This window comes from Klebsiella oxytoca NBRC 105695 (genome assembly GCF_001598695.1).
GTDB classification, from domain to species: Bacteria; Pseudomonadota; Gammaproteobacteria; order Enterobacterales; family Enterobacteriaceae; genus Klebsiella; species Klebsiella oxytoca.
In genome coordinates, this window is record NZ_BCZK01000016.1 from 1 (window position 1) to 56,961 (window position 56,961).

Below are 56,961 nucleotides of genomic sequence, written 5' to 3' on the forward strand. Positions count from 1 at the left end.
TTTTGCTTTCCGCGAGCGGACTCTCCATCGAACTCCGTTCGATTATTCGCCGCACGGCGGCTCACCCCTTCGGGGCCAGCGCGACAAGCGCGCTGTTCAACGCCTCTGGCGTTAGTCCGAGTCCGGGCACCACTATTCAGAGAACCCAGCCTATGGCTGGGTTTTTGCTTTTCCGCGAGCGGACTCTCCATCGAACTCCGTTCGATTATTCGCCGCACGGCGGCTCACCCCTTCGGGGCCAGCGCGACAAGCGCGCTGTTCAACGCCTGCGGCGTTAGTCCGAGTCCGGGCACCACTATTCAGAGAACCCAGCCTATGGCTGGGTTTTTGCTTTTATGCTTTCAGTTAAATATCGTCTTCCCTAGCTGATACCCCGCCTCAAGATGCGCTTTCGCCGTTTCCAGCTCCGGTAACAGCAGCAGCTGCGAACTGGCCACCGTCGCCCCGCAGTAATCAAAAATGCCGTGGGCGATCTGCGCATGAAAAGCAGCGGTAAACCCATGCTTATCATACGTTTTCTGATTGGCTGCGCCTAACGCAACCAGGTGCACTCGCAGGCGCCCGAGCTTCTTCACCACCTCGCCCCCGGCGGTTTCCTCATAGGCCCAGCCGTTGGCAAACACGCGGTCGATCCAGCCCTTCAGCAGCGCAGGCATCGACCACCAGTAAACGGGAAAGACCAGCACCAGTGCGTCGGCTCGATCGAGTCTGGCCTGCTCAGCAACCACATCGGGCGGCGTGGCGCCGGTTTGCAGAAATGCGGCGATATCCGGCTCAGTAAACACCGGGTTAAAGCCTTCCTGCGTTAAATCTGCTATTTCAGCAGTGTGCTGCTGGCCGGATTCGGCAATCCCTTGCGCAATAGCCGTCGCTACGCTGTGAGTCAGAGAAGTATTAAGAGGATGAGAAACCACGATTAATGCATGCATGACAGATACCCCAGTTGCGCGATAACGATATTGGACGTAGTCTAATATACTAACAGTAACCTACTCATGGTAACTTACCTTTGGTATATTAGCATGTCAACGGGAGAATCCTTTTATGTCTCAACCCCTCGTACGGCAGCGTTTAACGCGAGAAGAGCGGCGCACGCAGCTGATGGACGTCGCCTGGCATATTATTCGCGAGGAAGGAACCGACGCCCTGACGCTGGGCTATCTGGCGACCCAGGCGGGGGTGACTAAACCGGTGGTTTACGATCATTTTGACAGCCGTTCGGGACTTTTCGCGGCGCTGTATGCGGAATACGACCAGCGCCAGAGCGTAAAGATGGATGAAATTCTGCGCAACATCGAACCCAGGGCGGAGACACTGGCTTCGGCGATCGCTAATGCCTACATTGAGTGCGTCCTGCTCCAGGGCCGCGAAATGCCCAGCGTGATGGCCGCGCTGGCCGGGACGCCTGAGCTGGAGAAGATCAAGCAGGAGTGCATAACCGCATTTACCGCGAAATGCCGGCAATATTTTTCGCCGCTTTGCGAGAGTGAAAACCTCAGCGAAGCAGCCATTCTCGCCATGCTTGGATCCGCCGACGGGCTATCGGCTGCGGTAGTAAACGGCGTCATCACGGAGCAGCAGGCGAAAGATGAGCTATTTCAGGTGATTATGTCGATGCTGCAGCGCTGCTGCCGTGGCGAAGAAGCGCTACCGGGTAGCGGCTAGCGCTTTATATGGCCGACAAAACTTATCAGATCATCTAATGATGAGTTTTCCGTGGGCGGCTTTAATTATCAGCCGCCCGCTTTCTTAATCGCCGCATCCAGCGAGGCTTTATCCGCCAGCCCAGGGAATACGGTGATCGTCGCCTCCGTGGCGCCGGTCGTCGGCATTACGATAACGCCGGGCGTACCGCTTAAACCGATCTCCTGCGCCAGCTGGTTGGTACTTTCCAGTACCGACTCAACGTCCGCCGCTTTCTTCGCATCGAAATTGACCTTCTTCGCCTGCTGCTGCACGTCAGCGGCGGTTAGCTTGCCTTCGTTATGCCCGGTGGAATAGATGCCGTTATGGTAGGTCAAATAGGCCTCTGCGCCCTTCTGCTGATAAATCTGCAGCCCGGTTTTCGCCGCCTCCAGCGAGGTTTCCCAACGGCTGCCAAAAATTGGCCACTCTTTGAAAGCAAAGCGGGTCTGCGGGTTCTCTTTAATAACCTGCTCCATGACCGGAGCCAGACGGCTGCAGTAAACGCATTGATAATCAAAGAATTCAATAACGGTCACTTTGCCCTCTTTCGGGCCATAGGTTGGGGTGTTTTTATCCTGCGTCAGCGCAGCCGCGTTCTTCAGTACCGCCTGCGTCGCGGCGCTGGCCTGCTGCTGTTCCTGAATTTGCTGCAGCTTCTGGCTGGCCTGTAGCAGCACTTCCGGATGCGCGACTAAATAGTCCGCGGCAATTTTGCCGATACGGGCTTCCTGTTCGGGCGTGAAGGTGGGTGCATCAGCGGCAGTTGCCATCACCGGAAGCAGGGCGGCGCCAATAAAGGCGAGTGTCAGTAAATTCTTATGGCCGGGCATGTGGGTAGTCCTTGCGATGGGTGAACGGCAGGTGTGTCTTTACGAACAAAATATCATCCTTTGCCTGCGAATCATCCCCGGACGAGGCAATGATTAGTAACTATATTTTTCAATAACTCAATGCGCCCTCGCGATTTAGCGGGTGGTCAACGCGCGTGAACGGGAGTACGCTTCGCCCCCTGCTTTTCCCCCCAGGGCCTCTTTTTAGTTAGATGAGTTAGGTATGAATGAGTTTTTCAGTCAGTGGGACGTAGCGGTTATCCTGCTGCAAATTATCGCTATCGACTTGTTATTAGGCGGCGACAACGCGGTGGTGATCGCGATGGCCTGCCGTAAGCTGCCGCCGCATCAGCGGACCAAAGCGATTATTATCGGCACCTTTGGTGCGATAGCGGCGCGCGTGCTGCTCCTGGCCGTGGCTATTTATTTGCTCTCATTGCCGTGGTTGAAAGTGGTTGGCGCTCTGATGCTGTTGTGGATCGGTATCAAGCTGGTCACCAATCAGGAAGAAGAGAATGAAATCAGCAGCTCCAGCAGCCTGTGGCGTACTGCGGTCACCATTACCGTTGCCGATGTCATTATGTCGCTGGACAACGTACTGGCCGTCGCCGCCGCCGGAAAAGGCCATCTGCTGCTGGTCGCGCTGGGGGTGCTGATCAGCATCCCGATTATTGTCGCGGGCAGTAAACTGGTGTTGGCGATCCTTAACCGCTTCCCGTCGGTGGTGATGCTGGGCGGCGCGCTTATCGGCTGGATAGCCGGCTCAATGATGGTGAGCGATGTCACCATCGTTCATCTGTTCCCCAACGCGCCAGCCGCCCTTCCGTTGATCGGCGGCGCCATTGGCGCTGCCCTGGTGCTGCTGGAAGGGCTGCGCAGGAACCGCAGCAGGCCTTCTGCCGAATAGGGTTAGCCACGTTCTGTCGCCGTCGATCCCGACGGCGTCAAGTTTGCGCCACTTTTCCGCCACATCCGTCCTCATTTGCCCTACGCTTAATAAAGACACCTGTTCCAGGGATCTGTAACCGTAATATTGCGCATAAATGAGATAACATCATGGAATTAAAGGATTATTATGCCATTTTAGGGGTTCAGCCAACGGACGATCTGAAAACCATCAAGACCGCCTATCGCCGTCTGGCACGCAAATATCACCCCGATGTCAGTAAAGAAAACGATGCCGAAGCCAGGTTCAAAGATCTCGCCGAAGCCTGGGAAGTGCTTAAAGATGACCAGCGCCGCGCTGAATACGACCAACTGTGGCAGCACCGCAACGATCCGCACTTTGGCCGTCAGCAGCACTCCCACGAGCAGAGCTACAGCCAGCAGGACTTTGACGACATTTTCTCCTCCATGTTTGGCCAGCAGGCGCATCATAGCCGCCGCCAGCAGGGCGTGCGCGGCCATGATTTAGAGATAGAAGTCGCGGTTTTCCTTGAAGAGACTTTAGCCGAGCAGACGCGCACTATCAGCTATAAGCTGCCGGTTTATAACGTCTTTGGCATGGTTGAAAGCGAAACGCCGAAAACTCTGAACGTAAAAATTCCCGCAGGCGTCGTCGACGGCCAGCGCATCCGCCTGAAAGGCCAGGGCACCCCCGGCGAGAATGGCGGCCCGAACGGCGACCTGTGGCTGGTGATACATATCGCCCCGCATCCGCTGTTTGATATCGTCGGACATAACCTTGAAATTGTCCTGCCGCTGGCGCCATGGGAAGCGGCATTAGGCACCAAAGTCACTATCCCGACGCTCAAAGAGAGCATTCTGTTGACCATCCCGCCGGGCAGCCAGGCCGGACAGCGCCTGCGCGTCAAGGGCAAAGGGCTGGCCAGCAAAACCACCACTGGCGATCTGTACGCCGTGATTAAAATCGTTATGCCGCCAAAACCGGATGAGAAGAGCCGCGAGCTCTGGCAGCAGCTGGCCGATGCGCAATCCAGCTTCGAGCCGCGTAAGACATGGGGGAAAGCCTGATGGCTAAGATAACAGTGACGTTTACGATTACCGAATTTTGTCTCCACACCGGCCTTTCCGAGGAGGAGCTGAACGAAATTGTCGGCCTCGGCATGATCGAGCCGCGCCAGCCGCAGCGGGAAAAGTGGCTGTTTGACGATAGTGCGGTGACAATTGTTCACCGCGCCGTACGCTTACGCAAAGAGCTGGAGCTGGACTGGCCGGGGATCGCCGTCGCCTTGACGCTGCTTGACGAGAACGCGCGCCTGAGCCGTGAAAATCAAATTCTGCAGCAGCGGCTGGCGCGCTTTCTGACGCATGGTTAAATCCCATCCGCAGACGGTGGTAAATCCGTAGTCCGGTTAAGCGCAGCGCCACCGGGAAGATAATCTGAAGCGACATTGCGCGCTGTTCCCCGGAGGCGGCGCTTGACGCGCCTTGTCCGGGCTACGTGTACGCTGATGGCGGTAAACCCGTAGCCCGGTCATACACAGCGCCATCGGGAAAGACGGCGGTAAACCCGTAGCCCGGCTAAGCGCAGCGCGAGCCGGGAGAAAAACGCAAAGCCACCTCCAGGCCGGATAAGGCGCTAGCCGTCATCCGGCACAATACCTGATTAGCCATGCACCCACGCCGGCAGCCAGTCGCCGTGGCTGTTGATCAGATCGTCCACCAGCGCATAGATCTCCTCAATGCCCAGCACCGCCGCCGTATGCGGGTCCATCATCGTCGCATAGTAGATATAGTCGCGATTTTCCGTGAGTATCGCCTCCGTCAGCAGGGTCTGAACGTTGATATTGGTTTGCATCATTGCCGCCAGATGGGCAGGCAGCTTGCCCGCTTTGGTCGGTTGAATGCCGTTAGCGTCCACCAGACAGGCCACCTCCACGCAGCAGCCCTGCGGCAGGTTATCGATAAGATTATCGTTACGCACGTTGCCGTAGATCACGCTCGGCTCGCCTGTCCAGATGGCGTTCATAATGGTGCTGGCGTACTCGCGCGAGGGTTTGACCTCAATGCGCTCGCTGGTTTTATACCGCTCCAGCTCTTTGTGCCAGTTCGCCACCTGCTCTACGCAGCGTTTCGGATACTCATCCAGCGGCACCTGATAGCGCGCAATCAGATCCTCACGCCCCGGCTTGATAAACCAGGGAGTGTATTCCGCGAAGTGCTCGGACGACTCCGTGACAAAATAGCCCAGCTTTTTAAACATCTCATAGCGGACGATGTTCTGGCAGCGCGAATCTTCGCGATGCTTCGGCGCGCGTCCTTCGGCAAATGCCTGCAGCATCTCCGGGTAAATACTGACATAGCTGCCGTCGCTGAGCTTTTTCTCCAGCGACAGGTAAAAGGCCATATGATTGATACCGGCGCAGCGGTAGCGTAAATCCGCCGGGTCGAGATCCAGATCGTGGGCCAGCTCCTCCGCCGTCCCCTGCACCGAATGACACAGTCCGACCTGCTTAATATGCGGATAGCGGGCGTACATCGCCCAGGTATTCATCGCCATCGGATTGACGTAGTTAAGCATAGTGGCATTCGGGCAAACTTCGGTCATATCGTCGCAGATGCGCCACAGGTGCGGAATGGTGCGCAGCGCGCGCATAATTCCGCCCGGGCCAAGCGTATCGGCAATAGTTTGCTCCACGCCATGCAGCTTACAGACTTCAAAATCGGTGACCGTACAGGGCTGATAGCCGCCAATCTGGAAGGCCACCACCACAAAATCCGCGTCCTGCAGCGCCGCTTTCTGGTCGCGATGGCAGCTGATTTCCCCCTCCGCGCCCAGAGAATCCATCAGTTTGCGCACCACAATATGCGACTCCTCCAGGCGAGTCGCATCGATATCCATCAGGGCGATATGCGCGGACTTTAGCGCCGGGCGCTGAAACACATCGCCGAGTATATTTTTGACGAATACCGTCGAACCGGCGCCGATAAAGGTAATTTTGGGGGCAGACATAGGGTGCTCTCCGTAGGGTTAGTGAACGGTAACAGAGTGGCATGCCGGACTACCGGCGGGCTGCCCTCTTCCCGCCGGAGCATTCCCGAAAACTCAGATCGGCTACCGGCAAGCATGAAAACTGATTTTTCGGGAATAAATGGGCGAAAAAGAAGAGAAAACGGGCCTTTAATTCGACTAAGATAAGCGCTGACTGGCGTCAAAAATCGGCAAGAATGATGATTCAGGAATCCACATCATGATCGATAAACCCCGCGCAGCGCATCCCGCCGACGCGTATATGAGCAGCAGCGACGATCGACTGCCCCGCAGCCCGCTGGCGCTCTACTCTGAATACCAGCGGATGGATATCGAGCTGCGTACTCCTTATGCCATGACCGCCAGCCACTGGCACGGTCAGGTGGAGGTGAACGTCCCCTTCGACGGCGATGTCGAGTATCTGATCAACGATGAAGCGGTACGTATCGAGCAGGGCTATATCACCCTGTTCTGGGCCTGTACGCCCCATCGCCTTACCCGACCAGGGGCCTGCAGGCAGATGGCTATCTTCAACCTGCCGATGCATCTGTTTTTATCCTGGCCGCTGGATCGGGAGCTTATTAACCACGTCACCCACGGTATGGTGGTGAAATCGCTGGCTGCCCAGCAGCTCAGCGTATTTGAAGTCCAGCGCTGGCAGCAGGAGCTGAACAGCGATAATGAGCAAATCCGCCAGTTAGCGATCGATGAAATCGCTTTGATGCTCAAGCGCCTGAGCCTCTCCGGCTGGCAGCCGATTCTGGTGAACAAGACTTCACGCACGCATAAGAACAGCGTTTCGCGCCACGCCCAGTTTTACGTCAGCCAGATGCTGGAATATATTGCCATCCACTACGATCGGGCGCTCACCGTCAACGATGTCGCCGAGCATGTGAAGCTGAATGCCAACTACGCGATGGGGATTTTTCAGCGGGTGATGCAGCAAACCATGAAGCAGTACATTACCGCGATGCGCATTAATCACGTTCGGGCGCTGCTCAGCGACACCGATAAGACCATCCTCGATATCGCCCTGACCGCCGGTTTCGGCTCCAGCAGCCGCTTTTACAGCACTTTTAATAAATATGTCGGCATGCCGCCGCAGCAGTATCGCAGGCTGAGCCAGCAGCGTCGCCATAATCTGGCGCCCGCCGGGGCATAAAAAAATGCCGCCGGGGAAGCCCACGGCGGCATTGATTAACAGCAAAACGGTTTAGTCGTTGATGCGCGGATGCTGCTGCACCAGACGAGAGCGTTTTTCCTGCAGATCGGCGATCTCCTGATCGATATCTTCGATTTTATGCTCGATGTTATCGTAGTGCTCGCCGAGAATTTCTTTCGCTTCCTGAATATCCGAAGCCGCTGGCGTCGCCCCTTTCAGCGGACGATTGGCGGTCTCTTTCATCGACAGGCCGGTAATCAGACCGATAACTGCAATTACCATCAGATAGTAAGCCGGCATCATCAGGTTCTGCGTGCTTTCTACCAGCCACGCCGCCAGGGTTGGCGTCAGACCGGCAATCAGCACCGAGATGTTGAAGGCGCTGGCCAGGGCGCTAAAACGAATGTGGGTCGGGAACATCGCCGGCAGCGACGAAGCCATCACTCCGATAAAGCAGTTCAGCACAACCGCCAGCACCAGCAGACCGGCGAAAATCAGGCCGAGAACGTTACTGTTAATCATGATGAATGCCGGAATCGACAGCGCGAACAGCGCCACGCTACCAATCAGAATGAACGGGCGACGGCCAAAACGGTCGCTGAGCATACCGATAACCGGCTGAACGAACAGCATCCCGACCATGATGGCGATGATGATCAGCACCCCGTGGTCTTCTGAATAGTGCAGGTTATGCGACAGGTAGCTCGGCATGTAGGTCAGCAGCATGTAGTAGGTCACGTTGGTGGAAATCACCAGACCGATACAGGTCAGCAGGCTACGCCAGTGTTTAGTGGCGATCTCTTTAAAGGAGACTTTCGGCCCGTCCTGCAGGCCCTCGCGGTCGCCCTGCTCCATTTTATCAACGTGCTGCTGGAACGCCGGCGTCTCTTCCAGCGCATGGCGCAGATAAAGACCAATAATGCCTAACGGCAGCGCGAGGAAGAACGGAATACGCCAGCCCCAGTCGAGGAAGTTCTCTTCGCCTACCATGCTGGAAATGAGTACCACCACGCCCGCGCCCATCACGAAGCCCGCTATCGAACCGAAGTCCAGCCAGCTGCCCATAAAGCCGCGTTTACGGTCAGGCGAGTATTCCGCCACAAAGATCGATGCCCCGGTATATTCTCCGCCCACCGAGAATCCCTGCGCCATTTTACACAGCAGCAGCAGAATCGGCGCCCAGATACCAATGGTGGCATACGACGGAATAAGACCGATACAGAATGTACTTATCGACATAATGACGATGGTTATCGCCAGAATTTTTTGTCGACCATATTTATCGCCCAGCATCCCGAAGAACAGGCCGCCTAGTGGACGAATTAAGAAGGGAACCGAGAAAGTACCGAGCGCGGCAATCATCTGCACGCTGGGGTTGGCATCGGGGAAAAAGACCTTACCAAGAGCATACGCAACAAAACCATATACCCCAAAATCGAACCACTCCATCGCGTTACCCAGCGAGGCTGCGGTAATCGCTTTCTTCAGTTTGCTATCATCAATGATGGTCACATCCCGAAGCGTGATGGGTTTTACTTTTTTCCTTTTAAGCATAATTATCCTCTTTTGCTCTCGCCTTGAGCGCACGAATCTCCGCCGAATGACAAGGTCATTCGCGTCATGCGTTGGGAGCGGCGAATTGCTGTGCTCCACATTTCAAGCGTAGCAGGTTTGCCTGCACTGTCTGCTGACAGTCCGTACAACCGAACCTGTTGACGCCTGCTCTGGCCATAATGAATATGCGGGGCCGCTAATAAGTGTAGTGAATTTGCGTTCTCGCCTTTTTACCCTAACAGCGTTTAAATTTGGGATCAACTTCACAAAAATTTACCTACCCTTAAACAGAGTCGGCCAAAACCAATAAGTTCAATGAATATTGGAACTTAGCGATACATTTCCGGAAATATCTGGCGGTTTTTATGGAAATAACCCCGTCGCTCTTCACGGGGTATATTCATTTTCTTCCCTGCAGTAACTCATAAAAAAGGCCCGACAAAAGTGCGGGATTGCGCTATAATCACTTACACTTTCGGCTATCAGCCGCCATTTAATGGACCAACGTCCTGTTTTACCCAGTAATCGCGAGGAACGTCATGCAACTGCCACACTGCCCGAAATGCCATTCTGAATACACTTATGAAGATGGCGGCATGTTTATCTGCCCGGAATGCGCCCATGAATGGAACAATGCCGAGCCTGCGGATGATAACGACGCGCTGGTGGTCAAAGATGCCAACGGTAATTTACTCACCGACGGCGACAGCGTCACCGTCGTAAAAGATCTCAAGGTTAAAGGCAGCTCTTCAATGCTAAAAATCGGTACTAAAGTGAAGAATATCCGCCTGGTTGAAGGCGATCATAATATTGACTGTAAAATTGATGGTTTTGGCCCGATGAAGCTAAAATCCGAATTTGTTAAAAAGAACTGATTTTATTCCCCCGGCGCCTGTCGTCGGGGGGAAATATATTTTCCCGTACCGTTTTGCGAATTGTCCGATCGTCTTCCGCCTCTTCTTGCGTCTTCCTTCGCTGCCGCCTGGCTTAATTCTGCAATCCCCTTCTACGCTTAATGGAATATTCGTTACCTGAGGTGATGCTTATGCCCCTGAGTCCCTATATCGCTTTTAGCGGCAACTGCGCGGCCGCCATCGCGTTCTACCAGCAGGCGCTGGGCGCTGAACTTCTCCATAAAATCACCTGGGGCGAAATGCCGCGGGATATTCATGACGCAGAGGATGGCTGCCCCTCCGGCCAGCATCTGGCCGCCGACGGCATCGCCCACGCCAGTCTGCGCATCGCCGACAGCATCCTGATGCTCAGCGACAGCCCCTCCAGTAAAATGGAGCGCTACGCCGGGTTTACTATCGTGCTTGATCCGCAAGATGTTATCGAGGGTAAACGCTGGTTTGACGGCCTCGCCGACGGCGGGCAGATAGAGATGGTCTGGCAGGAGACATTCTGGGCGCACGGCTTCGGTAAAGTGATCGACCGCTTTGGCGTCCCGTGGATGGTCAACGTGGTGAAAGAACCTTAACGCTGCACTTTTCCCCTCCCCCTAACCCTCTCCCTCGAAAGGGAGAGGGTACCCGGCGGTGCAGTTTGTTACCCCTGCGCCGCTCTGCAGCCCCCACGCACAGCTGACTCCGCACCCGGATTTTTCCTCTCCCTTCAGTAGAGGGCCTCTGTGCGTTCATTCCCTCTTACCTGTCATCCCTTCGGCATTAACTCTTCATCCCCCGGTCATCAGGAGTTAACCGAAACGTAACAAAAAACCGTCAGGATTGGCTCACGCTCAGAGGAAAACTCCTTCTTGTCCTTAGTGAGGCTCGATTGCCATGTACTTATCCAGACATCCGACCAGTTACCCCACGCGATATCAGGAAATTGCCGCCAAACTGGAGCAAGAGCTTTGCCATCATTACCGCTGCGGCGACTATCTGCCCGCCGAGCAGCAGCTGGCGTCCCGCTTTGAGGTTAACCGCCATACCCTGCGCCGGGCCATCGATCAGCTTGTCGAGCGCGGCTGGGTCCAGCGCCGTCAGGGCGTCGGCGTGCTGGTACTGATGCGCCCGATAGATTACCCGCTCAGCGCCCAGGCGCGCTTTAGCCAGAACCTTCTCGAACAGGGCAGCCACCCGACCAGCGAAAAGCTGCTGTCGGTGCTGCGTCCGGCCAGTAGCCAAGTTGCCGACGCGTTTGCCATCAGTGAAGGCGATAACGTCATTCACCTGCGCACCCTGCGCCGCGTGAACGGCGTCGCCCTGTGTCTGATAGACCACTACTTTGCCGACCTGCAGCTATGGCCGGTTCTGCAAACCTTTACCCACGGCTCGCTCCATGATCTGTTGCGCAATCGTCTTGATATCGAACTGACCCGCGTACGCACCAAAATCAGCGCCCGCCGCGCGCAGGCCAAAGAGAGCCGCATTCTCGGCATTCCCAATATGGCGCCGCTGCTGTGCGTGCGCACCCTGAATCATCGCCAGGGCGAGCAGAGCGCGACGGAGTACTCCGTCAGCCTGACCCGCGCCGACATGATTGAATTCACCATGGAGCACTGAATGCACTTTGATACCGCTACCCGCCAGCGCTGGATGTCCGTGCTGGCCCACAGTGACCCACAAGAACTGGCGGCGCGGATGCAAACGCTGCAGCTCGCGCCGCAGTATGAACTGATTCGCGCCCCGGAAACCGGGCTGGTCCAGCTGCAGGCGCGCATGGGCGGCATCGGCGATCGATTTTTCGCCGGAGACGCCACCTTAACCCGCGCCGCTATCCGCCTGGCCGACGGCACGCTCGGCTATAGCTGGATTTTAGGCCGCGATCGTCCGCACGCTGAACGTTGCGCGGCCATCGATGCCCTGATGCAGTCGCCACACCATTTTCACACCCTGATGGAAACCCTGATAACCCCGCTGGAAGAACAACGTAGCGCGCGCATTGAAGCCCGACGCGCCGAAGTCAACGCCAGCCGGGTCGACTTCTTTACTCTGGTTCGCGGAGATAACGCATGACCTTACAACCCGCTTTTACCCTGGCTGTGCAGGATGCCCAGCACAGTTTCCGCCGCCTGCTGAAAGCGATGAGCGAGCCGGGCGTGATTGTCTCCCTGCAGCAGCTTCAGCACGGCTGGCAGCCGCTGAACGTCGCCACCACCAGTCTGCTGCTGACGCTGGTGGATCACGAGACGCCGGTCTGGCTCGCTCCGACGCTGCATAACGATCTGGTCGGCCAGAATTTACGCTTTCATACCGGCGCGCCGCTGGTTGAGCAGCCGCAGCAGGCAACCTTCGCCGTCGCCAGTGACAGCATCAGCGCCGAACAGCTCAACGTGCTCTCCGCCGGTACCGTCGTCGCCCCGGAGACCGGCGTTACGCTGATTGTTCAGCTCGCCAGCCTCAGCGGCGGCCGGATGCTGCGCCTGACCGGCGCCGGGATCGCCGAGGAGCGGATGATCGCCCCGCAGCTGCCGGAATGTATTATTGCAGAGTTAACCGAGCGCCCGCATCCGTTCCCGCTGGGTATCGATCTGATTCTCACCTGCGGCGAACGCCTGCTGGCGATTCCGCGCACCACTCACGTCGAGGTCTGCTAATGTACGTAGCCGTCAAAGGCGGCGAGAAGGCGATCGTCGCCGCTCACGCCCTACAGGAACAGCAACGCCGAGGCGATGGACGGCTTCCTGAAATCAGCGTTGACCAGATTAGCCAACAGCTCAATCTGGCGGTGGATCGGGTCATGACCGAAGGCGGTATCGCCGACCGGGAGCTGGCGGCGCTGGCGCTGAAGCAGGCCAGCGGCGATAGCGTCGAAGCGATTTTTCTGCTGCGCGCTTACCGCACCACGCTGCAAAGACTGGCGGTCAGCGAGCCTGTCGACACCGCCGTTATGCGCCTTGAGCGCCGGATCTCGGCGGTCTATAAAGATATCCCCGGCGGCCAGATGCTCGGCCCGACCTACGATTACACCCACCGTCTGCTCGATTTTACCCTACTGGCCAACGGCGAAACGCCGCCGCTGGCGACCGATAGCGCGCCGCAGGAAGCCACGCCGCACGTTTTTAATCTGCTCGTCCAGCAGGGACTGGCGAAGGCGGAGCAGGATACTGACGCGCAGCCCGACGACATCACCCGCCATCCGCCGGTTTATCCCTGTTCGCGCTCGTCGCGCCTGCAGCAGCTGGTGCGCGGCGACGAGGGCTACCTGCTGGCGCTGGCCTACTCCACCCAGCGCGGCTACGGGCGCAACCATCCGTTTGCCGGGGAAATTCGCAGCGGCTACGTCGCGGTGGAGATCGTCCCGGAAGAGCTGGGCTTCACCGTCACTATTGGCGAACTGTTGATGACCGAATGCGAAATGGTCAACGGCTTTGTCGACCCTCAGGATGAACCGCCGCACTTCACCCGCGGCTACGGCCTGACGTTTGGCATGAGCGAGCGCAAAGCGATGGCGATGGCGCTGGTTGACCGCGCGCTCCAGGCGCCGGAGTACGGCGAAGAGGCGGCGGGTCCGGCCCAGGACGAAGAGTTTGTGCTGGCTCATGCTGATAACGTCGAGGCGGCCGGTTTCGTTTCGCACTTAAAACTCCCCCACTATGTCGATTTCCAGGCCGAACTGGCGCTACTTAAACGCCTGCAACGGGAGAATCAACGTGGCTAACGCACTGACCGGCTACAACTTTGCCTACCTCGACGAGCAAACCAAACGCATGATCCGCCGCGCCATCCTGAAAGCGGTGGCCATCCCCGGCTACCAGGTACCCTTCGGCGGTCGCGAGATGCCGATGCCCTACGGCTGGGGAACCGGCGGTATTCAGCTTACTGCCAGCATTATCGGCGAAAATGATGTGCTGAAGGTGATCGATCAGGGCGCCGACGACACCACCAACGCGGTATCGATTCGTCAGTTTTTCAAACGCGTAACCGGCGTCGCAACCACCGAACGTACCGAGGACGCCACGCTGATCCAGACCCGCCACCGGATCCCGGAAACGCCGCTAACCGAAGATCAGATTCTCATCTTCCAGGTGCCGATCCCGGAACCGCTGCGCTTTATCGAGCCGCGCGAAACCGAAACCCGCACCATGCATGCGCTGGAGGAGTACGGCGTAATGCAGGTGAAGCTGTACGAAGATATCGCCCGCTTCGGCCATATCGCCACCACCTACGCCTACCCGGTGAAGGTCAACGGCCGCTACGTCATGGACCCATCGCCGATTCCGAAATTTGATAATCCGAAGATGCATATGATGCCTGCGCTACAGCTGTTCGGCGCCGGGCGCGAAAAACGCATCTATGCGGTGCCGCCTTATACCCCGGTGGAGAGCCTCGATTTCGACGATCATCCGTTTACCGTTCAGGAGTGGGATGAACCCTGTGCGATCTGCGGCTCACGCCACAGCTATCTTGATGAAGTGGTGCTCGACGACAGCGGCAAGCGGATGTTTGTCTGCTCCGATACCGACTATTGCCGCCAACAGTGCGAGGAGCAGAAAAAATGAGCTATCCGTTACTGGCGGTGAATAACCTGACCCACCTCTATGCGCCGGGTAAAGGCTTCAGCGACGTATCGTTCGAGCTGTGGCCGGGAGAAGTGCTGGGTATCGTTGGCGAGTCCGGCTCCGGTAAAACCACCCTTCTACAGGCGATTTCCGCCCGCCTGACGCCGCAGCAGGGTGAAGTGCGGTACCAGAATCGTTCGCTGTACGCGATGAGCGAAGCGGATCGCCGTCGCCTGCTGCGCACCGAGTGGGGCGTGGTGCATCAGCATCCGATGGACGGGCTGCGTCGCCAGGTGTCGGCCGGCGGCAATATCGGCGAGCGCCTGATGGCGATCGGCGCCCGTCACTACGGCCACATTCGCACCACCGCCGGGCAGTGGTTACAGGAGGTGGAGATCCCGCCTTCGCGCATTGACGACCTGCCCACCACCTTTTCCGGCGGCATGCAGCAGCGTCTGCAAATCGCCCGCAATCTGGTGACGCAGCCGAAGCTGGTGTTTATGGATGAACCTACCGGCGGGCTGGACGTGTCGGTGCAGGCGCGCCTGCTCGATCTGCTGCGCGGCCTGGTCGTGGAGCTCAATCTGGCGGTAGTCATTGTGACCCACGACCTCGGCGTTGCCCGCCTGCTGGCTAACCGTCTGCTGGTGATGAAACAGGGGCAGGTGGTGGAAAGCGGCTTAACCGACCGGGTGCTCGACGATCCCCATCATCCTTACACCCAGCTGCTGGTGTCGTCGGTATTGCAGAACTGAGCGTATGTCCACTCCCGGCGGCGCTGCGCTGACCGTGCTACGGGTGACGGACCGTCTGCGAGCCGGTAGCACGGACAGGCGCAACGCGCCGTCTCCGGCGATCCCCGGTCGCGCTTCGTGAATTAATGCATCAGGTAGCCCGGATAAGGCGTTCACGCCGCGATCCGGGGAAATTCAGGCACGATGAGGCTAAAAATGAACGCCATTCGCGTGGAAAACATCCATAAAACCTTTGTTCTGCACCAGCAGAACGGCGTGCGTCTGCCGGTACTCGCCGGCGCCTCGCTGAGCGTAAACGTCGGCGAATGCGTGGTGCTGCACGGCCACTCCGGCAGCGGAAAATCGACCCTGCTGCGTTCGCTGTACGCCAACTATCTCCCCGATAGCGGCCACATCTATATCCGCCACGGCGATGAATGGGTGGATCTGGTCACCGCCACGCCGCGCCAAGTCCTGGAAGTGCGTAAAACCACCATCGGCTGGGTTAGCCAGTTTCTGCGAGTGATCCCGCGCATCTCCGCCCTCGACGTCGTCATGCAGCCGCTGCTCGAGCTGGGCATCCCGCGCGAAGAGAGCGCCGGTAAAGCCGCCCGCCTGCTGACGCGCCTGAACGTGCCCGAACGTCTGTGGCACCTCGCCCCCTCGACCTTTTCCGGCGGCGAACAGCAGCGGGTCAATATCGCCCGCGGCTTCGCGGTAGACTACCCGATCTTGCTTCTCGACGAACCCACCGCCTCGCTGGACGACAAAAACCGCGCCGCCGTGGTGGAACTGATCCAGGAAGCCAAAGCCCGCGGCGCGTCGATCGTCGGCATTTTCCACGACGAGGCCACGCGTAAACAGGTCGCCGACCGCCTGCACCCCATGGGGATTTCAGCATGATTATCAACAACGTAAAGCTGGTCCTCGAAGACGAGGTGGTTAACGGTTCGCTGGAGGTGCGGGACGGCAGAATTTCAGCCTTTGCCGAAAGCCAGAGCCGGCTGGCGGAGGCCATTGACGGCGACGGCGGCTGGCTGCTGCCGGGACTTATCGAGCTCCATACCGACAACCTGGACAAGTTTTTCACCCCGCGACCGAAGGTGGACTGGCCCGCCCACTCGGCGATGAGCAGCCACGACGCGCTGATGGTCGCCAGCGGCATCACCACCGTGCTGGATGCCGTGGCTATTGGCGATGTCCGCGACGGCGGCGATCGTCTGGAGAACCTGGAAAAGATGATCAATGCCGTGGAGGAGACGCAAAAGCGGGGCCTCAACCGCGCCGAACACCGGCTGCATCTGCGCTGCGAACTGCCGCATCACACCACTCTGCCGCTGTTCGAGAAGCTGGTTGGCCGCGAACCGGTGAGCATGGTCTCCCTGATGGATCACTCCCCTGGCCAGCGCCAGTACGCCGACCGCAGCAAATACCGCGACTACTACCAGGGCAAATACCATCTGACCAACGAACAGATGGACGCCTTCGAAGAGGAGCAGATGGCGCTGGCGGCTGCCTGGTCACAGCCCAACCGGCAGCGCATCGCCGCGATCTGCCGCGAGCGGAATATCGCGCTGGCCAGCCACGATGACGCTACCTGCGAACATGTGCTCGAGTCACGCCAGCTTGGCAGCGTTATCGCCGAATTTCCCACCACTATCGCCGCAGCGCAGGCCTCGCGCCAGCATGGGATGAGCGTCCTGATGGGCGCACCGAATATCGTGCGCGGCGGCTCGCACTCCGGGAACGTCGCCGCCCATCATCTGGCGGCCAGTGGACTGCTGGATATTCTCTCCTCCGACTATTATCCCGCCAGCCTGCTGGATGCCGCTTTCCGCATCGCTGACGACGAGGGCAACGCTTTTACCCTCGCGCAGGCTATTCGTCTGGTAAGTCAAAACCCGGCGCAGGCGCTGGGGCTGCACGACCGCGGGGCGATTGCCGAAGGTAAGCGGGCGGACCTGGTGCTGGCGCGCCGTCACGGCGAGCATATCCATATCGATCACGTCTGGCGGCAAGGTAAGAGGGTCTTCTGATGGCAGGAAAACTGATTTGGCTGGTCGGTGCCTCCGGCTCCGGTAAAGACAGCCTGCTGGCGGCGCTGCGCCAGCGTGAGCATCCGCAGCTGCTGGTAGCGCACCGCTACATTACTCGTTCGCCCAATGCGGCCGGTGAAAACCATATCGCCCTCAGCGAGCGAGAGTTTTTTACCCGCGCCGAGCAGCATCTGTTTGCCCTCAGCTGGCATGCAAACCACCATTACTACGGTATTGGCATCGAGATTGACCTGTGGCTGCACGCCGGGTTCGACGTGGTCGCTAACGGTTCACGCGCGCACCTTGCGCAAGCGCAGGCGCGCTATGCTGACGCCCTCCTGCCTATCTGTTTGCAGGTTTCACCGGAGGTGCTCAGACAACGCCTGGCGCGGCGCGGGCGGGAGAACGAAACAGAAATCGCCCAGCGCCTGGCGCGCGCGGCGCGCTATACGCCGAGCGCGTGTCTGACGCTAAATAACGATGGTCGCCTTAGCCAGTCGGTGGACGCTCTGGTTTCGCTGATTCGCATTCACGGCAACCAACGCGAACGGCAGCCAGCCTGACGCGCGAGGAGAAAGCATGAGCCTGAGTATCCGCTTAACCGGCACCGGCGGCGCGCAGCTGGTGCCGGTTTTTGGCTGCGATTGCCCCGCCTGTCGCCGCGCCCGCGCCGACGAAGCACAACGTCGTCGCCCCTGTAGCGCGATAGTTAAATTCAATAGCGCGGTGACGCTGCTCGATGCCGGGCTGCCGGATCTGATGACGCAGTGGCCCGCCGGCAGCTTTCAGCAGTTTCTGCTCACCCATTATCATATGGATCACGTACAGGGGCTGTTCCCCTTGCGCTGGGGCGTGGGCGAATCCATTGCGGTATACGGCCCCCCGGATGATCAGGGCTGCGATGACCTGTTTAAGCATCCGGGCCTGCTGGATTTCAGCCACACCGTCGAACCATTTGTGCGGTTTGAACTTCAAGGATTGCGCGTCACGCCGCTGCCGTTGAATCACTCAAGGCTCACGTTTGGCTATCTGCTGGAGTCGGCCCATAGCCGGGTCGCCTGGCTCTCCGATACCGCCGCGCTGCCGGAAAAAACGCTGAAGTTCCTGCTGAATAATCAGCCGCAGCTTATCATCATCGACTGTAGCCACGAGCCGCGCCCGCAGCCGCCGCGCAACCACTGCGACCTGAACACCGTGCGGGCCATTAACCAGGTCATCGGCTGCCCGCGAGTGATCCTCACTCATATTAGCCACCGCTTCGACGCGTGGATGATGGAGCACTCTCTGCCGGCGGGGTTTGAAGCGGGATTTGACGGCATGGAGATTGTGCTGCCTTAACCAAACTTCATCATCCCTTCACTTAACCTCACTATCTTCCCTGCGGACTTAACCATCTGAAGGGATTCACATGACCACAACACGACGCACGCTTCGCCATGCCTGCTGGTATGCATTCATTGGCCCCTATATTGGCCTGCTGTGGGCCATCGTCGCCATCGTCATACAGTCGCGCCGTTCGGTGGGTAGTTTCTTTGAATTTGTCTTTTCTGAACTGCCGTATTTTCTCATCGTCCCCTGGGCTGCTGGCGCCATCCCGGCGCTACTGACCGGGATCGCCGTCGCTTTTTTGCCCACGGGTATTCATGCGATTCATTACCGGCGTATCCTCGCCAGCGCGACCATTGGCCTGGCCATATGCGCGGCAATACCGCTAACCGGCGTGCTGCTTTTCTCCGATACCGATCTGACGACCTTTATTCTGCGTGGTCATGGGTTCCGGGTAATCGCAGGTTCTGGCCTGTTCTCCGGACTGATTATGGGATGGCTGATAGCCTATCTGCCGGGCAGGGAGCAGAGAAAAACGCCAAATGAATAAGTTCCTGCATCATATCGGCTGGTTTGCGGAGCTAGGGCCGATGATTCCCAGGCTTCCGCCGCGGATCGCGGCACATCGGTAACCCTTATCCAGACGGCCCGGCTCCTCCGACGACCGCACACCAGCAGCCCCTGCCCCGGTATTCAACACGCGTGAAAACGCTGGATAAAGAGCCCCTGGCAGCGTTAACATAGCGGCGCTTTCCTCTCCGTATTATCGCGGCTGCTGAACCCGATTAATCTGAGAGAGAAAAGACCATGGAAACAACCCGTAGCCGGGACTGGCGCATGGCGCAAAAGCAGCGCAATAAGTCTCGCGATGTTCACACCGCCCTCTTACGTTTTCGTCGCGAGAAAAACTGGAAGCATCTCTATTTGCGTTCAGAAAAATTGCTACGCGCCGCGCAGCTGGGAATGGAATATCCCCGTAAAACTCGTCGCCAGCTGGCGCATCAGGGAATGGAAGAGCTGTTATCGAATTGATCAACGTGCTGTTTGTTTGTAGCCGCAATCAATGGCGAAGCCCGACGGCGGAACAGGTGTTCCGCCGTTATCCTGGCATGAACGTGCGCTCTGCGGGCACGAGCCGGAACGCCAGAAAAACCCTTACTCCTGAACTGATTAACTGGGCGGATATTATCTGCGTGATGGAGCAGAAACATAAAAATCGACTGGTCGCTGAATATCGTCGCCTGGTCGAAAATAAACCGCTTTACGTGCTGGATATCCCCGACGACTACCGCTATATGGACCCCGAACTTGTCGCCCTGCTGAAAGAGCTGGTCCCCGCCCTGCCCGAACTGAGCTAATTTTCTATCACCGTTTTACCCTGACTTCATCCTCGCTTCACAGTAGTGAAATACCTTTCCCGACGGACAAAAAAACAGGGAAGGAAACGATCGTGACAGGACGAATGATTCATCATGCAGGCTGGTTCGTGGCCCTTGGGCCGTTAATACCGCTACCGCTCATTCTCTTTTTACCCAGGGTCATCTCAGTTGATGAGCTCCTCAATCATCTTCCGGAAGTATTATCCCTCACCTGGGGTATTGGCTTTTTACCCGCATTGTTAACCGGCATTTTCATGGCTATCCTGACGGGCCACGCTGATTGCGCCTGGTACTATCGAATGCTGGCAGGCGGGATTGCCGGGCCTCTGATAACGGCCATTTGCTGCGGCATCATCGGCGCCTTTATTCCGATGTTTTTCTATTTAATCCCGCTGTTGCTTATCTCGGCGCTGCCGTCCGGCATCGTTATGGGGCTGCTGATTCCCTGGCTCCCGCCGCGGATCGCCCGGCATCAGTAATCATCATCCAGACGACGCCAGTCGTTTTCTAACTGTCGCCGATCGCTGTCCAGCTGGCGCTGACGCTCGTCAAGCTGGCGGCGGCGATCTTCAAGCTGTCGTCGTCTGTCTTCATACTGCCGCTGGCGATCGGCGCTTTGCTGACGGCTGCCCTGATAGCGCCCATCATCGTAGTCATCGTCGTCGGAACGGCTATCGCCCGGGTGGTAAGCATCGTTAATAGCCTGCTGAATATTGCCGATAGCGTCGTCGATCACATCGGCGTGCGCCAGCTGGCCGGCGAGGGATAGGGTGCAAAAAAGCAAAGCGGTAGTATAACGTTTCATAAAGCCAGTCTCATCGGTGGGCTGGCTTTACGTTAATCAAGCGCTACCGCGGCGAGTAGCGGAGGAATCTCAAATCCGCTGTTGCTCAATCGCGCCGATCGCGTCTACCCGCCCCTGGTGGCGCCCGCCCTCGAATTCGGCATCCAGCCAGGCATCGACGATCATTTTTGCCAGTTCAAGGCCGATCACCCGCGCGCCAAAGGCCAGAATATTGGTGTTATTATGCTGCCGTGAAAGCTGCGCCGAGTAGGGCTCGCTGCACACCACCGCCCGAATACCGGGATGCTTATTGGCAGCGATAGAGATGCCGACGCCGGTGCCGCAGATCAGGATCCCGCCGTCGACCTCACCAGCGGCAACGGACTCAGCGACGGCGCTGGCATAGCGCGGATAATCGGTACGTTCCGTAGACCATGCGCCTTTATCCACGACGTCAATCCCGCGCTGGCGCAGATGCGCAACGATATCGTCTTTCAGGATAAAACCGACATGATCGCAGCCAAATGCAATCCTTTTCATACTTAGCCTCGCCTGTTGTTAACTTTACAAGGATGGTTGGCGTTGTGATTTAAACGCCTAAAAATGCCCCTGGAAACGCTGAAAATAGCATCATCCGGCTCCTTTCTACACGCTGATATTTTACAAATCAAGTCGAAAACGTTATTTAACGCCATATGCACTTTTCAGAAAAAGAACCATATAAATCACACAATAGTATGATTTATAATGAATTTATTGCATGTAAAAGTAAAAATGAATTTTAGCAAAACTTCACAATAAACATAACTTTATAAAAAAATAAATTTTGTGAAGTTGGCGGTATCTTTTTTGTTTTGCCTGTGGTGATATAGTGTCGTCTTCATTTTATGGACAAAGAGAAAGCGATGAGTCAGTCAGAATCCAGTTCGCTCCCTAACGGTATCGGCCTTGCCCCCTGGCTTCGCATGAAGCAGGAAGGCATGACCGAAAACGAGAGCCGTATCGTCGAATGGTTGCTTACCCCCGGCAATCTCAGCGATGCGCCGGCCATTAAAGACGTCGCGGAAGCGCTGTCGGTATCAGAAGCCATGATCGTTAAGGTTTCTAAGCTGCTCGGGTTTAGCGGTTTTCGTAACCTTCGCAGCGCGCTGGAGGCCTACTTTTCGCAATCTGAGCAGGTGCTACCGACCGAGCTCTCCTTTGATGAAGCGCCGCAGGATGTGGTGAACAAGGTGTTTAACATCACTCTGCGCACCATTATGGAAGGCCAGTCGATCGTTAACGTCGACGAGATTCACCGCGCGGCGCGCTTTTTCGCTCAGGCTAACCAGCGCGATCTTTACGGCGCGGGCGGCTCCAACGCCATCTGCGCCGACGTGCAGCATAAATTTTTACGTATCGGCGTGCGCTGCCAGGCCTACCCGGACGCGCATATCATGATGATGTCCGCCTCGTTGCTGAAAGAAGGCGATGTGGTGCTGGTGGTTTCACACTCCGGGCGCACCAGCGATATTAAATCCGCGGTGGAGCTGGCTAAAAAGAACGGGGCAAAAATTATTTGCATCACCCACAGCTATCATTCGCCGATTGCCAAATTAGCTGATTTTATTATTTGTTCGCCAGCACCAGAGACGCCTTTATTAGGCCGAAACGCCTCAGCGCGTATATTACAACTGACATTATTAGATGCATTCTTTGTTTCCGTTGCCCAGCTTAATATTGAACAAGCGAATTTAAACATGCAAAAAACCGGCGCAATTGTTAATTTCTTTTCTCCAGGCGCGCTGAAGTAAATAAAAGCCGATCCCACATCAGTGGGATCAATAAAATTGTATCTTACACCGAGAGTATTGATATGAATAAATATCTGAAACTTTTCAGCGGCGCGGCTATGGGCGTAATGTTATCCACCAGCGCCTTTGCCGCCGCCGATTATGCCGTGGTCTTAAAAACCTTATCCAACCCATTCTGGGTGGATATGAAAAAGGGTATTGAAGACGAAGCCAAAACCCTGGGCGTGAGCGTCGATATTTTTGCCTCACCTTCTGAAGGGGATTTTCAGTCGCAGCTGCAGCTGTTTGAAGACCTGAGCAATAAAAACTACAAAGGTATCGCCTTTGCGCCCCTCTCATCGGTAAACCTGGTGATGCCGGTGGCTAAAGCCTGGAAAAAGGGCATCTATCTGGTCAACCTCGATGAAAAAATCGATATGGATAACCTGAAGAAAGCCGGCGGCAACGTAGAAGGTTTTGTCACCACCGATAACGTGGCGGTCGGGGCGAAAGGCGCAGAGTTTATCATCGACAAACTGGGTGCTGAAGGCGGCGAAGTCGCTATTATCGAAGGCAAAGCCGGTAACGCGTCCGGTGAGGCCCGCCGCAATGGCGCCACCGAAGCTTTCAAAAAAGCGAGTCAAATCAAGCTGGTTGCCAGTCAGCCTGCCGACTGGGACCGCATCAAGGCGCTGGACGTCGCCACCAACGTGCTGCAGCGTAACCCGAACGTTAAAGCGATCTACTGCGCCAACGACACCATGGCAATGGGCGTCGCCCAGGCCGTCGCGAATGCCGGCAAAACCGGCAAGGTACTGGTAGTCGGTACCGACGGCATTCCTGAAGCGCGCAAAATGGTCGAAGCCGGACAGATGACCGCCACAGTCGCCCAGAACCCGGCGGATATTGGCGCTACGGGTCTTAAGCTGATGGTCGATGCTGAGAAGAGCGGCAAAGTCATCCCTCTGGATAAAGCCCCGCAGTTTAAGCTGGTGGACTCCATTCTGGTGACGAAATAAGACTGACCTTGTACTGACGGTTGCCCTCACCCCGACCCTCTCCCCCACGGAGAGGGTGAAAATATAAGGAAAATCTATGCTCACGCCATATATTTCAATGGCGGGGATCGGCAAATCCTTTGGCCCGGTTCACGCATTAAAATCGGTTGATTTAACTATTTACCCCCATGAAATACATGCGTTATTAGGGGAAAATGGTGCCGGTAAATCAACGCTGATGAAAGTTCTGTCGGGAATACATGAACCGACCAAAGGCACCATTACGATTAATAACGTTAACTACGACAAGCTTGATCATAAATTAGCGGCCCAGCTCGGCATTGGAATTATTTATCAGGAACTCAGCGTCATTGATGAATTAACGGTGCTGGAGAATTTATATATTGGCCGCCATCTGACGAAAAAAGTCTGCGGCGTCAACGTGATCGACTGGAAAGAAATGCGCGTGCGGGCGGCGATGATGCTGCTGCGCGTCGGGCTAAAGATCGACTTAGACGAAAAGGTGGCAAACCTCTCCATCAGCCACAAGCAGATGCTGGAAATCGCCAAGACGCTGATGCTTGATGCCAAAGTTCTGATCATGGATGAACCGACCTCCTCGCTGACCAATAAAGAGGTGGACTATCTGTTTCTGATCATGAATCAGCTGCGGAAAGAGGGCACCGCCATTGTCTATATCTCACACAAGCTGGCGGAAATACGCCGCATCTGCGACCGCTACACGGTCATGAAAGACGGCAGCAGCGTCTGCAGCGGGATGGTCAGCGAAGTGAATAACGATGACATCGTTCGTCTGATGGTTGGCCGCGAACTGCAAAACCGCTTCAACGCCATGAAAGAGAGCACCGGCAATATCGCCCGCGAGACGGTGTTTGAAGTGAAAAACGTCACCAGCCATGACAAGAAAAAGGTACGCGATATCTCGTTTAGCGTGAATCGCGGCGAAATTCTCGGTTTTGCCGGACTGGTCGGTTCCGGGCGCACCGAGCTGATGGACTGCCTGTTTGGGGTTGATAAGCGTAGCAGCGGTGAAATTTACCTCAACGGCAAAGCGATCTCCCCCCGCTCGCCGCTGGACGCCTTAAAGAAAGGCATGGGCTACATCACCGAAAGCCGCCGGGAAAACGGCTTTTTCCCCAATTTTTCTATCGCCCAGAATATGGCAGTCAGCCAGAGCCTGAAGCGCGGCGGCTACAAAGGGGCCATGGGGTTGTTCCGCGAAGGCGACGAACGCAAAACGGCGGAAGAGCAGCGCAAGCTGCTGGCGCTGAAGTGCCATTCGGTCGATCAGAACATTACCGAGCTATCCGGCGGTAACCAGCAGAAGGTGCTGATATCGAAATGGCTATGCTGCAGCCCCGAAGTGATCATTTTTGACGAGCCGACGCGCGGTATCGACGTGGGCGCAAAAGCCGAAATTTATAAAGTGATGCGCCAGCTGGCCGATGACGGAAAAGTCATCCTGATGGTGTCATCCGAACTACCTGAAATTATCGCCGTCTGCGACCGCATTGCCGTGTTCTGCGAAGGGCGACTGACGCAAATCCTGACCAATCGCGACGATATGAGCGAAGAGGAGATTATGGCATGGGCACTACCACAAGAGTAAAAGGCGATATGGACGAGAAAAAACCGTTTAACTTCGCGCTGTTCTGGGATAAATACGGCACCTTTTTTATCCTCGCTATCATCGTCGCCATCTTCGGCACCCTGTCGTCAGAGTACTTCCTGACGACCAACAACATTACGCAGATCTTTGTCCAGAGTTCGGTCACCGTGCTGATCGGCATGGGCGAGTTCTTCGCGATCCTCGTCGCCGGGATCGACCTGTCGGTCGGGGCGATCCTCGCGCTCTCCGGGATGGTCACCGCCAAGCTGATGCTGGCGGGCGTTGACCCGTTCCTTGCGGCGCTGATCGGCGGCGTGCTGGTCGGCGGCGCGCTGGGCGCCATCAACGGCTGTCTGGTCAACTGGACCGGGCTGCATCCGTTCATTATTACCCTCGGCACCAACGCCATCTTCCGCGGTATCACGCTGGTTATCTCTGATGCCAACTCGGTGTACGGCTTTTCATTTGATTTCGTTAACTTCTTTGCCGCCACGCCGCTGGGCATCCCGGTGCCGGTGATCTTCTCGCTGATTGTGGCGCTGATCCTGTGGTTCCTGACCACCCGTATGCGCGTCGGCCGCAATATCTACGCGCTGGGCGGCAACAAAAACTCCGCTTTCTACTCCGGTATCGACGTCAAGTTTCACATGCTGCTGGTGTTCATCATTTCCGGTATTTGCGCCGGACTGGCGGGCGTGGTCTCCACCGCGCGTCTCGGCGCAGCAGAGCCGCTGGCCGGTATGGGCTTTGAAACCTACGCCATCGCCAGCGCCATCATCGGCGGTACCAGCTTCTTCGGCGGCAAAGGACGCATCTTCTCGGTGGTCATCGGCGGCCTGATTATCGGCACCATCAATAACGGACTGAACATTCTGCAAGTACAAACCTACTACCAGCTGGTGGTAATGGGCGGATTAATCATCGCGGCTGTCGCCCTCGACCGTCTTATCAGTAAGTAAGGAATTTATCATGAAAATTGCTCCCTCTTTAATGTGTATGGATCTGCTGAAATTTAAAGAACAGATCGAGTTTATCGACCAGCATGCAGACTATTTTCACATCGATATCATGGACGGTCATTTTGTGCCGAACCTGACCCTGTCGCCGTTTTTCGTCGGCCAGGTCAAAAAGCTGGCCAGCAAACCGCTGGATTGCCATCTGATGGTCACTCGCCCGCAGGATTACATTAGCCAGCTGGCGCAGGCGGGGGCGGATTTTATCACCCTGCATCCGGAAACCATCAACGGCCAGGCCTTCCGCCTGATCGAAGAAATTCGACGCCACGGTATGAAAGTCGGGCTGATCCTTAACCCGGAAACCCCGGTTGAGACCATGAAGTACTACATTCATAAAGCCGACAAAATCACGGTGATGACCGTCGATCCGGGCTTTGCCGGACAGCCATTTATCCCGGAAATGCTGGAGAAAATCGCTGAACTTAAAGCCTGGCGCGAGCGCGAAGGGCTGAACTACGAGATCGAAATCGATGGCTCCTGCAATAAAGCCACCTATGAAAAACTGATGGCGGCGGGCGCGGACGTCTTTATCGTCGGCACTTCAGGCCTCTTTAATCACGCCGAGAAGATTGAAGAGGCGTGGCAGATCATGGTCGAGCAAATTCTGGCGGCAAAAAACGAGGTACAGCCTCATGCAAAAACAGCGTAACGTCGTCGCGGGCGTGGATATGGGAGCGACTCATATCCGTTTTTGCCTGCAAACGGCGCAGGGCGAAGCGCTGCACTGCGAAAAGCTGCGTACCGCGGAGGTGATTAACGCCGACGGCCTGGTTAACGGCATTAAAAACCTGCTACAGCAGCAGCTAAACCAACATGATGCCCGCTGCTGCGGGCTGGTTATGGGGTTTCCGGCGCTGGTGGCAAAAGACAAGCGGACGATTATCTCCACCCCCAACCTGCCTCTGGCCGCTGACGATCTGTATAACCTGGCGGACCGGCTGGAAGCGGCGCTGGGCTGCCCGGTGGAGTTTTCCCGCGATGTGAATCTGCAGCTCTCTTTTGATGTGCAGCAGAACGGCCTGCAGGAGCAGGAGGTGCTGGCGGCCTATCTTGGCACCGGTATGGGCTTCGCGGTCTGGCTAAACGGCGGGCCGTGGACCGGCGCCCACGGCGTGGCGGGCGAGCTGGGGCATATCCCCCAGGGCGATGACGCCCTCACCTGCGCCTGCGGCAACCCCGCCTGTCTGGAAACCGTCTGCTCCGGCATTGCGCTAAAGCGCTGGTATGAACAGCAGCCGCGCGCGTACGAACTGGGCGAGCTGTTCGTTCATGCCGCACAGGAGCCGTTTGTGCAGCAGTTGCTGAATCATGCCGCCCGCGCCATCGCCACCAGTATTAACCTGTTCGACCCCGATGCGGTGATCCTCGGCGGCGGCGTAATGGATATGCCCGCTTTCCCGCGCGACGCCCTAATCACCAGGGTTAAAACCTACGTTCGCCGTCCGCTACCGTTTCAGGCCGTACGCTTTATCGCCGCTTCCTCCTCGGCGTTTAACGGCGCCCGGGGCGCGGCGGCGCTGGCGAGAAGCCGTTATTTGACCTAGCCCAATAAGCGCAGCACCGCTTTCAAGCCTGCCCGCTATCCTCCCCGGAAGCGGAGCTGCGCCCCTCCCGGGCTATCCATCATCGTCTGTCCGAGCGCGTCACCTGCTCCCGCGTCGACACGTCAAAACTGACGATAGCCTGTTTTTCGTCAGCATTTCGCCCAAAAAAACAACGTATCATCAGGCGATACCCACAATGAAAACATGGCATAGAAGATGCATAGTGACGGCGCGATAGCGCGTATGCGCCAATTGATTAACTGGAGCAAGACCGATGAAAAAAGTCGTCACGGTTTGTCCGTATTGCGCATCAGGTTGCAAAATCAACCTGGTGGTCGATAACGGCAAAATCGTTCGGGCGGAAGCGGCACAGGGGAAAACCAACCAGGGAACCCTGTGTCTGAAAGGCTATTACGGCTGGGACTTCATTAACGATACCCAGATCCTTACCCCGCGCCTGAAAACCCCTATGATCCGTCGCCAGCGCGGCGGCAAGCTGGAATCCGTCTCCTGGGATGAGGCGCTCGATTACGTCGCCACTCGCCTCAGCGCTATTAAAGAGAAATATGGCCCGGACGCGATTCAGACTACCGGCTCGTCCCGCGGAACGGGTAACGAAACCAACTATGTGATGCAAAAATTCGCGCGCGCCGTTATTGGTACCAATAACGTCGACTGCTGCGCTCGCGTCTGACACGGCCCATCGGTTGCAGGTCTGCACCAATCGGTCGGTAACGGCGCTATGAGTAATGCCATCACCGAGATCGACAATACCGATCTCGTGTTTATCTTCGGGTATAACCCGGCAGATTCACACCCTATTGTGGCGAATCACGTGATTAACGCCAAACGCAACGGGGCAAAAATCATCGTCTGCGATCCGCGTAAAATTGAAACCGCGCGCATTGCCGATATGCACATTGCGCTGAAGAACGGCTCGAATATCGCGCTGCTCAACGCTATCGGGCACGTGATTATCGAAGAAGACCTCTACGATAAATCCTTCGTCGCCAGCCGTTCTGAGGGCTTCGAAGAGTATCGCAAAATCGTCGAAGGCTACACGCCAGAGTCGGTGGAAGAGATCACCGGCGTGAGCGCCCAGGAGATCCGCGCCTGCGCCCGTATGTATGCCAGCGCGAAATCCGCCGCGATCCTGTGGGGCATGGGCGTGACCCAGTTCTACCAGGGCGTGGAAACCGTACGTTCGCTGACCAGCCTGGCGATCCTCACCGGCAACCTCGGCAAGCCGAGCGTCGGCGTCAACCCGGTGCGCGGCCAGAACAACGTTCAGGGCGCCTGCGACATGGGCGCGCTGCCGGATACCTATCCGGGCTATCAATACGTTAAGTTCCCGGAGAACCGCGAGAAGTTCGCCAAAGCCTGGGGCGTCGATAGCCTGCCGGCGCACACCGGCTACCGCATCAGCGAGCTGCCGCACCGCGCGGCGCATGGCGAAGTGCGGGCGGCGTATATTATGGGGGAAGATCCGCTCCAGACCGACGCCGAGCTGTCCGCAGTGCGTAAGGCATTCGACGATCTGGAACTGGTTATCGTCCAGGATATTTTCATGACCAAAACCGCCTCAGCGGCCGACGTTATCCTGCCGTCCACCTCGTGGGGCGAGCACGAAGGCGTCTATACCGCAGCGGACCGCGGCTTCCAGCGCTTCTTTAAAGCGGTAGAGCCGAAATGGGACCTGAAAACCGACTGGCAGATTATCAGCGAAATCGCTACCCGGATGGGCTACAAGATGCACTACAACAACACCCAGGAGATCTGGGACGAGTTGCGGCATCTGTGTCCGGATTTCTACGGCGCCACCTACGAGAAAATGGGCGAGCTAGGCTACGTCATGTGGCCGTGCCGCGATGAGTCCGACGCCGATCAGGGGACCTCTTATTTGTTTAAAGAGAAGTTCGATACCCCGAACGGTCTGGCGCAGTTCTTCACCTGCGACTGGGTCGCGCCGATTGACAAACTCACCGACGAGTACCCGATGGTGCTGTCGACGGTGCGCGAAGTCGGCCACTACTCGTGCCGTTCGATGACCGGTAACTGTGCGGCGCTGGCCGCGCTGGCGGATGAACCTGGCTATGCGCAAATCAACACCGCCGATGCCGAACGTTTGGGCATTGAGGATGAGGCGCTGGTGTGGGTGAACTCGCGTAAGGGCCGTATTATCACCCGCGCGCAGGTCAGCGATCGTCCGAATAAAGGGGCGGTCTATATGACCTACCAGTGGTGGATTGGCGCCTGTAACGAGCTGGTTTCCGAGAACCTGAGCCCGATAACCAAAACGCCGGAGTACAAGTACTGCGCCGTCAACGTTGAGCCGATTGCCGACCAGCGTGCCGCTGAGCAGTACGTCATTGATGAGTACAACAAGCTGAAAGCCCGCCTGCGCGAAAGCGCGCTGGGTTAATCGGACCGCCTCCCCGGAGGCGGTGCTTCGCACCTGGCCGGGCTACCGGACCGCAGAAGACTGTGAATCAATCCCCCCGGATGGCGGCTAACACCTTATCCGGGCTAGCGGACCGCAGACGACTGTGAATCTGTAGCCCGGGCAAGGCGCGTCGGCGCCGCCCCCGGGGAAACAGACGGCACGATTATTCGGATAAACCATAAGTATCCCCCACGAGTTCCCGGCGTTTTCTTCTTCTTCCCCTGCCTTTATACTGCTCGTTATGTCCTCTACCGATAATAAAAAATGAAATACCTCTATTTACTGCTGGTGATAGCAAGCTTCACCTCAGGCGCCATGGAACCAGGTAGCCAGTATAGACAGCAGGCCGAAGCCGGCGATCCACGTGCACAATATTACCTGGCGGATACTTACGTCAGTTTCGGCGATTTTCCCCAGGCCGAATTCTGGGCGCAGAAAGCCGCAGACAACGGCGATGGCGACGCGCTGGCGCTGCTGGCCCAGCTCAAAATCCGCAATCCTCAGCAGGCCGACTACCACCAGGCTAAAGTGCTGGCGGAAAAGTCCGTACAAACAGGCAGCAAGGCGGGGGAAATTGTTCTCGCCCGGGTGCTGGTGAACCAGCAGGCCGGTGCGCCGAACTACCCCCACGCCATCACTCTGTTACAGCACGCCGCGCAGGATCCGGAAAGCGATTCAGCCGTTGACGCTCAGATGCTGCTGGGGCTGATTTACGCCAGCGGCGTTCATCTTCCGGAAGATGATGTCAAAGCGACGCAGTACTTTAAAGAGAGCTCTGCCCTCTCCCGTACCGGCTACGCCGAATACTGGGCCGGGATGCTTTTCCTGCAGGGGGAAAAAGGCTTTATCGAACCGAACCGGCAGAAAGCGCTGCACTGGCTCAACGTTAGCTGTCAGGAGGGGTTTGATACCGGCTGTGAAGAGTTCGACAGGATAAGTAAAAGATAAGAAAAAGCCCGGCGCAGTCCATACGCCGGGCTTGTTGGAGATGTTCACCAGCCGATCTGGCTGGAGTGTTTCGGCCGGGTCAGGCGTTAGCCGCCGACAGAAACGCGACGCTTTTCTCTCAGGCCCGGTGCGATGTCACCGGGCTTTCTGTTTTATTGCGCCGTTTTATCAAATTTGCCCAGCACTTCACGCTCATACGCCAGCGCTTTTTTGCGGTCAAATTTGTGTTCCCACTTGGCGATAACCAGCACCGCCAGCGCGTTGCCCACCACGTTCAGCGCGGTACGCGCCATATCGAGGATACGGTCAACGCCGGCGATAAACGCCAGACCTTCCAGCGGAATGCCCACGCTGCCCAGCGTCGCCAGCAGCACCACGAAGGAGACGCCCGGTACGCCGGCAATCCCTTTCGACGTCACCATCAGCGTCAGCACAAGGGTAATTTCCTGCCAGATGGACAGATCAATACCGTACAGCTGGGCGATGAAGATAGCCGCAATACTCTGATACAGCGTCGAGCCGTCGAGGTTAAAGGAGTAGCCGGTCGGCACCACGAAGCTGGTGATCGACGCTGGCGCGCCGTAGGCTTCCATCTTCTCAATAATACGCGGCAGCACGCTCTCGGAGCTGGCGGTAGAGTAGGCCAGAATCAGCTCATCCTTCAGAATGCGGATCAGGGTCCAGATGCTCAGTCCGCATACCCGCGCCACGATGCCAAGCACCACCAGCGCGAAGAACAGAATGGCGAAATAAACCAGAATCACCAGCTTCGCCAGCGGCCACAGTGAAGCGAAGCCGAAGGTCGCCACGGTCACCGAGATCAGCGCGAACACGCCCACCGGCGCGTAGCGCATCACCATATGCGTCACTTTAAACATGGTTTCAGAGATAGAGCGGAACACCGTGACCAGCGGTTCACGATGGGTAGCGGGCAGCGAGGAAAGGCCGAGACCAAATAGCACCGAGAAGAAGATGATCGGCAGCATGTCGCCCTTCGCCATCGAAGCCACGATATTGGTCGGTACCAGCGAGAGGATGGTGCCCATCAGGCCATGCGCGTGGCTCTGTACTTCTGCCGTGGTGTTTTGATATTTCGAAATATCCACCGCCGCCAGCTGCGACATATCAATGCCGCTTCCTGGCTGAAAGACGTTAGCCAGGGTAATCCCCAGCACGATGGCCACCGTGGTGATCACTTCAAAATAGATAATGGTTTTCGCGCCGATACGGCCCAGCTGCTTCGCATCGCCTACGCCGGCAATGCCGACCACCAGGGTCGAGATGACGATCGGTACGACGATCATTTTAATCAGATGGATAAAGATATCGCCCGCCGGGGTCAGCAGGTTCGAGATTAACCAGTCACGGCTTTCGGCGTGGTAATGCAGGTAACTGCCCAGAAGTATGCCCAGCACCAGAGCCAGCAAAATTTGCCAGGCCAGGCTGACTTTTGTTTTTTTCTTCACTACAGACTTCCTCGATGAAAGGCGCCATTCCAGGAGGTAATGGCACCCACTGAAAGGGGTATGAATTGTGTTGCGTTGCTTTATGGGGTTATTTAACGCGCAATATCAGTATCATTTGCACGGCATGCTGCGCAAGTCTTTAAGAACAGCGGTTTACTCTGGTTTTATGCATAAACTCGCTAATATCCCCAACTTATCTTGCATAAGTATTTGTTATAAAAAATATTTAATAAATTCATTTTCTATAAATCCATTTCAGAAATTATTTCACCTCAAAGTTTCATTTGATTGATTTTCATTCAGTTCAATCAATGCGTGATCTGTCCCCCAAATAGCAAACAAAGCCGCCAAAGCCCCTACTATTAACGTTTATTTGACATATATTTAACAACCTACAGGAGAAAAAAAGCCATGAGCCAAATACATAAACACTCTATTCCCGCTAATATTGCGGAACGCTGCCTGATTAACCCGGAACAGTACGAGGCGCAGTATCAGCAGTCCGTCACCGACCCAGATGCCTTCTGGGGCGAACAGGGCAAAATTCTCGACTGGATCAAGCCCTACACGCGCGTGAAAAACACCTCATTCGCGCCGGGTAATATCTCCATCAAATGGTACGAAGACGGCACCCTTAACCTGGCCGCTAACTGTCTCGATCGCCATCTGGCGGAGCGCGGCGACCAGACGGCCATCATCTGGGAAGGCGACGACGCCAGCCAGAGCAAAAATATCACTTATCGCGAACTCCACCGAGATGTCTGCCGCTTTGCCAACGTCCTGCTCGACCTCGGCATTAAAAAGGGCGATGTCGTGGCTATCTATATGCCGATGGTGCCGGAAGCCGCGGTGGCCATGCTGGCCTGCGCCCGCATCGGCGCTATCCATTCGGTGATTTTCGGCGGCTTCTCACCGGAAGCAGTCGCCGGACGTATCATCGATTCCAACTCCCGCCTGGTGATCACCTCTGATGAAGGCCTGCGCGCCGGTCGCGCGATCCCGCTGAAGAAGAACGTCGACGACGCGCTGAAAAACCCGCACGTGAAGAGCATCGAAAACGTGGTGGTGTTTAAACGTACCGGCGGCAAAATCGACTGGCAGGAAGGCCGCGACCTGTGGTGGAGCGATCTGATTGAGAAAGCCAGCGCGGAACACCAGCCTGAAGAGATGAGCGCTGAAGATCCGCTGTTTATCCTTTATACCTCCGGCTCGACCGGTAAGCCAAAGGGCGTACTGCATACTACAGGCGGTTACCTGGTCTATGCGGCCTCAACGTTTAAATACGTTTTTGACTACCATCCGGGCGACATCTACTGGTGCACCGCCGACGTCGGCTGGGTCACCGGCCACAGCTACCTCCTGTACGGTCCGCTGGCCTGCGGCGCGACGACGCTGATGTTCGAGGGCGTACCGAACTGGCCAACCCCGGCGCGCATGTGCCAGGTGGTCGACAAGCATCAGGTCAACATTCTTTATACCGCCCCCACGGCGATCCGCGCGCTGATGGCGGAAGGCGATAAGGCTATTGAAGGCACCGACCGCTCTTCCCTGCGCATTCTCGGCTCCGTCGGCGAACCAATTAACCCGGAAGCCTGGGAGTGGTACTGGAAGAAGATCGGCAACGAGAAGTGCCCGGTGATGGACACCTGGTGGCAAACCGAAACCGGCGGCTTTATGATCACCCCGCTGCCCGGCGCCATTGAGCTGAAGGCCGGTTCCGCGACGCGTCCCTTCTTCGGCGTTCAGCCGGTGCTGGTGGATAACGAAGGCACGCCGCTGGAAGGCGCCACCGAAGGTAACCTGGCGATCGCCGACTCCTGGCCGGGCCAGGCGCGTACGCTGTTTGGCGACCACGAACGCTTCGAACAGACCTACTTTTCGACCTTTAAAAATATGTACTTCAGCGGCGACGGCGCGCGCCGTGACGAAGATGGCTACTACTGGATCACCGGTCGCGTCGATGACGTGCTGAACGTTTCCGGCCACCGTCTCGGAACCGCCGAAATCGAATCGGCGCTGGTGTCGCATCCGAAAATCGCCGAAGCGGCGGTGGTCGGCATTCCGCATAACATCAAAGGCCAGGCCATTTACGCTTACGTCACTCTCAACCATGGCGAAGAACCGACGCCGGAGCTCTACGCCGAGGTGCGCAACTGGGTCCGTAAGGAGATTGGCCCGCTGGCGACGCCGGACGTGCTGCACTGGACCGATTCGTTACCGAAAACCCGTTCGGGCAAAATCATGCGCCGTATACTGCGCAAAATTGCCGCGGGCGATACCAGTAATCTCGGCGATACCTCAACGCTTGCCGATCCTGGCGTGGTGGAAAAACTGCTCGAAGAGAAGCAGGCCATCGCTATGCCATCATAAACTAACCGATCCCCTACACCCTCTCCCCACCAGGGGAGAGGATATAAATACCCACTCCCCAAGGATTTCAGGTAGCAGGAAAGCGGTAAACAGGCTGACTCCCGACAGTTAACTGCCGGGGGGATAAGTGTTGCCGACGACCGGCGCGTGGATGACAAAAGGGAACCTCTGGAGACGCTATGATGAACGATCAGATTTGTCAGCGGATAGAAAATAGTGCGCATTTTAAGGAGCTTGTTGCAGCCCGGCAAAGGTTTGCCGCCATCCTGTCACTGATTATGCTGGTGATTTATGTGGGCTTTATTCTGCTTATCGCCTTTGCCCCCGGCTGGCTGGGCACGCCGCTGCATGCGGGAACCAGCGTCACCCGGGGTATTCCGATTGGTATCGGCGTGATCGTTATCTCTTTCGTATTAACCGGAATATACGTCTGGCGGGCAAATGGTGAATTTGATCGGCTGACAAAAAGCATTCTCAGCGAGGTTAAAGCATCATGAAGAAAGTCCTGACGGCGCTCGCCGCCACGCTCCCTTTGACCGTCAATGCCGCAGATGCCCTCACCGGCGCGGTACAGCGCCAGCCGACCAACTGGCAGGCGATCATCATGTTCCTGATTTTTGTCGCCCTGACGCTGTATATCACTTACTGGGCGTCAAAACGCGTACGGTCACGCAGCGACTACTACACCGCTGGCGGCAACATTACCGGTTTCCAGAACGGTCTGGCGATTGCCGGCGACTTTATGTCGGCGGCCTCGTTTCTCGGTATTTCCGCACTGGTTTACACCTCCGGCTACGACGGGCTGATCTACTCGCTCGGTTTCCTCGTCGGCTGGCCGATTATTCTGTTCCTGATCGCCGAACGCCTGCGTAACCTCGGCCGCTACACGTTTGCCGACGTGGCCTCCTATCGTCTCAAACAGGGGCCGATTCGCACCCTTTCCGCCTGCGGTTCGCTGGTGGTAGTGGCGCTCTACCTCATCGCCCAGATGGTCGGCGCGGGTAAGCTGATTCAACTGCTGTTCGGCCTCAACTACCACGTCGCGGTAGTGCTTGTCGGCGTGCTGATGGTGCTCTACGTCCTGTTTGGCGGCATGCTCGCCACCACCTGGGTGCAGATTATTAAAGCGGTCCTGCTGCTGTTCGGCGCCAGCTTTATGGCCTTTATGGTGATGAAGCACGTCGGCTTCAGCTTCAATAATCTGTTCACCGAAGCAATGGCGGTGCACCCGAAAGGCTCGGCGATTATGAGCCCCGGCGGACTGGTAAAAGATCCGATATCGGCGCTCTCGCTCGGCCTCGGGCTGATGTTCGGCACCGCGGGTCTGCCGCATATTCTGATGCGTTTCTTCACCGTGAGCGATGCCAAAGAAGCGCGTAAGAGCGTGTTCTATGCCACCGGCTTTATGGGTTACTTCTATATTCTGACCTTTATCATCGGCTTCGGCGCCATCATGCTGGTGGGGGCGAATCCGGCGTTCAAAGACGCGGCCGGGCAGCTTATCGGCGGCAACAATATGGCGGCAGTGCATCTGGCGGATGCGGTCGGCGGCAACCTGTTCCTTGGCTTTATCTCAGCGGTCGCCTTCGCCACGATTCTGGCGGTGGTTGCTGGCTTGACGCTGGCGGGCGCATCGGCGGTGTCTCACGACCTGTATGCTAACGTGTTCCGCAAAGGCGCGACCGAGCGTCAGGAACTCAAGGTGTCGAAAATTACCGTACTGATCCTCGGCGTGGTGGCGATTCTGCTGGGTATCCTGTTCGAGAATCAGAACATCGCCTTTATGGTCGGCCTGGCATTCTCCATCGCCGCCAGCTGTAACTTCCCGATTATCCTGTTGTCGATGTACTGGTCGAAGCTGACCACGCGCGGGGCGATGATTGGCGGCTGGCTGGGTCTGCTGACCGCGGTGATTTTGATGATCCTCGGTCCGACTATCTGGGTGCAGATCCTCGGTCACGAAAAGGCGATATTCCCATATGAATATCCGGCGCTGTTCTCTATCGCCGTGGCCTTTATCGGTATCTGGTTCTTCTCTGCTACCGATAGCTCCGCGGAAGGCGCGCGCGAGCGTGAACTGTTCCGCGCCCAGTTTATTCGTTCGCAGACCGGGATCGGTATTGAGAAAGGTCAGGCGCATTAATGATTACCCCTACCCCGGCCTGACGGCTGGGGTAGGGGTGATTCTAGTTATAGGTAAATGTTATCGTTCCGCTGGCGTTGGCCGTTCCAGGCGTCACTTCAGCCCCGGTTTTGTAATAGTTAGTTGAAAAGATGAGCGAGTTCGATGCAGCAGCGCCGCCGGGATTATTCGGGTAGGTGAAGGTTGCGTAGCTGGCCTCAGCTCCGGCATTTAACGTTACACTTCTGCTGGATGTACTTAAATAAAAACTGGTGTTTAACGGTATGACCTTCCCGTTGAGGCTTAACTGCACACCCACACCGGTTGCTACGTTTTCCCCCGCCGTTAACGCAATAACGCTCCTGTTCGGATTATCGCCTTCGGCTTCAGTCGCCGTCACACGCATTGATATATTGGTTCCGGGTTCGCAGGAAAGCATCAGCGTTTGCTGGGCGGAGCCGGCTATCGAGGAAAGAGTAAACTCACTCGTTTTCACGGAGCCCATAGGGAAATTCAGCGCGGTCGTACCTGCCGTACAGCCCATCGGCGTCAGCTTGATTTGCGTCGTACCGCTGATATGCAGTTGGGAAATAACCATCGTGCCAGTGCTATCTTTAAGCGAAACCGATGAGATAGGGTCCTTTATCGACAGAGAGCTGTTGCTGGCGATTGCGCCTCCCGTGGCCACCAGCTGTAGCTGGTAGGCGGGTGAATAGTTTGTTGTGGCATAGATATCTAAAAACCCCCCTGGTTTTCCAAGATAAAACTCTGAGTCGCCAATATAATGCTCAGTGTAATCAGGGAGAAAATCGTCAGTATCGCCATCATATTCACCGGTAATATTCAGCCAGACTTTCACTCTTAAACCAATACCTGGTACGGATGTCGTATAGATATGATCGCCAGTAAGTGCGCCTGCATTTGCTGAAGACCATTCAAAACGGGCATACATCTTCCCCTCACAGTTCCAGACCTGAGTATTCGAACGCGTTATTCTCCCGGAGTCATAAAGGACCGTTCCGGCAGAATAACTCCCCGCATTAATTAATATTTGTTCGGGTAGATTTGCCATCGTCACATCACCATAATTGGCCCCCGAGCTACAGGACCAACCATAAATAGGGAAAACCAACATCAATAGTAATAAAAAATATTTATTCATATATATCCCTAAACACCTTCCGTCATTTGTATGACACGTTGAAAGTGACCGTATAGGCAACGTTTCCTGGCGTTACTTTGCCGTATGGCGTATACATTCTGGCCGCCATATCAAAGGCGTGCCCGCCAGGGGAGGCCGTAAATGCATAGGTATAACTCTCGTTTGGACCCAGCGTTTTCCCATCCGCGGCACTCACAAGCTGTAAGCCAACATCCTTTGCCCCATCAATCAGCTCACTGACATAAATTGCGGGATAAGTACGATCAAACGGAGCGCCGCTAAACGTTATCGTCACTGAAGACGTACCGGTTGAGCAGTTATCAAATGCCAGGGAAACGGTTGTGGTATCGCTACTGGCCCCCGGTTTACCGGTCAGACGCTGAGAAGAAACCGTCCCCAGGCTGATAGCATTGGACGGTTTTACAAAAACCTCACAGACAGGTTCTTCAATATTGCCGGTGACATTAAAATTGACGGTACTCGTAGCGTCATAGGCCCAGGCAGATGAAGCACTGGCCAGTAGCCCTGCTATTGCAGCTATCGCTAGCCGCAATGGCGATTGAGCATGGTGTATCCGCATCGCTATCATTTTAGTGGTGTGCTCAAAACACAATATATTGAGATTGTTCATCGGCAATCCGCCGTATAAAAAACAATATCGTCAATTGATTTGTTAGATGATAAATCATAATTGACATAACACTGGCGAGTTAAAGCATCGCCCCACTTCACAAATAAGCGGCCTTTTTCTGGCAGCCCGGTCAAATAGGCCTGCCCGGAATCACCGACAATAGCGCTGCGTTTTTGTTTATACTCCTGACTTTCATCCTCTAGCGTAATCACCGCGCCAAACGGCACATCTTTATGATGAAATTGCAAGGTCATCATGGCCTTATAGCCAATCCAGGTATCATATTTAACTTTTACGATCGCATTGCGCGTCGGGACCACCGTTCTGACGATATTATCTATTTCCGCTCCCGAGACCTGCTGTTCATCAAGGGAGAGATTGTTTTCATGATAAGGACGAACGAAAGGCACTACGGCATACCCGGCAGAATCGGTCATGACGTTAGTCTGCCCGCGTACCGCGATATCCCTGACGCCAGGCGCTTCAATCAGCGCAACGCTCTCGCCCAGATAGCGTGACAGCGTTATCCCGCCGGAATGGGCGAGCATCCCACCGCGTAGCGAATAATTATAGTGGGCGCTGTTGCTGTCATAACCGTATCCGGCGGTGACTTCACCTTTTGAGCCCTGGTAGTTGAGGTTGATGTTCCCTGAGGTGCTTTTATCGCTGGCGTTATATCCCTCCTGCACGTTCCAGTTCAGAGAACGATCGGCGAAAGCGGAGCCATTTAAACCAAGACTGTGAGTGGTGTCTCCCACCCGGCTGCTGTTCATATTGTAGCTGGCTGATATATCGGCGCCGAAAGGAATACTCACGGTTAGCGAAATAATGCTGTCGCTGGAAGGCGAGCTATTTTCATTCTGGCCGCTGCTCTGCACATTGCGGTTATAGGCGTAGTTAATGAAGTAGGACATCCGGCCAAACGTATTGCTATAACTCACGCCCAGCGACTCCATCCGCGAGTTATCCCAGTAAGACTCACTGACCAGCGAAAGGGAGAGTGAACCGAATCCGGAGAAAATCTGCGACGCTGAAGCGTCAAAGCGGTCTTTAGTCCGACCGGATGACGAACAGCAGGCGCGATGAGAGTCCGCCCGATCGATAAAGTTCTGCAGAGAATAATAACCATGCGTTGAGTAACGGTACCCGGCAACGGAAAAGTTTGTCCCCGTCTGTGGAAAATCTTTACTAAAGCGCACGCGGTATGACTGCCCTTCGCTGGATGAGGCGTTATCCGATGAGGAATTTTCTTTTATGTCAGCCCAGGACTGAGAAGCATCAAAAGAGAGCGCCCCGACTGAACCCAAATTAAACCCGGCCCCCAGCAGGAGATTACTGTATTTATCCTCTAATTGCTGAAAGCCGCCGTACAGCGTGACGTTGCTCAACGCTCCCCAGGCAACGTTGGATTGCAGAAACTGATACTCCTTTCCGCCCGCGCTTCCCGAGCGCGTCTTGCCGCCGCTGAAAGCGTAATCAACCTGCCCTTCACGTTGTAATATTGCCAGTGAAGCAAACGGCACCACAAAGCTCTGCTCACTACCGTCTGATTCTTTCACCGTCACGTAGAGATCGCCCGCGCTTCCCGTGGGATAAAGATCGTTTATCTCAAAGGCGCCGGGAGAGACCGTTGTTTTATAAATGCTGTATCCGTTTTGATAAACCGTCACGTCTGCGGTCGAGCGCGCGATACCTTTTATGACCGGTGCGAAGCCGTTCAGGCTGTCCGGGAGCATCTCTTTATCAGAGTTCAGCTGCAGGCCGGTGAAGCTGATGCTGTCAAACACCGCCGAAGAAGTATAGGTTTGCCCCACTATCAGCTGACCTTTCAGGGCGTGGATATCGCGTGAAATATAGCTATAGACGGAGTCCCACTGACTGCCATCGTCATTATGATTGAGGGTGCTGTAATTACGTAAACGCCACGGCCCAACGTTCAACCCCGGCTGCAGGCTGACAAACTGGCTGGAGGTGGAAACGCCTCCATCTCGCGGATCGGTTTTTTGCCCGGAAATGTTGTAATTCAATAGCCCGGCGGTAATGCCCTGCTGCCATCGGCTTTCCGGGACATACCCCCGCGGACGATGCACTAAAGCCACCTGGGGTAAGGTAAAGTCGATTCGCTGTTGCGAGAGCTGTACTGCCGTCTCCCATCCGGGGATCGCAGACAGTTTTGCGCACTCCGAACCCGCCACGGTAAGCTCAGGATAATCTTCGGTTTTAATCGACCACTCTTTCAGGCGCGCGACGGAAAGACATGGCCGGGATGAAGCGGCGTTATTTTGATCCTGTCGCGTAAAAATGACGGACTCAGAAGCCACAAACGTATGGTTAATATAGACATCCAGGTTGTAGTCACCTGGCGGAATCGTCTCTTCAGAAATATAGGTTAAGTCAACGGCGGAGGTACCGGTTTCGTTTACCTCCAGCAGGTGGGGATTGAAGTACTCACCTGCCATCGCCGGGAGAGGTATTGTGGCAAAGCTGAAAATGAAGGCGGCATAGCCGCTGGTCAATAAAAAGGTATAACGCTTTCCAACGTTATTGAATGATGGCGGTATATTTCGGTCCAGGCATTCCATAATCATTGATCACGCTCCATGTGATTTTCTTTTTGCCCGCAGAAGAGGCATTTGCTACCGGTATTTTTATTGTTGAAAAGGGGGCAACAAACCACGCTTCAGGTACTGCTTTGCCGTTCACCAAAACTTCAGAGAAATTCATATATAGAGGAGAAACATTTTTCACTTTTATATCTCGCCCTTCAGCAGACCACTGCAGCTTTTCGGCAAAATTTTCTGGTATGGCGCTTTTCAATGCGGCAGGTCGAAAAATAAGCTTTATCCTGGAATTAATCGCAAACTGAACCATATTTTTGTCCGGCGCGTTCTCCATGGCGGGAATCCCTTTAATATTCAACCAGAACATGGATTCCCGATCCTCCGCTAAAGGTTTACCCGAACGTAGAATGCGTACAAATCCTTGCTCTCCGGACTTCAGGCGAAATAGCGGAGGCGTTGTGATGAATGAATCTTTCGCTGGCGAGGCCGCATCGACAACGGAGATCCAGGACTGAACGATATTGGTCACATTATCCTTATTTTGAACAGATACCGTCGTCGACTTTTGTGTGCCATCGAATATCACCCGCGTGCCGCCCACGACTACGCTTGCCTGCGCCGCAAACGCACACAAATAAAAACAAATAAAGTAGAATAATCTGTTCATAATGGAGTCCAGTAAGGGAAAGAGTTACCCTTTCCCTTGGTATTTATCAGCGTCTGAATTAATAGTACGTAACGTTGTAGGTTACCGTTGTCTGAACGGCGCCTTTAGTCGGTTCAGCACTGCCTGCTTTCGCCATTTTTACGGTGAAAGGAATGGTCGCAGCGCCGGAGGAAATATCCACATCGGCGCCTTCAGTATTATTTTTAAGCAGCGCACCCTGGTTATCAAAAATAGCTACGGCAACGCCCGTCGCAGGCGATGCGGAAGCCTGGTTCTTAAAGTAATCGCTATTAGTTTCATCGGCTTCACCGCCAAAGGTGACTCTGGCCTTAGCGTTACCGCCATCAGCCACTTTCGGGCAACCGGTCAGGGTGAAAGAAAAATTCTTGGCCGCGCCATAAGTATTCGCCTTCAGATCCGCGACGGAGGAAGTCCCCATCTCAATGGATGAGACGCCGTTATCGATAGTGGCTGTACAGGTAGTATCAGAGACCGTGCCGGTAAAAGTAATGGTGTTATCCGCCTGCGCCATTGTCACCAGTGAGCAGCCCGCAGAGAAGGCGACTATTTTAGCCAGAGTTATTGCATTCATTTTCATTGGTATTCTCCTGTTTATTAAGATTAACAATCAGTCCATCAATTGTTTATGGCACTCTATTAGAGAAGGGAAACAGGCATCAACTCAATCTATAAGTTATATCAGCGCTTAGGGAAATAAACTGCCTGCTTACAATATTATTTTAAATATTGAAGCAAAAGCTCAAGCTCCACATGAATCCATTCAATAATAAAAGCTCACCTCAATAAGATATCCAAAAACAAGATTACCCTCAATAACTAATGAAGAATAATCCTAAAATCATAAATGAGATTAACCTATAAGATAAAGACATGATTTAAAAATAAACAAATAAAAACAACAGATTGCAAAAACCACTCATTCATACTGCAAATAAATATAGTGATTTATATTTGTGAATCAAGTTAAAATGAGGCAATTTTGAAACATTTAGTTACACTTAAACGTAAAATAAGTGAGATTAACATCGGCGGATAAACTTCATCTACTTTTACATGACTTCATGTTTTCAACGATTCAAGTGCTGATTATATTGGTTGAGGTATATCAAATATGAAATGACAACTGAAATAAATATTGATGATATATATTTTTTCTGTGGTCTATTTCCTTGCGGAGGATAAACCACAGAAAATAATAGTCAGAACATTGCCCAGCGCACCAGCGGCGCGGCCAATACCATCACAACGCCGGAAAGCATCATCACCAGGCTGGCGACGACGCCCTCCTGCGGCCCCAGTTCATAAGATCGCGCGGTACCGGCGCCGTGGGATGCCGCGCCGAAACCCGCTCCTTTAGCCATCCCTTCGCGAATAGAAAGACGCAGAAACAGCACATCACCCACCGCCATGCCGAATACCCCGGTGACCACGACAAACAGGGCGACTAAATCAGGCTGACCGCCCAGCGGTTTAGCTGCCGCCAGCGCAAAGGGCGTGGTCACCGAACGTACCGCCAGGCTACGCTGGATCTCATCGGGCAAGGTAAACAGTCGCGCCAGCCACACCGAACTGGTCACCGCAACAACCGACGCGGTCGTTACTCCGGCCGTCAGCGACATCCAGTGGCGTTTAATAATCGCCAGATTGTCATACACCGGCACGGCGAAAGCGATAGTCGCCGGGCCCAGCAGCCATAGCAGCCAGTGGGCCTCCCCCATATAGCTTTGATAAGAGATATGGCCGAATACCAGCATCATCACCAGCAGGATCGGGGTGAAAACCAGCGGCATCAGGGGCAGTTTATGGAAGCGGCGATAAAGCCGTTTATTGGCAAAATAGAGCCCCAGCGTGATAAGAAGACACAGGACGCTCAGCTGGAAATCACTCATGTTTCATCCTGCTGACTTCATAGCGATACACTTTATCAACCACCCATGCCGTCGCGCCCAGCACCATCATGGTACTTAAGCCAATCACCAGAAAGATGCGCCAGCCCTCCACCATCAGCAGTTGCGCGTAGTTGACGACCGCCACTACCGCCGGCACGAAGAACAGCAGCATCTCGGCCAGCAGCCAGCGGGCGCCGGCGCGTACCCAGTTTAAAGGGATCACCCGGCAGACTATCAGCGTCAACATCATCAGCATGCCGACAAGGTTCGCCGGAAGCGGCAGGTGCAGCCAGTTAACAAAATAGTCAGCGCAGACGAACAGTCCGGCGTAGATCAGTACCTGAACAGGTACCTGAAGACGTTGCATAACGAAGGGCGTCACGCGAGCTGGCGCAAAGGCCATGAGCGGTATTCCTGAAAAAGAAGACAGGCGAGCAGTATAGAGAGCCGCCGGGCCCGGCAGAAATGAATTAAAATCATCACAGGTATAGTCTCAGGGAATAATTATGGATATCCGAACGCTGCGCTATTTTGTCGAAGTGGTGCGCCAGCAAAGCTTTACCCGCGCAGCGGAGAAGTTGTTCGTCACGCAGCCGACCATCAGTAAGATGCTCAAGAATCTGGAAGATGAGCTGAACTGCACGCTGCTGATCCGCGACGGTCGTCGGCTGCTGCTGACCGATACCGGTCGGGTAGTTTTCGAGCGCGGACAGGCCATCCTTGGTGAATTTCATCAGCTGGAGTCGGAGCTAAGCGATATTAATCATCTGCATAAGGGCGTACTGCGTCTCGGCATTCCGCCGATGGTCGGGATGTTGATGGCCGAACCGATTAGCCGCTTTCGCCAGCGCTATGCGGGTGTGGAATTGAAAATCTCCGAATTCGGCGGGCTGACCGTGCAGCAGGCGGTAAGCAACGGTGAACTGGATTTAGCCATGACCGCGCTTCCCGTTGATGAGGCCAGCGGCTTAACCACGCTCTCGCTGTTCAGCCATCCGCTCTGCGTGCTGACGCCGAGAACGGCGCAGTGGGAAGGCATCAGTTCGTTGTCGCCGGAAGCGCTCGCCGCACATCCGCTGGTGATCTACAACGAGGATTTTGCCCTCAGCCAGCAGCTGATGCGGCTATTTACTCAGCATGAAGTTAAGCCGCGTATCGCCGTGCGCAGCGGACAGTGGGATTTTCTGGCCGCGATGGTACAGGCCGGAATTGGCGTCGCGATTTTACCGGAGCCGATTTGCCAGCGCCTCGACCCGCAGAGCTTTTGCTGGATACTGTTACAAAGCGCTCTACGCTGGGAACTGGGAATGATTTGGCGGGAAGGCGTGTACATGTCGCACAGCGCGCGGGCGTGGCTGGAGTGCAGTAAGGCGTTCTGGCTGAAGTAAGATGCCGAAAGCGGCACGCTTAACCGCGGCGTCAACGCCTTATCCGGGCTACAGATTCCCAATCGTCTGAGGGGCGGTAGCCCGGACAAGGCGACTCAGGCGCCGTCGCGGACGAGTACGGTGTTACTGATCCTCGATAAGCAGCGCTTCCAGCAGGTCGAGATCGTGCAGCAGCTTCTGCAGCGTCTCGTTACTGATCTGCCGGGTGGCGCGCAGATGGTACAGCTCCCCGCGTTCAGAACGCAGCGCCGCCAGACGGAACCGGCGCTCGAGGCTCTCTTCCAGCATCGAGGTTTCCACATCGTTACGCCCATCAACGCGACGGCGCAGGTTACCAATTACCCGCGAGCTGACCTCAGTCAGCAGCTGATTATCGATGTTTTCTTTGGTATCCGCCGCCAGACGCTCTTCCATTTTCTGAATCGCGACAATCGCCACATCCGCCGTTGCCGCCCGCGCCAGGCGCTCCTCTTTGCGCTGCTGTACATGGTCGGTCGACTCGATATGGCGCAGCAGAATCGGCAGCACAATCACGCCGACAAACAGAGAGAACAGAATCACCCCGGCGGCAAGGAATACCAGCTCATAGCGCGCCGGGAAGACGTTGCCGTCCGGCAGCAGCAGAGGAATCGACAGCACACCAGCAAGGGTAATGGCCCCGCGAACGCCAGCGACGGAGGAGATCAGCAGCTCGCGCGTGGTCCAGGAGCCGAACTCCATCGGTTTCTTTTTCAGGAAACGCTGGCTCAGCTTGCGCATCGTCCACAGCCAGCCAAAACGCACCAGCATCAGGGCGGCATAAATCAGGATGATATCGGTAAACAACATCCAGGTTTCGACGTTGGGATCCGCCTCTGCGGCCACCAGCGAGCTGGAGAGAATATCCGGCAGCTGCAGGCCCAACAGCAGGAACACCATGCCGTTAAACACGAACTCCAGCATCGCCCAGGTGCTGTTGGCGCGCAGGCGCATCGCCAGCGGCGCGCTGCGCATCACGCCGGAACGGGTGATGGTCATCCCCGCCGCGACTGCCGCCAGGATGCCGGAAAAGCCGATGTGTTCAGCGATCAGGTAAGAGGCGAACGGCAGCAGGAACAGCAGCACAATTTGCGTTGCCGGTTCATCGCCGCCCCAGCGGCTAAGGAAGCGCATTGAACGCCCGTACAGCCAGCTGACCACAAAGCCCGCGAGAATACCGCCGACCGCCACCTTGAAGAACTCCACCGTCGCGCCGCCGACGGTAAAGACCATCGTGCCCATCGCCACCGCAACGGCAAACTTCAGGGAGACCAGGCCGGACGCATCGTTCATCAGCGCTTCGCCCTGCAAAATTCCCATAATTTTTTTCGGAATACGCCCTTCGCCGACGATGCCGGACAGCGCGACGGCATCCGTTGGCGACAGGACGGCCGCGAGGGCAAAAGCCGGAATCAGCGGGATACCGGGAACGATCCAGTAGATGAGATAGCCAATACCGACCACCGTCACCACCACTAACGCCAGCGCCAGACCGAAGATTTCTCGCCCATGCTCAATAAACTCGCGGGTCGGCGTCTTCCAGCCATCGGCAAATAGCAGCGGCGGGATGAACAGAACCAGAAAGAGTTCAGGATCGAATTCAACATGCAATCCGAAGGTAGGCCAGGCCAACAGCGCGCCGATGGCGATTTGGATTAAAGGTAGTGGAACCTGAAAGGGCAGTACGCGTGTAACCACCCCGGAGAGAGAGACCACGAGGGTCATGATGAGTATGGTAAAGAATATTTCCATGTGTTCCCTGTTTGCTGCGTTTTCTTTTTTACATCTGAGGCGTCATGTCTCGGCATAATACGCTACTCAGATTAACGCAAAAGGAAACAGGATGTGGCTTAAAAATTAAACGGGCGGCCAAAGCCGCCCGCCGTTAGCAGGAAAAGTTAAATCGCCCAACCGCCAGCATAGAAGATGACCAGCGCCGCGGCGATAATCACCGTCCCCAGGTTCAGCTTACGCCATTCGCCGGATACCAGACGGCCAATCACCAGCGCCGCAAAACCAATCATGATGCCGGTAACGATGTTACAGGTCAGCACGATAAAGACCGCGGTGATGAGCCCCGCCATCGCATCAACAAAGTCGTTGAAATCGATTTTCGCCACGTTGCTCAGCATCAGCAGGCCGACGTACATCAGCGCCGGCGCGGTAGCATAAGCCGGAACCAGATAGGAGAGCGGAGAGAGGAACAGGATCAGCAGGAACAGCACGCCGACGGTCACTGCGGTCAGGCCGGTTTTACCGCCCGCCGCCGTACCGGCAGCAGACTCGATATACACTGCCGCCGGCGCCGCCCCGACCAGGCCGGAGAAGACGCTGCTCAGGGAGTCGGTGGTCAGCGCTTTGCCGCCGTTGATAATCTGCCCGTCTTTATCCAGCAGGTTCGCCTGACCGGCCACCGCGCGGATCGTGCCGGTGGCGTCAAACACCGCGGTCATCACCAGCGCAAGCACGCTTGGCAGCACGACCGGGTTGAGCGCGCCCACGATATCCAGGCTGCCGATCAGCGAGTTGCCTTTATCGTCGCTCAGCGACGGCATGGCGAAGATACCGGAGAAGTGAACGTTAGGATCGAAGATCAGGCCGATAATCGAAACGCCGATAATCGTCAGCAGGATACCGCCCGGCACTTTCAGTTTTTCGAGGCCAATAATCACTGCCAGCCCGACCAGCGACATAATCACCGGGAAACTGTCAAAATTACCCAGCGCCACCGGCAGACCGTCCAGCGGGTTTTTGATCACCAGACCAACGCCGTTGGCGGCAATCAGCAGCAGGAACAGACCGATACCAATCCCCGTGCCGTGCGCAACGCCCTGCGGCAAGTTACGCAGGATCCAGCTACGAATGCCGGTTGCGGAGATGACGGTAAACAGTACGCCCATCAGGAAGACCGCGCCCAGCGCGACCGGAATGCTGATCTGTTGGCCCAGCACCAGGCTAAAAGCGGTAAAAGCGGTCAGCGAGATGGCGCAGCCAATCGCCAGCGGCAGGTTCGCCCACAGCCCCATCACCAGCGAGCCGACGCCGGCAACCAGACAGGTGGAAACAAATACCGCAGCTGGCGGAAAACCCGCTTTGCCGAGCATCCCCGGCACCACGATGACGGAGTAGACCATCGCCAGGAAGGTGGTAAGACCGGCAACGATTTCCTGACGCACGGTACTGCCGCGAGCAGAAATTTTAAACCAGGCGTCTAATGAACCGCCGGTACGCGCTGAAGGCGTAGACATAGAAAACTTCCCCTGAGAATTTTTATCGTTCGTCTGGATGCGAGGTGGACCATCCACTGCCAGTTAAACGCGATCTCCTTGTGCTACATCGCAGCGCCAGGGGCTGTGAAAAGCAAACGTTTAACTCCGCGCATACAATACGGTGTGAAGAATGACTTTGCTCCCCCCTGTCAGCAGAGGAAATGATGAGCAAAATAAAAAGGCAAACGATTATCCAGCCTTTAGACGGGCCTTTTCAACAGAAGTTTGTCGGATTTAGCTAAATTTCGCTTATGACGTTCATGAAATAACCAGCCGATGCGCAAACGTTATCGTCCATGCGCAATCCGGTAACATTTTTGTATTGCGCTGATAGCAATTTTCCCCTGTCATCGGCTTTAGTAATGGTTCATTCGCCGGGTAAGGTAAATGGGCCGCCACGCTCAATCGCCTTCTGCCATGCCGGACGCTGCTCAACCCGCTGAACCCACTGCGTCAGATGCGGTAAATCCCCCACCCCGCCGCGCGCCAGCAGCGCCATTGCCGGAAAGCTCATCTGAATATCAGCCATACTCAGCTCAGCGCCGGCAAACCAGCGCTGGCGAGAAAGGTGCGATTCAATAAAGCGGGCATGGGTCTCAACCTGTCGGTTAAGCCAGGCCTTTTGTACCCCTTTGCCTAATGCATTGCCCAGCGTGCGTATGCCAAACGGCACCGGGGGCTTGCCCAGGCTGGAAAACACCAGCTTCATCAGCAGCAGGGGCATCAGCGAACCCTCGGCATAGTGCAGCCAAAAGCGGTATTGCAGTTTATCTTCCACCGACTCAGGCTTTAAGCGCCTGGCGCTATCATAGGTTTCCTGTAAATACTCCAGAATGGCGCCGGACTCCGCCAGAATATGGCCGTTATCTTCAACGACCGGCGATTTCCCCAACGGATGAACGCTTTTTAACTCCGCTGGCGCGAGCATATCCTTTCCCCGCTGATAAGAGACAACCTGATAAGGCAGCTGCAACTCTTCCAGCGCCCATAATACGCGCTGCGATCGTGACTGATTGAGATGATGTACCGTTAACATGGGCCTCTCCCGCTGTTTGTTCAAATTAACTATAGGAACAGGCAGCGAATGACGGGAATTTTTCGGCAACCTGAGGCGGCAAAATCAGAGAAAAGAGCCACACTTAAGTTGTCGGCGCAAACCGGAACCTCCATCAACATATTGCGCAATACTGAGGTGAGCCGACGTCGGGGGAAACCCTCCTGCGTACCAGCGGGATAGTGCGAAAGACCAAGACCGGAAAACAACTAAAGCGCCCTGTTGTGGCGCTTTAGTTTTTTAATCCTCTTCCAGCAGCCGTGCGCCGGTCCCCTCTTCTCCCAGCTTATCGCCCGGGTTGCGTAACGGACAGTCGCGGCGCGACAGACAGCCGCAGCCGATGCAGCCATCAAGCTGATCGCGCAGCGCGGTCAGGGTGTGAATCCGTCGGTCCAGCTCCTCCCGCCACTGGGACGACAGCATCTTCCACTCTTTGGCGCTGAGGTTATGCCCTTCCGGCAGTACGCCAAATGCATCACCGATAGTGGCCAGCGGAATACCAATGCGTTGCGCAATCTTAATGATCGCCACCGCACGCAGGACGTCGCGCCGGTAGCGCCGCTGATTGCCCGCGTTGCGCTGGCTGTGGATCAGCCCTTTGCTTTCATAAAAGTGCAGCGCGGAGACGGCCACGCCGGTTCGTTTTGCCACTTCGCCGGGAGTCAGCAGCATTTTGATGCGGGGAGATTTCTTTTCCATAAAGCGCTTTACCTCAAGTTAACTTGAGGAATTATACTCGCCCGCAGACAAAACGACGAATCGAGAATTGAGAGAGGCCGCTTTATGTCCCATCAGGATATTATCCAAACGCTTATTGAATGGATTGATGAACATATCGATCAACCACTTAACATTGATGTAGTCGCCAGAAAATCGGGATACTCAAAATGGTATCTCCAGCGGATGTTCCGCTCCGTGATGCATCAAACGCTAGGTGATTACATTCGCCAGCGCCGTCTGCTGCTCGCTGCGGAAGCGCTAAGAACCACCCAGCGCCCTATTTTTGATATCGCGATGGATCTCGGCTACGTATCGCAGCAGACTTTCTCACGGGTGTTCCGCCGCGAATTCGACCGTACGCCTACCGACTATCGCCATCAGATTTCCGCCTGATAACGTTGTTGCCAGGGGCAGAGGCTGGTGCGGTCGTTAGCCAGCCACTGCATATACTCCTGCGGCGGCATCGCTTTCGCAAAGAGCCAGCCCTGGCAATATTGCACGCCCCGCTTTTGTAGCCAGGCGACCTGCTCTGCCGTTTCCACGCCTTCAGCGACGATCTTTAAATGCAGACTGTTCGCCATCTGGATGATATGTTCGGCAATCAGGTGGCTGGTGGTGTTGTTTGACAGCGTATCGACAAAAGATTTATCAATCTTGAGGATATCGACGTTGAGCGCATGGAGATTGTTCAGATTGGAGTAGCCGGTGCCGAAGTCATCGATAGCGATTTCATATCCCGCGTCGCGAAAAGCCTGAATCACCGGCGTCGTTTTCGGGACGTCAATAAACCCGCGTTCGGTCACTTCGATTTTTATTTGTTCCGCCTTGATGGCGTAGCGCCGGACCTTCTCATTGATATGCTCAATCAAGCGCGCGGATTGAAAATCAGCAGCCGAGAGATTAATCGCTACGTACAGGTGCGGATGCCGCGCCAGAAATTCGCCGAGATCGGAAAATACCTCATCGATGACATAGTCGGTAACCTGGGCGATCATCCCTTCGTTTTCCGCCAGCGGAATAAACTCCGCCGGACTCATCACCGGGCCATCAAACCCCGGCCAGCGCAATAACGCTTCGGTACCAACGCAGCGGTGATTTTTAATATCGATAATCGGTTGATAGTGCAGGCACAGCTGGCGACGGCTTAACGCGCGCTGCAGCATATTACGCGGAGAGTGGTACTGCTGCCGCGTGCGCGACCACACCAGTAACAGCAACACGCTGCAAATCAGCCCCAGCGGCAGAGTCAGCGTCACCTGATTATAAAAATTCTGGTAATAGCTGACGCGCGAGGTGGACATGATGACGGCAATCGGGCGAACGGTGGAATGGGCGATGGCATAAACGCGGCCATCCTGCTGAAAGAGCGCCTCTTCAGCGCGAATCAGATGACGTAATTCCTCAGGGTCGGCGTTCTTGCTGACGGAAAAAAAATGGTTCGTTTTGGTATCAAACACGCCCCAGGCGAGATTGCTGTCACTGGATATCAGCGCGCTGAACGAGAGCGGATTAATCACCACCACATAGTGGCCGCGCTGCAGATAGTTCATCGCATAGCCAGGGTAGAAAGGCGTTTCGCGGTAGTAGTAAATCGCGATATCCGGCTTTTTGGTATAGGTTGCGGCCGGAATTTGCCACCCCATCTCGCGGCGTACCGCAGTGGAGCAGAAAAAATGGCTGCCGTTGGCGTAGATTAAGTCGTCGATATAGAGCAGACCGCGTACAATGCCGAGCAGATATTGCTGATGATACGGCGAACACACTTCTCCCTGATACAAACGGGCCTTATCGCGCGCTTCGTCAGCTTCTCGAATAACCAACTCCGTTTTTTGTAGCGCCAGCCGAGAAAACAGCCGCAGCTGATCGGCGGTTTCCGCTTTGGCGCGGATTTGCGCAAACCACAATGCCAGCACCACCGGTAGCAGAATGACCAGCACGATGCCAACAATTCTCAACGCCTTGTGTGGCGCGCTACGACTCATTTACGCTTTTTATCCATGCGATACGCCTTAATCAAGGTGAAAGGCCCCGATGATTCCTCTTACTGTGATATGAATCAGGGTATCTCAGCAACCCACGCTTTGACGTAAAAACCTCATGACTATGAATGATGAATAATACTTGCTAATGCAAGACGTGAGAAACATTCTCAACATAATGAGATTAGCCCCACTATCTAATTCGGTTTATCCGTATAATTCGCCGGAATATGTAATAAAATCCGCAGAACCTAAACCTTATTAAAAAAGAAATGCGCTCGACTATCGCTTATAATCGACCTTCGCAATGAAAGCTCTCCCTCCCCCCTTATTAACCACGAACTTTGCAGGGTCAATGAGCGCAAGAAAACTCCCATTTTGGACTGGTGAATAAAAGAACAAATGTGATATAGTTCACATTAGCTGATGAAACAAAAACGTTGTTTCATTACGTTCTTGTTTGCCTGAAGATAGCCAGAGCATCGCATCACCGTCAGTCTCGCCAGGTTGTCAAAGGCTTCCAAATTTCGTTGAGGATAGGTTGATGGCTTCCATTACTACCAGTGTCGTACTTTTGCGCTGGCCGCTCGTGAGCGCAGTGCTGATGTTTCTGGCCAGCTCGTTGAACATTCAGCTGCGTAAAAGTGATTATGCCGGTTTAGCGGTAATCTGTAGCTGTATTGGCCTGGCCGCGGCCTGCTGGTTTGCCACCGGTCTGTTGGGCATTACGCTGCTGGACGTGGCGAAAATCTGGGGCAATATCAAGGACGTGATGATTGAAGTCATGAGCCAGACTCCGCCTGAATGGCCGATGATGATGACCTGATTTCGGGCCGCCTTATCCGGGCGGCCACGCCCACACCATCGTGAATGCCCGCACTGGCGAAGCGCCGTTAGCGAAAATCCCCGGTCCGCACTGTGCATAGCCGGGCGACAGGGCCAACAAAAGGGTAGCCCGGAGGACAGGGACTACGTGCCGCCTCCGGGATGATGCGTCTCTTCTGGCCACCAGAGAAGAGTAAGACCTTAATCACCGGGAACCTGCTGCACTCTCCCCCCTTTGTGACAATACATCACCTGCATGAACAACAACAATGGCCAGATACGGGTCAGGTTTTACCGTATCTGCTGGCCCAGATCGTGCTGCCCCGACGGCAGCCCCGGTACTGCACGTGGAAAGTCGTTTGGGCAGCGTTTTATGGCGCAGAGCGCCTGGTAACGGCAGGAGTCTGCCGTCGTGGCGGTAGAATGATAAGGACAGGAAGGCCGCTCCCGCAGCTTCTCCCACTGCGCTTCATCGTATCGCGTGATGTTATAAACTTTTACCGCATGATATTGCTCGTTGATTAACACGCTCGATGAGTAGAGTTTTATCGACTCTCCCGGCAGTAATAAAATGTCGGCATCATACCACAGAATAAACTTTAAAAACCGCAGGCTGGAAATTGAGGAAAAAGCTACCCCGGAATGCGGGCAGACAAGAGTATTATGAATAGTCCATTTCATTTTCTATCCTTGCGTGCATTGCTGATTAATGACTCTATATATTGATAGCATTCATCATAGATAACCGCAAGGCGATCGATTAATAATGTGATATCAGACAATACTCAAAGCGCTTTATACTCACTAAGATGTAGCGTGAATATTGCATTATAACAATGAATGGTTAGCCATAATAATCAACGATAGCGCCAGCAATGAACATACATAAATAAGTATATATTGACAATAAATTACAGGCTACCAAAAGCGGTAGCCTGTAATATTACACCGGGAGTGAGTCAAAAATATCTAAGCGATTGTGCGCATATTAAACGCGGGCATCACCAGGTTTTACCAATATTAAACTGGAACTGCTCAGCTTTATCTCCATCGTATTTTTTAAATGGCTCAGCCCAGGAAAACACCAGCGGGCCTAACGGCGACATCCACTGCACCGCAATCCCGGCAGACATACGGATATGCGAAGGGTCGCCATAGTCCGGGATCCCTGCCGCCAGCGTCTGACCGGTATTTTGCCAGGTGGTACTCCATACCGTACCGGCATCGAGGAATAGCGACGTTCGCAGGCTGTCGGCATATTTGTCATTCACAAACGGCGTCGGCACAATAAATTCGCTGTTCAGGACCGCCATCGCGTTACCGCCAACCGCATCGGATGAAGAATCCAGCGGACAGGTGCTGTAGCTGCTTTCAGAACCATTACAACGATAATACGCTGCTTTTGGGCCAATCGTATTGGACGAAAATCCGCGAACCGACGACGATCCACCGGCATAAAAGTTATCGTAAAACGGCACCGATTTGCCGTTCAGCCCATCGGCATAGCCCGCACGCAGGTGCTCCATCCACACCCAGCTTTTGTTCTCGGTCAGCGGCATATACTGGGTGGTATCGAAAGTCACTTTGTAATAGCTGTTATCCGAACCGGGTACGGTAACCTTGGCGGTCAGGCTGCTTTTATTCCCCGCCCGGGGGAAGAAACCGCGATCCAGATTGTTATAGCTCCAGCCAACGCTGGCAAAATAGTCATTGGCGCTATAGGTCGCACCGCTATCGCCATCTTTGGTGACAACGTCAGGATAGATGCCCCGCGAGTTAAGATAGCTCCAGGTGGTGAGCTCCGGGTCCATATTGGTCAGGCGGTTATGGACATAGTCCAGGCCCAGGTTAAGAGCGTTATTCTCGCTAATCGGGAATCCCAGCGTACTGCCGACGCCGTAGCTTTGCTGGTTGTAACTCCCGGAATCGGCATCCGAGGCGTCGTAGCTGTTGTAAAAGATTTTACCGCCGAGGCTAACGCCATCCACGGTGAAGTAAGGGTTTGTCGCTCCCAGCTCAAGATAGGACTGGTAACTGTTGCGCGTGCCGTTGAAGCTGACGCTATTACCGGTTCCCAGCCAGTTATCCTGGGTGACGCCGAGCTGGTAGCTCACGCCGCTATCGGTGCCGAAGCCCAGACCCACGTTAAAGGAACCGGTATTGCGCTCCTTCACCTTATAGACCACGTCCACCTGATCCTGGCTACCGCTTACCGGTACGATCTGCTTGTCGACGGTTTCGAAAAATCCTGTACGATCCAGCCGCGTTTTTCCCTGCTCGACCTTCTCATCATTCAACCACGCACCTTCCATCTGGCGCATTTCGCGACGTAGCACCGCATCACGGGAAGTATCGTTACCCTGAAAGCGAATCTGGCGTACCGAATAACGGCGTCCGGCATCGACACTGATATGCAAAATGACGCTTTTTTCCGCATCATTAATATCCGATGTGGTGTTCACCTGCGGCCAGGCATAGCCGTATTTTCCCAGCAGCGTCTTAATACTGTTCTCGACTGCCGTGATTTCCGCACCGCTATACCATTTCCCCGCTAAAGGCTTCACCAGCGCCTCAATTTCCTGATTATGCTGCGCCATATCGCCGGTCACCATCGTACTGGCGACTTTATAACGAGCACCTTCGGCAATATTAATGGTGATATATAGCGATTTTTTATCCGGCGTAATACTCACCTGGCTTGAATTTATGCTAAAACGCGCATAGCCGCGATCGAGATAATAGCTACGAAGGGTTTCAAGATCCGCCGCCATCTTTTGCTTTTGATATTTCTTATCGCCAATCACGTTCCACCACGGAACGCTGTCACGTAGCTGCAGCTGATCCAATAATGTTTCTTCACTAAAAGCCTTGTTGCCAATAATATTTATTTGCGCAATTTTCGCCGAGACCCCCTCCTGAAAGACAAACTTTAAATCAACGCGGTTACGCGGCAGCGGGGTGACGACGGCATGAACCTGAGCGCTGTATTTTCCTGTACTGTAATAGAAATCCTGTAATCCTTTTTCTATTTCCGTAAGGGTATTGCGATCCAGCGCGCTGCCTTCTTCAATGCCGCTGGCGGCCAGGTTCTCTTTCAGGGCATCGTCCTTAACGGATTTATTGCCGGAAAAACTGATTTTAGCGATGGTAGGCCGCTCTTTTACCTGTACTACCAGCGTGCTGCCATCGCGCAGGATCTGTACGTTGTCAAAATTGCCGCTGGCATACAGGGCGCGGACCGAGTCGCTGATATCCTCATTAGAAACCTCTTCTCCTGTATGAACAGGCATGCTCAGTAGCGCGGCGCCGACAGTAACGCGCTGTAGACCCTCGAAACGAATGTCATCAACCGTATATGAAGTTGATGCATAGAGCGTTAAAGGGGAAATCAATAGACCGGCGATGATACTCGTTTTTTTTAGCATGAAGGTGTCGTCTAGAAGATATTTAGCAATAGCAGATACCTGCCGGGAATAATGCTGTTCATTGCACCAGACAGTTGCTGACGCAATCTTAAATAACCTGAACGAGGCGCAGAATTGCACGCAATTATGACGAGAAAATGGAGAAAATATGGATACGAGAGAATATTGAAAA

The 56,961-nt window shown here is 55.2% G+C and carries 57 protein-coding genes; 35 read left to right on the forward strand and 22 right to left on the reverse strand.

Features of this window, described 5'->3' with window-relative positions; translation table 11 throughout:
• Positions 1-191: hypothetical protein (locus KO1_RS28620; RefSeq protein ID WP_064407109.1), on the reverse strand; the 191-nt coding region annotated here is incomplete at its 3' end.
• A gap of 150 nt (positions 192-341) precedes the next feature.
• Positions 342-929: an NAD(P)H-dependent oxidoreductase gene (locus tag KO1_RS22325; protein WP_004117316.1), complete on the reverse strand. Its 588-nt coding sequence runs from the start codon at positions 927-929 to the stop codon at positions 342-344.
• Positions 930-1,044: 115 nt separating this feature from the next.
• Here KO1_RS22325 and KO1_RS22330 point away from each other — a divergent pair, with 115 nt between their 5' ends.
• Positions 1,045-1,665, forward strand: coding sequence for a TetR/AcrR family transcriptional regulator (locus KO1_RS22330; protein ID WP_064407111.1), 621 nt, complete (start codon positions 1,045-1,047; stop codon positions 1,663-1,665).
• A 68-nt stretch (positions 1,666-1,733) separates the two neighbouring features.
• Here the strand turns inward: KO1_RS22330 and KO1_RS22335 are convergent, their stop codons facing one another.
• On the reverse strand, positions 1,734-2,516 hold the full coding sequence (locus tag KO1_RS22335) for a DsbA family protein (protein WP_004109379.1): 783 nt from the start codon (positions 2,514-2,516) through the stop codon (positions 1,734-1,736).
• A 223-nt stretch (positions 2,517-2,739) separates the two neighbouring features.
• Here KO1_RS22335 and KO1_RS22340 point away from each other — a divergent pair, with 223 nt between their 5' ends.
• The 3 genes from KO1_RS22340 to cbpM all read left to right on the forward strand — a co-directional run bounded on the left by KO1_RS22340 (position 2,740) and on the right by cbpM (position 4,795).
• Positions 2,740-3,423 (forward strand): TerC family protein, encoded by a 684-nt coding sequence (locus tag KO1_RS22340; RefSeq protein WP_004109381.1) that lies wholly within the window; start codon positions 2,740-2,742, stop codon positions 3,421-3,423.
• A gap of 149 nt (positions 3,424-3,572) precedes the next feature.
• The gene (gene cbpA / locus KO1_RS22345; protein ID WP_004109383.1) at positions 3,573-4,490 is read left to right on the forward strand and encodes a curved DNA-binding protein; all 918 of its coding nucleotides are present in this window, start codon (positions 3,573-3,575) and stop codon (positions 4,488-4,490) included.
• Positions 4,490-4,795, forward strand: coding sequence for a chaperone modulator CbpM (gene cbpM / locus KO1_RS22350; protein WP_004109388.1), 306 nt, complete (start codon positions 4,490-4,492; stop codon positions 4,793-4,795). Before cbpA ends, cbpM begins: the two co-directional genes overlap by 1 nt.
• A 290-nt stretch (positions 4,796-5,085) precedes the next feature.
• Here cbpM and KO1_RS22355 read toward each other — a convergent pair whose 3' ends face one another.
• Positions 5,086-6,432, reverse strand: coding sequence for an alpha-glucosidase/alpha-galactosidase (locus tag KO1_RS22355; RefSeq protein ID WP_024273608.1), 1,347 nt, complete (start codon positions 6,430-6,432; stop codon positions 5,086-5,088).
• 238 nt (positions 6,433-6,670) lie between these two features.
• Between KO1_RS22355 and melR the strand changes: the two genes are divergently transcribed.
• On the forward strand, positions 6,671-7,612 hold the full coding sequence (gene melR / locus KO1_RS22360) for a transcriptional regulator MelR (protein WP_004117308.1): 942 nt from the start codon (positions 6,671-6,673) through the stop codon (positions 7,610-7,612).
• Positions 7,613-7,663: 51 nt separating this feature from the next.
• Here melR and proP read toward each other — a convergent pair whose 3' ends face one another.
• A complete protein-coding gene (gene proP / locus KO1_RS22365) occupies positions 7,664-9,166 on the reverse strand; it encodes a glycine betaine/L-proline transporter ProP (protein ID WP_004109391.1) in 1,503 nt (500 codons plus the stop codon).
• 539 nt (positions 9,167-9,705) lie between these two features.
• Between proP and KO1_RS22370 the strand changes: the two genes are divergently transcribed.
• From KO1_RS22370 to cbrB (KO1_RS22445), 16 genes are all read left to right on the forward strand, one after another.
• On the forward strand, positions 9,706-10,041 hold the full coding sequence (locus KO1_RS22370) for a zinc ribbon domain-containing protein YjdM (protein ID WP_004109392.1): 336 nt from the start codon (positions 9,706-9,708) through the stop codon (positions 10,039-10,041).
• A gap of 170 nt (positions 10,042-10,211) precedes the next feature.
• Positions 10,212-10,646: a VOC family metalloprotein YjdN gene (gene yjdN, locus KO1_RS22375; protein ID WP_016808411.1), complete on the forward strand. Its 435-nt coding sequence runs from the start codon at positions 10,212-10,214 to the stop codon at positions 10,644-10,646.
• Positions 10,647-10,947: 301 nt separating this feature from the next.
• On the forward strand, positions 10,948-11,673 hold the full coding sequence (phnF, locus tag KO1_RS22380; protein ID WP_023329131.1) for a phosphonate metabolism transcriptional regulator PhnF: 726 nt from the start codon (positions 10,948-10,950) through the stop codon (positions 11,671-11,673).
• A complete protein-coding gene (phnG, locus tag KO1_RS22385) occupies positions 11,674-12,126 on the forward strand; it encodes a phosphonate C-P lyase system protein PhnG (protein ID WP_004109395.1) in 453 nt (150 codons plus the stop codon).
• Positions 12,123-12,707 (forward strand): phosphonate C-P lyase system protein PhnH, encoded by a 585-nt coding sequence (phnH, locus tag KO1_RS22390; protein ID WP_004109396.1) that lies wholly within the window; start codon positions 12,123-12,125, stop codon positions 12,705-12,707. Before phnG ends, phnH begins: the two co-directional genes overlap by 4 nt.
• Positions 12,707-13,771: a carbon-phosphorus lyase complex subunit gene (locus KO1_RS22395; RefSeq protein ID WP_024273607.1), complete on the forward strand. Its 1,065-nt coding sequence runs from the start codon at positions 12,707-12,709 to the stop codon at positions 13,769-13,771. The genes phnH and KO1_RS22395 overlap by 1 nt, the downstream gene beginning before the upstream one ends.
• The gene (locus KO1_RS22400; protein ID WP_004109398.1) at positions 13,764-14,612 is read left to right on the forward strand and encodes an alpha-D-ribose 1-methylphosphonate 5-phosphate C-P-lyase PhnJ; all 849 of its coding nucleotides are present in this window, start codon (positions 13,764-13,766) and stop codon (positions 14,610-14,612) included. Before KO1_RS22395 ends, KO1_RS22400 begins: the two co-directional genes overlap by 8 nt.
• Positions 14,609-15,367 carry a phosphonate C-P lyase system protein PhnK gene (phnK, locus tag KO1_RS22405; protein ID WP_004109399.1) on the forward strand — a complete coding sequence of 253 codons (759 nt, stop codon included), beginning with the start codon at positions 14,609-14,611 and terminating at the stop codon, positions 15,365-15,367. The genes KO1_RS22400 and phnK overlap by 4 nt, the downstream gene beginning before the upstream one ends.
• 195 nt (positions 15,368-15,562) lie before the next feature.
• Positions 15,563-16,249: a phosphonate C-P lyase system protein PhnL gene (gene phnL, locus KO1_RS22410; protein WP_053064530.1), complete on the forward strand. Its 687-nt coding sequence runs from the start codon at positions 15,563-15,565 to the stop codon at positions 16,247-16,249.
• Positions 16,246-17,382 (forward strand): alpha-D-ribose 1-methylphosphonate 5-triphosphate diphosphatase, encoded by a 1,137-nt coding sequence (gene phnM / locus KO1_RS22415; RefSeq protein ID WP_016808416.1) that lies wholly within the window; start codon positions 16,246-16,248, stop codon positions 17,380-17,382. The genes phnL and phnM overlap by 4 nt, the downstream gene beginning before the upstream one ends.
• Positions 17,382-17,945, forward strand: a complete 564-nt coding sequence (gene phnN / locus KO1_RS22420; RefSeq protein WP_053064529.1) for a ribose 1,5-bisphosphokinase — start codon at positions 17,382-17,384, stop codon at positions 17,943-17,945. Before phnM ends, phnN begins: the two co-directional genes overlap by 1 nt.
• 16 nt (positions 17,946-17,961) lie before the next feature.
• Complete coding sequence (gene phnP / locus KO1_RS22425) at positions 17,962-18,720, forward strand: phosphonate metabolism protein PhnP (protein WP_053064528.1); 759 nt, start codon at positions 17,962-17,964, stop codon at positions 18,718-18,720.
• Between the two features lie 70 nt (positions 18,721-18,790).
• Positions 18,791-19,258 carry an inner membrane protein CbrB gene (cbrB, locus tag KO1_RS22430; RefSeq protein ID WP_023329128.1) on the forward strand — a complete coding sequence of 156 codons (468 nt, stop codon included), beginning with the start codon at positions 18,791-18,793 and terminating at the stop codon, positions 19,256-19,258.
• Between the two features lie 257 nt (positions 19,259-19,515).
• A complete protein-coding gene (locus KO1_RS22435; RefSeq protein WP_004117295.1) occupies positions 19,516-19,740 on the forward strand; it encodes a hypothetical protein in 225 nt (74 codons plus the stop codon).
• Complete coding sequence (locus KO1_RS22440; protein ID WP_024273604.1) at positions 19,740-20,066, forward strand: low molecular weight protein tyrosine phosphatase family protein; 327 nt, start codon at positions 19,740-19,742, stop codon at positions 20,064-20,066. Before KO1_RS22435 ends, KO1_RS22440 begins: the two co-directional genes overlap by 1 nt.
• Positions 20,067-20,158: 92 nt before the next feature.
• Positions 20,159-20,566, forward strand: coding sequence for an inner membrane protein CbrB (gene cbrB, locus KO1_RS22445; RefSeq protein WP_004109407.1), 408 nt, complete (start codon positions 20,159-20,161; stop codon positions 20,564-20,566).
• Here the strand turns inward: cbrB (KO1_RS22445) and yjdP are convergent.
• The gene (yjdP, locus tag KO1_RS22450) at positions 20,560-20,892 is read right to left on the reverse strand and encodes a DDRRRQL repeat protein YjdP (protein WP_004109408.1); all 333 of its coding nucleotides are present in this window, start codon (positions 20,890-20,892) and stop codon (positions 20,560-20,562) included. The two genes, cbrB (KO1_RS22445) and yjdP, sit on opposite strands and share 7 nt — an antisense overlap.
• Positions 20,893-20,961: 69 nt before the next feature.
• Complete coding sequence (gene rpiB / locus KO1_RS22455) at positions 20,962-21,411, reverse strand: bifunctional allose-6-phosphate isomerase/ribose-5-phosphate isomerase RpiB (RefSeq protein ID WP_004117284.1); 450 nt, start codon at positions 21,409-21,411, stop codon at positions 20,962-20,964.
• A gap of 365 nt (positions 21,412-21,776) precedes the next feature.
• Here rpiB and KO1_RS22460 point away from each other — a divergent pair, with 365 nt between their 5' ends.
• The 8 genes from KO1_RS22460 (at position 21,777) to KO1_RS22500 (ending at position 31,222) form a co-directional block, all read left to right on the forward strand.
• On the forward strand, positions 21,777-22,664 hold the full coding sequence (locus KO1_RS22460) for a MurR/RpiR family transcriptional regulator (RefSeq protein ID WP_004137474.1): 888 nt from the start codon (positions 21,777-21,779) through the stop codon (positions 22,662-22,664).
• A 62-nt stretch (positions 22,665-22,726) separates the two neighbouring features.
• Positions 22,727-23,662 (forward strand): D-allose transporter substrate-binding protein, encoded by a 936-nt coding sequence (gene alsB / locus KO1_RS22465; protein WP_004109411.1) that lies wholly within the window; start codon positions 22,727-22,729, stop codon positions 23,660-23,662.
• A 76-nt stretch (positions 23,663-23,738) separates the two neighbouring features.
• Entirely contained in the window at positions 23,739-25,271 is a 1,533-nt protein-coding gene (gene alsA, locus KO1_RS22470) for a D-allose ABC transporter ATP-binding protein AlsA (RefSeq protein ID WP_004109412.1), read from the forward strand.
• Positions 25,250-26,230 (forward strand): D-allose ABC transporter permease, encoded by a 981-nt coding sequence (gene alsC, locus KO1_RS22475; protein WP_004109413.1) that lies wholly within the window; start codon positions 25,250-25,252, stop codon positions 26,228-26,230. The genes alsA and alsC overlap by 22 nt, the downstream gene beginning before the upstream one ends.
• 10 nt (positions 26,231-26,240) lie before the next feature.
• The gene (gene alsE / locus KO1_RS22480; protein ID WP_004109415.1) at positions 26,241-26,936 is read left to right on the forward strand and encodes a D-allulose 6-phosphate 3-epimerase; all 696 of its coding nucleotides are present in this window, start codon (positions 26,241-26,243) and stop codon (positions 26,934-26,936) included.
• On the forward strand, positions 26,920-27,831 hold the full coding sequence (gene alsK / locus KO1_RS22485) for an allose kinase (RefSeq protein ID WP_016808420.1): 912 nt from the start codon (positions 26,920-26,922) through the stop codon (positions 27,829-27,831). The genes alsE and alsK overlap by 17 nt, the downstream gene beginning before the upstream one ends.
• Positions 27,832-28,105: 274 nt before the next feature.
• On the forward strand, positions 28,106-30,253 hold the full coding sequence (gene fdhF, locus KO1_RS22495) for a formate dehydrogenase subunit alpha (protein WP_077598988.1): 2,148 nt from the start codon (positions 28,106-28,108) through the stop codon (positions 30,251-30,253).
• A 285-nt stretch (positions 30,254-30,538) separates the two neighbouring features.
• Positions 30,539-31,222 carry a tetratricopeptide repeat protein gene (locus KO1_RS22500; protein WP_016808421.1) on the forward strand — a complete coding sequence of 228 codons (684 nt, stop codon included), beginning with the start codon at positions 30,539-30,541 and terminating at the stop codon, positions 31,220-31,222.
• Positions 31,223-31,374: 152 nt separating this feature from the next.
• Here the strand turns inward: KO1_RS22500 and gltP are convergent, their stop codons facing one another.
• Positions 31,375-32,688, reverse strand: coding sequence for a glutamate/aspartate:proton symporter GltP (gene gltP, locus KO1_RS22505; protein WP_004109428.1), 1,314 nt, complete (start codon positions 32,686-32,688; stop codon positions 31,375-31,377).
• A gap of 411 nt (positions 32,689-33,099) precedes the next feature.
• Between gltP and acs the strand changes: the two genes are divergently transcribed.
• The 3 genes from acs (at position 33,100) to actP (ending at position 37,201) form a co-directional block, all read left to right on the forward strand.
• Entirely contained in the window at positions 33,100-35,058 is a 1,959-nt protein-coding gene (acs, locus tag KO1_RS22510) for an acetate--CoA ligase (RefSeq protein WP_024273602.1), read from the forward strand.
• A gap of 182 nt (positions 35,059-35,240) precedes the next feature.
• Positions 35,241-35,555, forward strand: a complete 315-nt coding sequence (locus KO1_RS22515) for a DUF485 domain-containing protein (protein WP_004127871.1) — start codon at positions 35,241-35,243, stop codon at positions 35,553-35,555.
• On the forward strand, positions 35,552-37,201 hold the full coding sequence (gene actP / locus KO1_RS22520; RefSeq protein WP_004109434.1) for a cation/acetate symporter ActP: 1,650 nt from the start codon (positions 35,552-35,554) through the stop codon (positions 37,199-37,201). The genes KO1_RS22515 and actP overlap by 4 nt, the downstream gene beginning before the upstream one ends.
• A 43-nt stretch (positions 37,202-37,244) precedes the next feature.
• On the opposite strand, the gene KO1_RS22525 is transcribed toward actP, so the two are convergent.
• The 7 genes from KO1_RS22525 to KO1_RS22555 form a co-directional block, all read right to left on the reverse strand.
• Positions 37,245-38,342: a type 1 fimbrial protein gene (locus tag KO1_RS22525; RefSeq protein ID WP_024273601.1), complete on the reverse strand. Its 1,098-nt coding sequence runs from the start codon at positions 38,340-38,342 to the stop codon at positions 37,245-37,247.
• Between the two features lie 22 nt (positions 38,343-38,364).
• Entirely contained in the window at positions 38,365-38,973 is a 609-nt protein-coding gene (locus tag KO1_RS22530; RefSeq protein WP_004117270.1) for a fimbrial protein, read from the reverse strand.
• The gene (locus tag KO1_RS22535; protein WP_029779260.1) at positions 38,970-41,561 is read right to left on the reverse strand and encodes a fimbria/pilus outer membrane usher protein; all 2,592 of its coding nucleotides are present in this window, start codon (positions 41,559-41,561) and stop codon (positions 38,970-38,972) included. The genes KO1_RS22530 and KO1_RS22535 overlap by 4 nt, the downstream gene beginning before the upstream one ends.
• Positions 41,515-42,201: a fimbrial assembly chaperone gene (locus KO1_RS22540; protein ID WP_004109441.1), complete on the reverse strand. Its 687-nt coding sequence runs from the start codon at positions 42,199-42,201 to the stop codon at positions 41,515-41,517. The genes KO1_RS22535 and KO1_RS22540 overlap by 47 nt, the downstream gene beginning before the upstream one ends.
• A gap of 58 nt (positions 42,202-42,259) precedes the next feature.
• The gene (locus KO1_RS22545; protein WP_004117262.1) at positions 42,260-42,799 is read right to left on the reverse strand and encodes a fimbrial protein; all 540 of its coding nucleotides are present in this window, start codon (positions 42,797-42,799) and stop codon (positions 42,260-42,262) included.
• Between the two features lie 622 nt (positions 42,800-43,421).
• Positions 43,422-44,111 carry an LrgB family protein gene (locus tag KO1_RS22550; RefSeq protein WP_004109445.1) on the reverse strand — a complete coding sequence of 230 codons (690 nt, stop codon included), beginning with the start codon at positions 44,109-44,111 and terminating at the stop codon, positions 43,422-43,424.
• Entirely contained in the window at positions 44,104-44,514 is a 411-nt protein-coding gene (locus KO1_RS22555) for a CidA/LrgA family protein (protein ID WP_004109448.1), read from the reverse strand. Before KO1_RS22555 ends, KO1_RS22550 begins: the two co-directional genes overlap by 8 nt.
• 103 nt (positions 44,515-44,617) lie before the next feature.
• Between KO1_RS22555 and KO1_RS22560 the strand changes: the two genes are divergently transcribed.
• The gene (locus KO1_RS22560; RefSeq protein ID WP_004109465.1) at positions 44,618-45,499 is read left to right on the forward strand and encodes a LysR family transcriptional regulator; all 882 of its coding nucleotides are present in this window, start codon (positions 44,618-44,620) and stop codon (positions 45,497-45,499) included.
• Between the two features lie 123 nt (positions 45,500-45,622).
• Here the strand turns inward: KO1_RS22560 and KO1_RS22565 are convergent, their stop codons facing one another.
• The 4 genes from KO1_RS22565 to soxR form a co-directional block, all read right to left on the reverse strand.
• Positions 45,623-47,269, reverse strand: coding sequence for a Na+/H+ antiporter (locus KO1_RS22565; protein ID WP_004109468.1), 1,647 nt, complete (start codon positions 47,267-47,269; stop codon positions 45,623-45,625).
• 146 nt (positions 47,270-47,415) lie between these two features.
• Positions 47,416-48,765, reverse strand: coding sequence for an NCS2 family permease (locus KO1_RS22570; protein WP_004109470.1), 1,350 nt, complete (start codon positions 48,763-48,765; stop codon positions 47,416-47,418).
• A gap of 388 nt (positions 48,766-49,153) precedes the next feature.
• Positions 49,154-49,822, reverse strand: a complete 669-nt coding sequence (locus KO1_RS22575; protein ID WP_004109473.1) for a glutathione S-transferase family protein — start codon at positions 49,820-49,822, stop codon at positions 49,154-49,156.
• Positions 49,823-50,080: 258 nt separating this feature from the next.
• Entirely contained in the window at positions 50,081-50,539 is a 459-nt protein-coding gene (gene soxR, locus KO1_RS22580) for a redox-sensitive transcriptional activator SoxR (RefSeq protein WP_004109476.1), read from the reverse strand.
• A gap of 84 nt (positions 50,540-50,623) precedes the next feature.
• Here soxR and soxS point away from each other — a divergent pair, with 84 nt between their 5' ends.
• A complete protein-coding gene (gene soxS / locus KO1_RS22585; RefSeq protein WP_004109478.1) occupies positions 50,624-50,953 on the forward strand; it encodes a superoxide response transcriptional regulator SoxS in 330 nt (109 codons plus the stop codon).
• Here soxS and pdeC read toward each other — a convergent pair.
• Entirely contained in the window at positions 50,938-52,542 is a 1,605-nt protein-coding gene (pdeC, locus tag KO1_RS22590; protein ID WP_004109480.1) for a cyclic di-3',5'-guanosine monophosphate phosphodiesterase PdeC, read from the reverse strand. The two genes, soxS and pdeC, sit on opposite strands and share 16 nt — an antisense overlap.
• A gap of 541 nt (positions 52,543-53,083) precedes the next feature.
• On the opposite strand from pdeC, the gene KO1_RS22595 reads away from it, so the two are divergent.
• On the forward strand, positions 53,084-53,365 hold the full coding sequence (locus KO1_RS22595; RefSeq protein ID WP_004109483.1) for a YjcB family protein: 282 nt from the start codon (positions 53,084-53,086) through the stop codon (positions 53,363-53,365).
• A 290-nt stretch (positions 53,366-53,655) separates the two neighbouring features.
• On the opposite strand, the gene iraM is transcribed toward KO1_RS22595, so the two are convergent.
• Positions 53,656-54,045 carry an anti-adapter protein IraM gene (gene iraM / locus KO1_RS22600; protein WP_024273599.1) on the reverse strand — a complete coding sequence of 130 codons (390 nt, stop codon included), beginning with the start codon at positions 54,043-54,045 and terminating at the stop codon, positions 53,656-53,658.
• Positions 54,046-54,365: 320 nt separating this feature from the next.
• Positions 54,366-56,789: an outer membrane protein assembly factor BamA gene (gene bamA / locus KO1_RS22605; RefSeq protein ID WP_004109489.1), complete on the reverse strand. Its 2,424-nt coding sequence runs from the start codon at positions 56,787-56,789 to the stop codon at positions 54,366-54,368.
• Between the last annotated feature and the right edge of the window lie 172 nt (positions 56,790-56,961).

What these genes read in the sequence shown, in the direction of transcription:
- KO1_RS22325 (WP_004117316.1), bottom strand. Translation starts at nt 929, where the DNA reads ATGCATGCATTAATCGTGGTTTCTCATCCTCTTAATACTTCTCTGACT.
- KO1_RS22330 (WP_064407111.1), top strand. Translation starts at nt 1,045, where the DNA reads ATGTCTCAACCCCTCGTACGGCAGCGTTTAACGCGAGAAGAGCGGCGC.
- KO1_RS22335 (WP_004109379.1), bottom strand. Translation starts at nt 2,516, where the DNA reads ATGCCCGGCCATAAGAATTTACTGACACTCGCCTTTATTGGCGCCGCC.
- KO1_RS22340 (WP_004109381.1), top strand. Translation starts at nt 2,740, where the DNA reads ATGAATGAGTTTTTCAGTCAGTGGGACGTAGCGGTTATCCTGCTGCAA.
- cbpA (WP_004109383.1), top strand. Translation starts at nt 3,573, where the DNA reads ATGGAATTAAAGGATTATTATGCCATTTTAGGGGTTCAGCCAACGGAC.
- cbpM (WP_004109388.1), top strand. Translation starts at nt 4,490, where the DNA reads ATGGCTAAGATAACAGTGACGTTTACGATTACCGAATTTTGTCTCCAC.
- KO1_RS22355 (WP_024273608.1), bottom strand. Translation starts at nt 6,432, where the DNA reads ATGTCTGCCCCCAAAATTACCTTTATCGGCGCCGGTTCGACGGTATTC.
- melR (WP_004117308.1), top strand. Translation starts at nt 6,671, where the DNA reads ATGATCGATAAACCCCGCGCAGCGCATCCCGCCGACGCGTATATGAGC.
- proP (WP_004109391.1), bottom strand. Translation starts at nt 9,166, where the DNA reads ATGCTTAAAAGGAAAAAAGTAAAACCCATCACGCTTCGGGATGTGACC.
- KO1_RS22370 (WP_004109392.1), top strand. Translation starts at nt 9,706, where the DNA reads ATGCAACTGCCACACTGCCCGAAATGCCATTCTGAATACACTTATGAA.
- yjdN (WP_016808411.1), top strand. Translation starts at nt 10,212, where the DNA reads ATGCCCCTGAGTCCCTATATCGCTTTTAGCGGCAACTGCGCGGCCGCC.
- phnF (WP_023329131.1), top strand. Translation starts at nt 10,948, where the DNA reads ATGTACTTATCCAGACATCCGACCAGTTACCCCACGCGATATCAGGAA.
- phnG (WP_004109395.1), top strand. Translation starts at nt 11,674, where the DNA reads ATGCACTTTGATACCGCTACCCGCCAGCGCTGGATGTCCGTGCTGGCC.
- phnH (WP_004109396.1), top strand. Translation starts at nt 12,123, where the DNA reads ATGACCTTACAACCCGCTTTTACCCTGGCTGTGCAGGATGCCCAGCAC.
- KO1_RS22395 (WP_024273607.1), top strand. Translation starts at nt 12,707, where the DNA reads ATGTACGTAGCCGTCAAAGGCGGCGAGAAGGCGATCGTCGCCGCTCAC.
- phnK (WP_004109399.1), top strand. Translation starts at nt 14,609, where the DNA reads ATGAGCTATCCGTTACTGGCGGTGAATAACCTGACCCACCTCTATGCG.
- phnL (WP_053064530.1), top strand. Translation starts at nt 15,563, where the DNA reads ATGAACGCCATTCGCGTGGAAAACATCCATAAAACCTTTGTTCTGCAC.
- phnM (WP_016808416.1), top strand. Translation starts at nt 16,246, where the DNA reads ATGATTATCAACAACGTAAAGCTGGTCCTCGAAGACGAGGTGGTTAAC.
- phnN (WP_053064529.1), top strand. Translation starts at nt 17,382, where the DNA reads ATGGCAGGAAAACTGATTTGGCTGGTCGGTGCCTCCGGCTCCGGTAAA.
- phnP (WP_053064528.1), top strand. Translation starts at nt 17,962, where the DNA reads ATGAGCCTGAGTATCCGCTTAACCGGCACCGGCGGCGCGCAGCTGGTG.
- cbrB (WP_023329128.1), top strand. Translation starts at nt 18,791, where the DNA reads ATGACCACAACACGACGCACGCTTCGCCATGCCTGCTGGTATGCATTC.
- KO1_RS22435 (WP_004117295.1), top strand. Translation starts at nt 19,516, where the DNA reads ATGGAAACAACCCGTAGCCGGGACTGGCGCATGGCGCAAAAGCAGCGC.
- yjdP (WP_004109408.1), bottom strand. Translation starts at nt 20,892, where the DNA reads ATGAAACGTTATACTACCGCTTTGCTTTTTTGCACCCTATCCCTCGCC.
- rpiB (WP_004117284.1), bottom strand. Translation starts at nt 21,411, where the DNA reads ATGAAAAGGATTGCATTTGGCTGCGATCATGTCGGTTTTATCCTGAAA.
- KO1_RS22460 (WP_004137474.1), top strand. Translation starts at nt 21,777, where the DNA reads ATGAGTCAGTCAGAATCCAGTTCGCTCCCTAACGGTATCGGCCTTGCC.
- alsB (WP_004109411.1), top strand. Translation starts at nt 22,727, where the DNA reads ATGAATAAATATCTGAAACTTTTCAGCGGCGCGGCTATGGGCGTAATG.
- alsA (WP_004109412.1), top strand. Translation starts at nt 23,739, where the DNA reads ATGCTCACGCCATATATTTCAATGGCGGGGATCGGCAAATCCTTTGGC.
- alsC (WP_004109413.1), top strand. Translation starts at nt 25,250, where the DNA reads ATGGGCACTACCACAAGAGTAAAAGGCGATATGGACGAGAAAAAACCG.
- alsE (WP_004109415.1), top strand. Translation starts at nt 26,241, where the DNA reads ATGAAAATTGCTCCCTCTTTAATGTGTATGGATCTGCTGAAATTTAAA.
- alsK (WP_016808420.1), top strand. Translation starts at nt 26,920, where the DNA reads ATGCAAAAACAGCGTAACGTCGTCGCGGGCGTGGATATGGGAGCGACT.
- KO1_RS22500 (WP_016808421.1), top strand. Translation starts at nt 30,539, where the DNA reads ATGAAATACCTCTATTTACTGCTGGTGATAGCAAGCTTCACCTCAGGC.
- acs (WP_024273602.1), top strand. Translation starts at nt 33,100, where the DNA reads ATGAGCCAAATACATAAACACTCTATTCCCGCTAATATTGCGGAACGC.
- KO1_RS22515 (WP_004127871.1), top strand. Translation starts at nt 35,241, where the DNA reads ATGAACGATCAGATTTGTCAGCGGATAGAAAATAGTGCGCATTTTAAG.
- actP (WP_004109434.1), top strand. Translation starts at nt 35,552, where the DNA reads ATGAAGAAAGTCCTGACGGCGCTCGCCGCCACGCTCCCTTTGACCGTC.
- KO1_RS22525 (WP_024273601.1), bottom strand. Translation starts at nt 38,342, where the DNA reads ATGAATAAATATTTTTTATTACTATTGATGTTGGTTTTCCCTATTTAT.
- KO1_RS22530 (WP_004117270.1), bottom strand. Translation starts at nt 38,973, where the DNA reads ATGAACAATCTCAATATATTGTGTTTTGAGCACACCACTAAAATGATA.
- KO1_RS22535 (WP_029779260.1), bottom strand. Translation starts at nt 41,561, where the DNA reads ATGATTATGGAATGCCTGGACCGAAATATACCGCCATCATTCAATAAC.
- KO1_RS22540 (WP_004109441.1), bottom strand. Translation starts at nt 42,201, where the DNA reads ATGAACAGATTATTCTACTTTATTTGTTTTTATTTGTGTGCGTTTGCG.
- KO1_RS22545 (WP_004117262.1), bottom strand. Translation starts at nt 42,799, where the DNA reads ATGAAAATGAATGCAATAACTCTGGCTAAAATAGTCGCCTTCTCTGCG.
- KO1_RS22550 (WP_004109445.1), bottom strand. Translation starts at nt 44,111, where the DNA reads ATGAGTGATTTCCAGCTGAGCGTCCTGTGTCTTCTTATCACGCTGGGG.
- KO1_RS22555 (WP_004109448.1), bottom strand. Translation starts at nt 44,514, where the DNA reads ATGGCCTTTGCGCCAGCTCGCGTGACGCCCTTCGTTATGCAACGTCTT.
- KO1_RS22560 (WP_004109465.1), top strand. Translation starts at nt 44,618, where the DNA reads ATGGATATCCGAACGCTGCGCTATTTTGTCGAAGTGGTGCGCCAGCAA.
- KO1_RS22565 (WP_004109468.1), bottom strand. Translation starts at nt 47,269, where the DNA reads ATGGAAATATTCTTTACCATACTCATCATGACCCTCGTGGTCTCTCTC.
- KO1_RS22570 (WP_004109470.1), bottom strand. Translation starts at nt 48,765, where the DNA reads ATGTCTACGCCTTCAGCGCGTACCGGCGGTTCATTAGACGCCTGGTTT.
- KO1_RS22575 (WP_004109473.1), bottom strand. Translation starts at nt 49,822, where the DNA reads ATGTTAACGGTACATCATCTCAATCAGTCACGATCGCAGCGCGTATTA.
- soxR (WP_004109476.1), bottom strand. Translation starts at nt 50,539, where the DNA reads ATGGAAAAGAAATCTCCCCGCATCAAAATGCTGCTGACTCCCGGCGAA.
- soxS (WP_004109478.1), top strand. Translation starts at nt 50,624, where the DNA reads ATGTCCCATCAGGATATTATCCAAACGCTTATTGAATGGATTGATGAA.
- pdeC (WP_004109480.1), bottom strand. Translation starts at nt 52,542, where the DNA reads ATGAGTCGTAGCGCGCCACACAAGGCGTTGAGAATTGTTGGCATCGTG.
- KO1_RS22595 (WP_004109483.1), top strand. Translation starts at nt 53,084, where the DNA reads ATGGCTTCCATTACTACCAGTGTCGTACTTTTGCGCTGGCCGCTCGTG.
- iraM (WP_024273599.1), bottom strand. Translation starts at nt 54,045, where the DNA reads ATGAAATGGACTATTCATAATACTCTTGTCTGCCCGCATTCCGGGGTA.
- bamA (WP_004109489.1), bottom strand. Translation starts at nt 56,789, where the DNA reads ATGCTAAAAAAAACGAGTATCATCGCCGGTCTATTGATTTCCCCTTTA.